This window comes from Flavobacterium sp. ZB4R12, assembly GCF_048276375.1.
Taxonomy (GTDB): domain Bacteria; phylum Bacteroidota; class Bacteroidia; order Flavobacteriales; family Flavobacteriaceae; genus Flavobacterium; species Flavobacterium gawalongense.
This window is the reverse complement of record NZ_JBLNKS010000004.1, coordinates 173,015-227,329: the sequence shown is the minus strand read 5'-3', so window position 1 is coordinate 227,329 and position 54,315 is coordinate 173,015. Positions and strand designations below refer to the sequence as shown.

The following is a 54,315-nucleotide window of genomic DNA, read 5'->3' as shown; positions in this document are numbered from 1 at the left end:
ATTTCCGGCACAGTTGCCTGGTGTAGTTACATCATTGAAAGTCAACGTTACCGATGCATCACAAGTGTCGGTAGCAGTAGCTTGCGCAAAGGCAGGAAGTGCTGGACAATTGATAGTGGATGGAGCTGGTAAAGCTGCGATTACCGGTGCAGTGATATCCTGAACATTGATGGTTTGCGTAGCGGTGGAGAAGTTTCCACAATCATCTGTAGCAGTCCATGTTCTGGTTACACTGTAATTTCCGGCACAGTTGCCTGGTGTAGTTACATCATTGAAAGTCAAAGAAGCAACCGTACAATTATCCGTTGCTGTCGCTTGCGCAAAGGCAGGCACGGCTGGACAATTGATTGTGGACGCGGCAGGTAAAGCTGCGATTACTGGTATGACCTCGTCTTTTACAACAGTAAAAGTACTAGTGCATGTTTTAGGAACTTCGTGACAAGCATCAAATACTTTATATTCGAAAGTCAATTGTCCACCACAGGTCAGATTGCCTAAAGGCGGAAAATCTGCCAGGTTATCAGTAACTGGACTAATTCCGCCCGTATTACTGAAACCAGCTTTCCAAGTATTGTAAGCTGTTGTTATTGCTTCGGTCGTGCTGCATACTGGTAAAGTAACAGGCGCAGCGCAGGTGACTGCCAGATTACTCAAATCCAAATTCAACTGAATTGGAGCTCCCGGAAAATCCTTTAATTCAGATTGAGCTGAATTTCCTGAAGATCTTGTTCTAATAAACAGCGTACTGATTATAAAGCATGGATTATTAATTGCTTTGAGCACTTGGGTAAGATTGATAGCACCTTCAGCCCATTGATTAGGAGCATAAACACCAGGAGAGGTTCCATAGGTATCAAAGGGTACTGAGGTAGTCGAAAAGTTATTGGTTAAATAAACATCGCCAAAAAATTCAGAGTTGGGATGAATTACATATTCATACCCGCCTCCCGCTTTTGCTGTCCATATCCGAATCACAACATTAGCGTCACCTCCTCCTTGGGTAAATTCAATAGTGAGCAATATGTCCCCGATTGTACGTCCCCCTTGGGTTCCTAATGTCGTAAATCCGCCACTACCTCCTGTAATTGGTGCAACACCACTTAGGGGGTCAGCGGGACCAAAGATAGCGCCAGTAATCGTTAAAGGAGCCTGCAAAAACTCAAAATCGATGTAACTGCTCCCATTGGTTACCTGACGGTCACCTGCAAAAAGACACCACAAATCCGTAGCAACTCCAGGTCCACTAGTACCGGTGACAAAGGTTTCATCATCAATACTTACTCCACCTATTACACCCGGATCACCATAACTAAAATGAGCACCACAATTTTGGATTTCATTTTTGTTAGGCGAAGATCCTGCACCCCAAGTATAGGTGTTTGGATTATCATTTATCTTATTAGAGCGGGTAAATATGGTTGGATCATTTTGATAAGGATCCTGAAGAAAATAGCTGACCGGCACAGTGACAGGGCTTGTGGGTTTGTAAAAAACTTCACCTGTAAATGGGTTAACCACACCATGACCGGCTATAGTAGGATGCAATAGGTCAAACAAGTCACCTACTCCTTCATATATAGTACCAATAGGTTCATGAGCAAAGGCATCGCCATCAACTCCGGAACCACTATGGGGGTATTGTACTGGCACTACACCTTTAATAGACCCTTGTGCATTAACTCTATAACCCGTCATTAAAATTGCTGCCAACATAAATGGCAAAGCAAGCGACTGACGCCAATAACAAGACCATAAATTTGACAGGTAATCAATTGAATTTCTCTCCTTAAATTTAAAAAAATTTAATTCAGAAACAGTGTTTTTCGTTGAGAAGCAACAATTTATTTTGCTAGATAAAACATCGAAAAACTTCGAAATTGTATTCTTTTTCATAATAAAAGTATTTTTACATCATAAATTAGAAAAAAGGAAAATTTACAGACTTGGGGAGAAAACTTACAGATAAAACAAAAACACCTTCATAAACACATTTATGAAGTACTCCATCATCCAAAGGATTTTTATTGTGGGGAACAATAACTAAATTCTTTATCAACCAGATAGTCGCTTAAAAAAGCAACCTTAAAACTCTAATCTAAAACAATTAGCATTGAAATTAATACGATAGGTATTGAACAAAGTTTTCAGACTCGGGGGAGAAAACTTGCAGAAAAACGAAACATCTTCAAAAAATAATTTAATGAAGTAGTCCATCATCTAAAGGATATTTTATTTTGGGGAACAAAAAAAATCCTTTTATTAACCTGAAAGTTGCTTGACAAACAACCTAATCAAATAAATTTTTGTTAAACCAAAGTTAGGTATTACACCAAAAAAAGGAAAAAAAATAGGCCTAAACAAGACAACATTCTATTATTCCCGACAAAGAACACTGTTCGCTAAGAAAAGCTTTACACCAATAAAATATTAATACTAAATCACTCGTTAACTGCTTGATTATCAATTAATTAAGTAATTTATTACATAAGTTTTGTTAATTAAAAAATAATGTTAAAAGCGATAAACATCTCTTGTACTTTAATCACGTTATAGCATTTATATTGATTTTTTGATGAAAAATTTGGACAATTATTGATAATCTTAAAATATTAAAATTGTCTCATTTTTTACAAAAATTTCGGAAGCGGCACAAGGATTTTAAAATATTGATTTTTATTCTTCAGAAATGTTGGAACGAACTGAAAATGACAATAAAAAAGACCTTCATGGCTGAAAGGAGGAATCTCAGTATAGTTATTCCACTCAGTTTGTCATTGCTTCGCCAGTTCGGATATAGTCCTCGTGTCCGACGAAGGAGGAATCTCCACACGATTATTCCACGCGGTAACATGCTATACGTTAGTTTTCTCCTCTGTCGAAATGACAAGTTTGTGGTGAGGGTTTGCGTAAAAATTTGCGGTGAAGGTTTAAATTATCGACTTTTTTACATAAAAAACAACTAAAGGTTTAATGGTAGCAGGGTCGAATTCCCCTCTTGAGAGTCCCGAGGCTTCGGGATAGGGGTGTGTTTTTTGTTTTTAAAGGCAACTATCCATTTGATGATAGTAGTGTAAAGTTACCACAGCTGTTAAAAAAACAGACCAAGTACGAGTTCATTGGACTTAGCATTGGTATTTATGTAAGTAACTCGATTAAATTATATGACCGTCCGCTTAGCGGACTATAATTATTTTTGATGACTGTCCGCTAAGCGGACTAAATTTACAAAAGAGAAATATTTTTAAAAAAGTTAGCCACGAATTACACTAATTTTCACCAATTTTTTAAAAATTAAAATAGAAATTCGGGGTAATTCGTGTAATTCGTGGCTGGAATAATTGATTGGTATTAGTTACGGACAGTCATATTATTTTTTATGACTATCCGTAATGCGGACTAAAATCATTTCGAATACAATTTTCGTCGTTTGTACATTTATAAAGCATAAATAGTAGCCCACAGATTGTACAGATTATACCGATTTACACGGATTTTTTTACTTGGTGAATCAAACTGTTTATTTAAATCTGTGCAAAATCCGTTCAATCCGTGTTATCTGTGTGCCATATTCTATCCTTTGGAACATATTGCGGACTGTCATATTATTTTTTTAGCCACGAATTTTCACAAATTTCACGAATTAGTGTTTAATTTTTCTTTTAAGGATAAAAATTCGTGACAAATTCGTGAAATTTGTGGCTAAATTTTTCTTTAGTATTATTTACGGATAGTCATATTAAATTAATGCGTCACATTTGTTCATTCAGTTACCTAAACATCGGGAGTTTTAAAAAAACAATATTGGTTTATTATGAAGCTTTAACAATCAAGATTTTACTTTAAAAAAATCACACCTTTTCTAGCAAGAGCCCTGTTGCCGTAAGACCTGGCCCAAATGCCATCGCTACAACTTTGGTCCCTGATTCGATGGTTGAATCATTTATAATTTCATTAAAAATATGAGGGACCGTGGCAGAAGACATGTTTCCATGAAGGCGTAACACTTCATAAGACCAACGAGCCTGTTCTTTTAACAATCCTATTTCGCCTACCACATAATCAATAATTTTAGGCCCACCCGGGTGAATGGCAAAATGCATCTTAGATTTCTGTTCTTCAAGATCTACACCACCTTTTTTACAAAGGGTTGTCAAAAAAGATTTGATGTTTTTACGAATAAAAACAGGAACTCGTTTAGAAAGTGTCATTAAAAAATTATACTCTCCTAAATCCCAGGACATATCTTCTAATGAATCCGGAATGATAACCTCGTGAAAAGCTAAAATTCGCAATCCTTTTTTCTCTTGAATCGTATCATCATTCAGGAATGATTTTTCTTCATATAAAGAATAGCCTATAAAACCATCCGCAAAAAGCGAACAAATCATGGTATTTGCGGGAGAGAACGCTGTTAAATTCAAATGTGCGGACAATAATTCCGTATGAACCACATCCGCTCTTCCGTTAATTAGACTGGCACATATTAAGCTGCTGGCCGTACGAATAGCAGGAAAAGCACCATAACACCCCATATGATACGAATGGGTAACCTGAACCGTTTCCCAATTCCTTTCTATTACTGCTTCCTGCGCCACACTGGGAGAAGAATAGCCTGAACAGGTGACATGAACAAGATTTTCAGGCCTTATGGTAACATCAGAATAAAATTCATCAAAAACAGAACCCATTTTTCTTTTAAACCATTCCATTCGAACCTCAATTTTAGGCCCAAAAGAATTGCCTAGCTTGACTTCAAAACCACTGGGAAAATGATAATCTGAAGGCGAAGTAATGTCCATTATATTTTCAATAAAATCCTCAACCTCTTCAAAAATTATACTTTGTCTGCTATTAATGCTTTCGGGAGAAACAGAATACTTATCCACCTGATCAGATATAAACTCAAAACTTACTGTTTCGTGATTAATACCATCATTTCCTGTACTATCCGATTTTGGGAGATTTTGGAAATGATAATATAAAAATTTGGTGTACTGATTAAGCTTTTCCTGCTCAAATAATTTACCAACCAGAATGGGATGAAAATTGGAAATGATAATGTTTTTCATAACCTTAAAATTAATTCATTAAGTAAAATTAAGTTAAAACATCTAAAAAAAATAAGCTAATAAAGTGCTCTAACCACTAACGCCTCATCTATTTGATTTTCAACTACTTAAATATGTTGTTTTTTTGTTAAAATACTAACAATTAGCACATTATGAGAATTACGCCACGTAAATTTATTGACTGATTATCACGGAATAACAAGAACTATATATCTTTATTTTAGTCTAATTTTAAAGGAATCGTTTTCTAATTCCAAACGATTATTGGAGTACTTAAATAAATGTTAATGTTTAGTTTTGCTATCGAATTAAGTAACCTTTACAGTTCTGACGGAAGAGGAATCCACACACAAACATTCCACATAGTTTGTCATTGCTTCGCCAGTTCGGGCATAGCCCTCGTGTCCGACGAAGGAGGAATAAAAAACAAAAAAAAAGACCTTCCTCCCGAAACATCGGGTCTGAAAGGTCCTTTTATTAATCTCTAAAAATATTATTTTAATATGACTGTCCGTAACTAATACCAATCAATTATTCCAGCCACGAATTACACGAATTACCCCGAATTTCTATTTTAATTTTTAAAAAATTGGTGAAAATTAGTGTAATTCGTGGCTAACTTTTTTAAAAATATTTCTCTTTTGTAAATTTAGTCCGCTTAGCGGACAGTCATCTATTTTAATTAAGGCTTCATAAATTTAAGAATTGCAAGCAATCCACCCAAAGTTGTGATCGTTGAACCAACCCAAAAAGCAAACATCCATTTAATCATATCGGTTTTTGACTGTTCTATCTTTGAGTTGAGCTGTATCTCAATTTTAAATATATCTTCTTTTAATTGGCTTTTATATTCTACATGTCGATTGCTAACTTCGGCTTTTACTGTTTCTTGAATAACTTCGGCTAAAAACCTAGCTCTATCGTCATCTAGTTTTAAATCCTTTCTAAAAATATCGTATAATTTTATTTCTACTGTACGCATTTCTTTAGTGTTTTAGTCAAAGGTATAAAATTTTTATTCCTATATTAAAAAAAAGCAAAAAACAATAGCACTTGATTCGCTGACAATTATTTTCCAATCAATTGTTAACGAATGTAGTCCCTACATATTTCTTCTGTATTGCCCACCAACTTCAAATAAGGCCGAAGTAATTTGTCCCAAAGAACAAACCTTCGTCGCTTCCATTAAATGTTCGAATAAGTTTTCGTTTTTAATGGCAGCTTCCTGAAGCGTATTCAAATGTTCCTTTACTGTATCTTGATTGGACTGGTGTAAATGGCTCAACATATCAATTTGATATTGTTTTTCTTCTTCGGTGGCACGAATTACTTCGGCTGGAATTACCGTTGGAGAACCTTTGGAACTTAAAAAAGTATTGACACCAATGATTGGGAATTCTCCTGTATGTTTTAAAGTTTCATAATACAAACTTTCCTCCTGAATTTTAGAACGTTGGTACATTGTTTCCATGGCTCCAAGAACGCCACCACGTTCTGTAATTCTATCAAATTCTTGCAAAACCGCAGCTTCAACTAAATCTGTCAGTTCTTCGATGATAAAAGCACCTTGAATTGGGTTTTCGTTTTTGGCCAAACCTAATTCCTTATTGATAATCAATTGAATCGCCATCGCACGACGCACTGACTCTTCCGTAGGCGTTGTGATTGCTTCATCGTACGCATTCGTATGCAATGAATTACAGTTGTCATAAATCGCATACAACGCTTGCAAAGTGGTACGAATATCATTGAAATCAATTTCCTGTGCATGCAAAGAACGACCTGACGTTTGAATATGGTATTTCAACATTTGCGCACGCTCGTTAGCCCCGTATTTGTTTTTCATGGCTTTCGCCCAAATTTTACGCGCCACACGACCTATAACTGCATATTCAGGATCTACTCCATTCGAGAAAAAGAACGATAAGTTCGGTCCAAAATCATTGATATTCATTCCACGACTCAAATAATATTCCACATAAGTAAAACCATTCGATAAAGTGAAAGCCAATTGCGTGATAGGATTTGCTCCCGCTTCAGCAATGTGATACCCAGAAATAGAAACCGAATAAAAGTTTCTTACATTCTTAGTAATGAAATATTCCTGCACGTCACCCATCAATCTAAGAGCAAATTCAGTAGAGAAAATACAGGTATTTTGTGCTTGGTCTTCTTTAAGAATATCAGCTTGAACCGTTCCACGAACTTGAGACAAGGTTCTTGCTTTGATATCATTATACACCTCCAAAGGTAAAACCTGATCTCCGGTAACGCCCAAAAGCATCAAACCTAAACCGTTATTTCCTTCGGGTAAATCGCCTTGGTAATGCGGTCTTTCGACTCCTTTTTCTTTATATATTTTGTTGATTTTCTCGGCAACTTCTTTTTCAATACCGTTATCCTTAATGTAAAACTCACATTGTTGGTCGATCGCGGCATTCATGAAAAACCCTAACAACATTGGCGCCGGCCCATTGATAGTCATACTCACCGAAGTCATGGCATGAACCAAATCAAACCCAGAATATAATTTTTTTGCATCGTCCAAACAACAAATGGAAACTCCGGCATTACCGATTTTTCCATAAATATCCGGACGTACATGTGGATCGTTTCCGTATAAAGTTACACTGTCAAAAGCAGTTGATAATCTTTTTGCCGGTAATCCCGCGCTTACATAATGAAAACGTTTGTTGGTTCTTTCCGGTCCGCCTTCACCTGCAAACATACGAGAAGGATCTTCTCCTTCGCGTTTGAAAGGATACAAACCAGCGGTAAAAGGAAATTCTCCGGGAACATTTTCCTGCAGACACCAACGTAAAATATCACCCCAAGCCTGATACTTTGGCAAAGCAATTTTCGGGATTTGAGAATGCGAAAGTGACTCTGTATGCGTCGCCATCATTATTTCTCTATCACGAACTTTGAATGTGTAAACCGGATTTTTGTACTTGTTTACTTTTTCGTTCCAAGTCAAAATGATTTCCCAATTGTAGGGATCCAAATCCATTTTTACTTTATCAAACTGATTGAGTAAAAGATTTAGAAAAATTTTATTTTCAGCAACTCCTTGTTTTTCGGTTTCCAAAGCACTTGGCAATACCGAATCATCATCGATTCCAGTTTTGTTTATGACTGGGAATTTTCCGGAAACACTTTCCAATGTTTTGAAAATCCCGTATAATTTTTGGGCAACTTGTTCTTGGCTTACCGCAGTAACATCATATTTCCTGTTGCTTTCGGCAATTTCAGATAAATAACGGGTTCTGTGTGGTGGAATAACGAAAATCTTCTCGCTCATTTCACGCGTGATTTTAAACGTTGATTTCAAATCAGAATTAGTTTTTTCATGGACTTTATCCATAATCGCTTTGTACAGCGTATTCATTCCCGGGTCGTTGAACTGCGAAGCAATTGTTCCGAAAACAGGAAGTGTATCTAAATTAGCATCCCATAAGTTATGGTTGCGTTGGTATTGTTTTTTAACGTCTCTTAAAGCATCAAGAGAACCGCGTTTGTCGAATTTGTTTATCGCCACTAAATCAGCGAAATCAAGCATGTCAATTTTTTCTAATTGAGTTGCAGCTCCAAATTCAGGTGTCATTACATATAATGAAACATCAGAATGATCCATAATCTCTGTATCAGATTGCCCGATTCCGGAAGTTTCCAGGATAATGATGTCATAATTTGCCGCTTTGATTACTTGGATTGCTTCGGCTACATATTTAGACAAAGCCAAATTAGATTGACGTGTAGCTAAAGAACGCATATAAACACGAGGATTGTTGATCGCGTTCATACGGATTCTATCTCCTAAAAGTGCACCACCTGTTTTTCTTTTTGATGGATCGACAGAGATTAACCCTATAGTTTTTTCTGGAAAGTCGATAAGGAAACGACGGACTAATTCATCAACCAAAGATGATTTTCCTGCTCCACCCGTCCCTGTAATTCCAAGAACTGGCGTTTTACAATCGGTGTTCTTTTTATGAATTGCATCTAAAGTTGCTGCCGCTACATCAGGGAAATTCTCAGCTGATGAAATGATTCTGGCAATTGCTTTTGGATTTTTTTCTTCAAGATGATCGATTTCGTCACTCAGTTTATCTCCAATAGCGTAGTCCGATTGTTGTACTAAATCATTGATCATTCCTTGCAATCCCATGGCACGTCCATCATCTGGCGCATAAATTCTTGTGATTCCGTAGGCTTGTAATTCAGCTATTTCAGAAGGCAAAATCACTCCTCCTCCACCGCCAAATATTTTGATTTGTCCGGCTCCTTTTTCCTGAAGCAGGTCGTACATGTATTTGAAATATTCGTTGTGTCCTCCTTGATACGATGTTATAGCAATGGCATTGGCATCTTCTTGAATCGCTGTATTTACAACTTCCTCCACACTACGGTCATGACCCAAATGGATCACCTCAACACCTGTAGATTGAATAATTCTACGCATGATGTTGATTGCTGCATCGTGACCATCAAAAAGGGCTGCTGCGGTGACAATTCTTACTTTATTAACAGGGATATACGGTTTTACGGGTTCCATTTTATGAATATGATAATTTAAGTGTGCAATTTACGATTTTATTTTAAAAATTATTTAATGTCTGTCATAGTTGTTGATAAATAAGCAAGGATTTTGTTATTTAGCCCCGATGGAAGCGGCATCCCTCGCTTTTTCAGCGAGGATACAGCGGACAGCGGGACAACTGCTCCCAAATAAACACTAAAATTTGTGCTCCTAAAAATAAATTATGGCTTTGTTTTTGAATAAGTAGTATTTTTACACAAGCCGTATGGCAAACAGACGAATTAAACCTATAAAAACAATTTAAGATGAAAAAAATTTTATTTTTAATGGTGGTGATCTCTCTTTCCAGTTGTGCCGAAATGCAACAGGTTCTTAATCAATTACCCCAAACTCAGGGAATCGGAGGGGTAGATATTGCAGGTGGATTGAAGGAAGCACTAAATAATGGAATTTCTAAACAAGTAACAAAATTGACCGCGGTAGATGGTTTTTACAGAAATGAAGCCGTAAAAATTTTATTACCGGAAGAATTAAGAAAAGTAGATACCGGTTTGAGAAGAATTGGTTTAAGTTCATTGGCTGATGAAGGTTTGAAAGTATTGAATCGTGCTGCCGAAGATGCCGTGAAGGAAGCTACTCCTATATTTGTGGATGCGGTGAGAAACATGACTTTTATGGATGCCAAATCGATTTTGATGGGAAATGAAAGTTCAGCGACTAATTATTTACAAAATAGCACCTCGACTGCTTTGTACGGAAAATTTAATCCTGTTATAAAAAATTCATTCACTAAAGTAGGTGCTGATAAAGTTTGGTCTAACATTATAACAAAATACAACAGCATTCCATTAGTAAATAAAGTAAATCCGGACTTGACTGATTATGTTACCAATCAAGCGATGAATGGTGTTTTCAAGATGATTGCCATTGAAGAAAAAAATATCAGAACAAATTTAAGTTCCAGAACTTCCGTTTTATTGCAAAAAGTTTTTGCGATGCAGGACAAGATTTAATTTAATCGACTTATTTACATAAAAAACAACTAAAGGTTTAAATGTTAGCAGGGTCGAATTCCCTCCCGACGCTTCGGGATTGAGAGTCCCGAGTGTGTTTTTTTGTTATACAGAAAAATATCCATTTGATGATATTAGTGTAAAGTTATCACAGCTGTTAAAAAAACAGACCAAGTACGAGTTCATTAGACGTAGCCACAAATTTCACGAATTGGTGTTTAATTTTTCTTTTAGGATAAAAATTCGTGACAAATTCGTGAAATTTGTAGCTAAATTTTTCTTTAGCATTATTTACGGATAGTCATATTATTAAACCGTTAGCTATTTTTAAAACATAAACACTAAAATCAAATTTTTTTATAAAAAGAAATAAGTTTAGTTTTGAAAAACACTATACGGACTAAAGTCGAAAGAGATATATAAAATGCAAAAAATTACCATACTTATACATTGCGAAGACCAAAAAGCAATTATTGCCTCTGTTACCAATTATATTGCCTCAATTGACGGTAATATTATCTATCTGGACCAACATGTGGATGCCGATGAAAACGTATTTTTCATGCGTTTGGAATGTGAGTTCAGTGCCAAAAATTGGGATATTGAAGCTATCAAAACTGATTTTCAAGCTAATTTAGCAAATCCGTTTAATATGTCTTGGGAAATGTACACACAAGATGAAAAACCAAAAATGGCGCTGTTTGTTTCTAAATACGACCATTGTTTGTATGACATTTTAGGACGATACAGCGCTGGTGAATTACCTCTTGAAATCCCTTTGATTATAAGCAACCATGAGGATTTGAAATCAGTGGCGGAACGTTTTTCTATTCCGTTTCATTATGTTCCTTTCACCAAAGACATTAAGGCCGAAGGGGAACAAAAGCAAATTGATTTGCTGGAGCAGTATGATATTGACTTTATTGTTTTGGCGCGCTACATGCAAATTATTACGCCAAATTTAATTGCGCAATACAAAAATCAAATTATCAATATTCATCATTCCTTTCTTCCGGCATTTCCTGGAGCTAAACCCTATCATTCTGCTTTTAAACGCGGCGTGAAAATTATTGGAGCCACCAGTCATTATGTGACCGAAGGATTAGATGAAGGTCCGATTATTGAACAAGATATTGCCCGAGTTTCACACAGTCATTCTATAGAAGACTTTATTATGAAAGGACGTGATTTGGAACGCATGGTTTTGGCTAGAGCCATAAAATTACATGCCGAGAGAAAAACGATGGTTTATGATAACAAAACGGTGGTGTTTTCGTAAAAAAAATAAAATCCTCACCCTTCCCGAAACCTCGTGACTCTCCAAAGGAGAGGGAGCCGAAACCCTAAATAGTATACAAAAACAAACCTCGTTTATCCCGAAACTTCGGGATAAACGAGGTTTGTTTTTATATCTTTTTTCCTTTCATTTAGATTTTGAAAAGAGCTGGCAACGGTTACCACTGTTTAGCTGTGCTAAATTTTGTTTAACTCTTTATTTATTAAAATTTCATTTTCATCATCAAAACAAACAAATATTACTTTTTCAATTTCATTATGTTTTGATAGAAATTCAGAAACTGTCTTAACTGCAATTTGGGCTGCCACATCTTTTGGGAATCGATATACACCAGTACTAATACTTGGAAATGCAACAGATTTGCAGTTGTTCTCTACAGCAAGTTTTAATGAATTTTTATAGCAGTCAGCAAGTTTTTCTTTTTCATTTTTATTTCCACCATTCCAAACTGGACCAACTGTATGTATTACATAATTGGCTGGAAGTTTTCCTGCAGTAGTAATTACCGCTTCCCCAGTCTTACAACTTCCTTGTCTAGCGATAATTTTTCTACAATCTTCCAGTATTGCATTTCCTCCAGCTCTATGAATTGCTCCATCAACACCACCGCCACCCATAAGAGATGAATTAGCAGCGTTTACTATTGCATCAACTGAGATTTTTGTAATATCATTTTTTATAACTTGAATCATATTTTTTTGTTTCGAGATCATATTACAGCTAACTTACACACTTAGAGCCTGCTTAAAATTCTAATATTTAAATTTTAAACAGGCTCTTAATTATTTGGTTCTTATAATTTTAATTCCAGTAATACAAAAAACGCAATGCGTTTTTTGTGTTGTCGATTTAGTTTTTCTAACTATTCGAATGTAGGATTTATTTATAAAACAAAGAACAATCCTATTATTTATAAAAAAAAACGCTTACCCAAGTGAACATCTTAACTTTAATTTTTCATTCAAAAAACTTCAATTTCTCTCGTTTTTCCATCATTATAAAATACCACTTTGGTCCAGAACGATTTTGCTTTTTTATCCGTGGGATACCAATCCCTGTTTTCTTCCACAAGGATAAAAAGTCCCGTATCTGTCCCCAAAACAATAAATTTATTTAGTTTGGGTTGCTTTGGAAATAGCGAAAGATCATACTTTTTACAAATTTCGTCACTGAGCTGTGAAACATTTTTCGATACAAAACCTATTTCGCTAAGGGATACAATTGACGATCCATCAAACGGTTTCTCCGATGCATTATCCAAACTGAAACGGGCAATGAATTCTAAAATATTTCCATTATTGTCATAAAAATAAAAAGACTTTGCGTTCCAATTATAAAAATCTGCGATTTTATCAGGCGGAATTACCTCTAAAATTTTCGTTTTCTTTTCTATCCATACAAAAGCTTCCGGCAACTTATTATTTGGTATATCAAAAGCAAAATGATACACTGGGATTAAATTCTCAGAAGACCTAAAAGTTAGTTTTGTGGCACCCGCTTCAAATGAAATACTCGAATTATTTTTCGAAATAGTTTTCAACCCGATGACATTGTTATAAAACAACTCCGTTTCATCGATAGTATCTGTTAATAATTCAAGTTCGAGAATATTCATCTTGTTTAAATTGAAACTAATTATCTTTCCAGCAAATCAACGTCAACTCCCAATCCTGCAGCAACTCCGGCTCCTATGCGACCATCAGCTCTATACCAATGACTCAATTGACGGTTAACAATTTCGTCTTTTTTAGGACCTTCAATACCAGACATGTGAGCAATAATATTAGTAATAGTATTTTGTTGTTGCTCCGGAGTCATGATTTTAAATAAATTACCCGGTTGTGTATAATGATCATTTTCACCTTCGCAATTTCTATCATACCAGTCAGCAAAATCACTAAAAATTTCCAATGGCGGTTCTTTATACGCTTGGTCTATTTCCATAGCATCGAAACTATTTGGAAAATAATTTGGATGGCTTCCTCCATTACCATCTACTCGCATTTGTCCATCTCGCTGGTAATTATTGGTTGCAAATGGACAACGGTTTACAGGGATTTGCTCATAATTTGTTCCCAAGCGATAGCGTTGTGCATCAGGATACGACAATAAACGCCCTTGCAACATTTTATCAGGTGAATATCCAATCCCGTCCACAATATGTGCCGGTGCAAATGCCGCTTGCTCAATATCCTGAAAGTAATTATGTGGATTTTGATTTAATTCCAAAACACCAACATCAATCAACGGAAAATCGCCATGAGGCCAAACTTTGGTTAAATCAAATGGATTCAAATAATAGTCTTGCGAATTAGCCTGCTCTTCCGTCATGACTTGAATTTGTAAATTCCATTGTGGAAAATTTCCCTTATCGATATTTTCAAACAAATCACGTTGTGAAAAATCCATATCATGCGATTTCATTTCTGCCGCTTCTTCATTTGTGAAATTTTTAATTCCCTGTGCTGTTTTGAAATGGAATTTAACGTAAACCCTTTCGTTAGCGGCATTAATCATTGAATACGTATGACTGCCATACCCATTCATATGACGATAGCCGAAAGGAGTTCCTCGATCTGACATGAGTATCAATACCTGATGCAAACTCTCCGGATTCAGCGACCAATAGTCCCACATCATCGTCGGTGATTTCATATTGGTATAAGGATCTCGTTTTTGGGTGTGTATAAAATCACCAAATTTTTTGGGGTCTTTAACAAAGAAAACGGGCGTATTATTCCCCACTAAATCCCAATTCCCGTCTTCGGTGTAAAATTTCATAGCAAAGCCTCGTGGATCTCTTTCTGTATCAGCTGAACCTCTTTCACCTCCTACCGTTGAAAATCGAAGTACTAATTTAGTTTCTTTTCCAATTTCAGAAAAAATTTTAGCTTTTGTATATTTAGTAATATCGTGTGTTACGGTAAATGTCCCAAATGCTCCAGAACCTTTTGCATGCACTACCCTTTCCGGAATGCGCTCTCTGTTAAAATGAGCCATTTTTTCGTGAAGAATATAATCCTGCAATAATAATGGTCCTCGTGAACCTACCGATTGAGAATTTTCGTTTTCTACAAATGGTCTTCCGGACGCTGTTGTAAGTTTTTCATGTGATTTCATATTAATAAAATTTAATAGTTTTCATCAAGGAATAACAAAGGGTAAAACACAAACAAAATTGATAGTTCATATAAAAACAATATCAAAAAACGGTTTGTAGTTTTTTTCAACAAAAGAAAAATAAAATTTGAACAGGTAAAAATCGGTTAATTTTAAAGTTGATTCTGGACCAGAACCGCTAACCGACAATAAAAGAATAAAGTTAAAAAACTTAACGTATATACAACAAAGTAATAACAAAATCTTAACAGCAAAACGTCTGGCTATGTATGATCTTTGCAGGGTAATAAACTGGTTATTTATTATTTTTGGTTTTGGTTAGTTAAAGAATTGCCTGCATTTATAATGCAGGCATTTTTTTATTTAGCCGTATTTATAAAAGAAAGGACAGCATCATTAAATGCATTAGGTTGCTCCACATTTACTACATGTCCGCATTTTTCTATCACAAATAGTTTAGAAGATTTGTAATGATTTTCGACAACTTTTCGAACCGATGGTAAGAACATATAATCCTCCTCACCCATAACATAAAGCGTAGGAATATTCAATTCTACCTGACGAAACCATTTGAGAACCGGATTTATTTCGGCAGTGAGTTTAAACCATTTAATAAATTCTTTTTGGTATAATTTTTTAGCCTCGTTTATAAAAAGTACACGAGATTGCTTGTGACTTTTTTTAGGCATGATGACAAAGGCAAAAAACTTATACAGAACCAAATAAGGCAATACATATTTAAACATATTTCCCAATCGCATCAATACTTGAGAACGGAAATTCATCTTTAGGATAGCGCCACCAAGAATCATGCTTTGGACACGTTCCGGATACATTTCTGCCAATTGTCTGATCAAAATTGTACCCAATGAAATACCAACAAAATGTGATTTCTTTATTTTAAGAAAGTCTAAAACTTCCAGAATATCATTGGCTAAAGCCGAAAAGGTATATTTTTGTTTGAAAGCCGTTTTCAGTATGGTTTTTGATTCCCCGTGACCACGCAAATCCAATAACAATACATTATACTGTTTTTTAAAATCCCGTATTTGCTTAAACCAGATAGAAGAACTTCCACCGGCACCATGAACAAAAGTAACCCATTGATCGGTGTTTTTATTTTCGTAAATGGTATAGTTAATCACGTTCCAATTTTTTGTAAAAATAGGACTTTAATTTTAAATCTCAATCTTAACAAAAAATAATGCTAATTTAACAATTGTAAAACGTAAATTTGCAAAAAAATTACACCGATGACTGGATTATTGAAAGAGAAAAGTGAAATAGAAAAGCTTAAAAGAGAATATCAAATACTTGCGGAACAAAATTTCGACATCGAAAAAAATACTATAAAGCCTACCGTTGCTAAGGAAGAATTAGTTCTGGAAGAATGTGAACTATAATTTTTGATGCATTTTTTTAAAATAGTCAAACGCTTTTAGCAGCCTGCTTCCATACCAAGAAAACATTTCGCCATCTACAAACACCGTTTTTGCATGATGCGTAAAACGTCCTATTTCAAAAGCATCCTCTTCTTTGAAAGGAAAAGGCTCTGAAGAAAGAAAAACCAAATCCGGATCACCTTCTAAACGCATTTTTTTGAGTTCGATTTCAGGATAACGTCCCGAAGTCTCGGGATTGCCCGCATAGATGTTTTCAAAATGATTCAATTTCAGTAATTCATTGATAAAATTATCGGAACCAGCGACCATATAAGGATTTTTCCAAATGAAATACGCTGCTTTTTTAACGGGTATATCCTTAACGAAGTTTTTAAAATCGCTCAAGGCAAAAGCCAGTTTATCGTTCCATTTCTGCGCTTCGGTCCTGCAATTGAATAGTTGACCAAAATCAGAAATCATTTTAAAATTGTCTTCAATGGTAATGATATTTGTCACCCAAACCGGACAAATTTTACGCAATTCGTCAACGATTTCCTGAGTATTTTCCTCTTTATTACAAATGATGATATCAGGTTGTAACAATCTGATTTTCTCAAAATGCACTTTCTTGGTTCCGCCAACGATTTTCTTGGTTGATTTAAAATGATACGGATGCACACAGAATTTGGTAATCCCGACAATGCTAGCTTCCAAACCTAAATCATACAGTAATTCCGTTTGTGATGGAACTAGTGAAATAATGCGCTTGGGTGAAGTTTCAAATGAATGAGAAGTTCCGAGTTGGTCAGTAAATTGCTTCATTTTATTTAAAGTTCAAATTGTTGTAGCTGTTTAGCAATTGAAGATTTTAAATTGCCTTCAGCTTTAGCTGGAGGAATAAAATTAGGAATAGTATGAAATGGCTTTAGCCAAAATTACATCCTTTTCGGCTAAAGCCAATTTGATATTCTTTCCTTTTCCTCCAGCTAAAGCTGAAGGCAATTTAAAATAGAATTGGCGAATAACTAAAAATCATTAAAGTTTCAAGCAGAACAACTTTAAACTTTAAACTTCAAACTAATGATTTCTGCCATCTCCTGTTGCATATTCAACGCTTCGGCTCTTGCTTTTTCAACAAAATCAGTTCCGTTTGAAGCATAAATAATTGCTCTGGAAGAATTAATCAGTAATCCTACAGTAGCATTCATACCGTATTTACAAACTTCGGATAAACTTCCGCCTTGCGCTCCAACTCCTGGAACAAGCAAGAAACTGTCTGGGACAATTTTACGAATTTCAGTAAAATATTCCGCTTTGGTAGCACCTACAACATACATTAGATTTTCACTGTTTTTCCACGTTTTAGAGGTTTCTAACACTTGTTTGTACAATTCTTTACCATCCACATTTAAAGTCTGAAAATCAAACGCACCTTCATTGGAAGTCAAAGCTAACATAATCGTATGTTTGTTTTCGAAAGCCAAAAACGGCTCCACAGAATCTTTCCCCATATAAGGCGCAACAGTAACACTGTCAAAGTTTAAATCTTCAAAAAAAGCTTTGGCATACATCGAAGACGTATTTCCTATATCACCGCGTTTTGCATCTGCAATCGTGAAAATATCCGGATAATTTTCATTGATGTAATGGATTGTTTTCTGCAACGACATCCAACCTTTTATTCCGTAGGCTTCATAAAAAGCGGTATTAGGTTTGTAAGCCACAGCTAAATCATGCGTGGCATCAATTATCGCTTTGTTGAATTCGAAAATAGGATCTTCCAATTCTAATAAATGTTGTGGAATTTTATTCAAATCAACATCTAATCCTACAGCTAGGAACGATTTCTTGATTCTGATTTGGTCTATAAGTTGTTGTGTAGTCATTTGATTAAAAAGTTTAAAGTTTAAAGTTTAAGGTGCCTCACTTCTAAACCTAATGTTATGCGCAATGTAATTTATTCAAAATTAAAAAAATGCCAAACTAATTCAGTATGGCATTTTTTCTCTTTATTCTTTTTTCTATTTTCTTTATTCTATTTTCTTTATTCTTTATTCTTGCATCTATTTTCTTTAAAAAACTTCGCTTGCTTCTTTTAGTTTCTCCATGTTGTTGACTAACGCTAGCTCGTCAACAATTTTCTGAATGTCACCATTCATGATATTTCCTAAATCATATAATGTCAATCCTACACGGTGATCCGTTACACGACCTTGTGCGTAATTGTAGGTGCGAATTTTTGCAGAACGGTCACCAGAACTCACTTGAGACGTACGTTTGGTGGCATCTTCCGCTTGTTTTTTGGCTAATTCTTGTTCGTATAAACGGGAACGCAAAACGCCAAATGCTTTATCCTTATTTTTATGTTGTGATTTTTGATCCTGACATTGTGCCACCAATCCTGTTGGAATGTGTGTCAAACGAACGGCAGATTTTGTCGTATTTACCGATTGTCCCCCTGGTCCTGAAGAACAGAAAAAATCCACACGTACATCATTCATATCAATTTGAACATCAAATTCCTCCGCTTCCGGAAGCACCATAACAGTTGCTGCCGAGGTGTGAACACGTCCTTGCGTTTCCGTTTGCGGCACCCGTTGCACACGGTGAACACCCGCTTCAAACTTCAAGGTTCCATAAACATCCTCACCGGTAACTTCAAAAATCACCTCTTTGAATCCACCGGAAGTTCCTTCATTCATATCCACAACCGAAGTTCTCCAACCTCTGTTCTCACAATACTTCGTGTACATACGGAATAAATCCCCTGCAAAAATACTCGCTTCATCCCCACCCGTTCCGGCACGAATCTCCACCATCACATTTTTGGCATCTTCGGGATCTTTAGGAATCAACATGAACTTGATTTCTTCCTCTAATTCCGGCAATCTTTCCTTTGCTTCTTCCAGTTGCATTTTGGCCATTTCGGTCATATCTGCATCACTGTTATCCGCTATTATTTCGTTTGCTTCTTCAATATTCGCCATGATCAGCACGTATTCATCGCGTTTTTCGGCCAAAGCTTTTAAATTTTTGTACTCTTGATTCAATTGCACATAACGCTTCTGATCAGAGATAACATCCGGCTGAATGATCAAATCCGAGATCTCATCGAAACGTTGTTTTACTATTTGAAGTCTATCTAACATTTTCTTATTCCTTTATTTCTTCTAGTTTATATTTTTTGCCCAAGGGCAGAAGTAACCTCTTAATACGATTTTTTCATTTTCGTCAAAAATCGTCTTTCGGTTCGGAGTGCAAAAATACGAAATTTTTGTTTAAAGTTTCAAGTTTGCTGTTTCAAGTTTTTTAGTGATAATTTCAGCAGTTATTTCAGTAGAATTATACTATTTTTCAGGAGCTGTTTCCTGCTATCCACTTGTATCTTTTCCTTGCTAAAGAAGCAAGAAAAAGGATGCCGCTGCTATCAGGGCTAGGGCATTTTTTGTTGAAAACTCAGTTTACAGTTTCCCGTAAAATCCCATTTATATTGATAATTCAAGCATTAGTTAAATTACAAACCCTTGATATTGTCGAGAAGTCCTAATAAATGTTAAAAAGTTTGGAAAATAATACAATTGTATATACATTTGTTCCAATCGTACCAGTAGCGCTTCCCGTAAGAACAGCCTTCTGGTCTTTTTTTTATACCAATATGGCGAACAAAGCACCTAAAACTGTAGAGGAACAAATTGCACTCTTAAAAGAAAGAGGAATGCTATTTCGTAACGAAGCCAATGCACCACATTTCCTAAAAAACATTAGTTATTATCGCCTAAAAGGATATTGGTGGGAAATGCAATCTGACAAAGTAGAACATAAATTTAACGACTACAGTTACTTTGAAGAGGTCATAGATTTATACAATTTCGATCGACATTTAAGACTATTAATGTTTGATGCAATAGAAAGAATTGAAGTGGCTTTAAGAACCAAATTAATTTACCAGCTTTCGCTTTCTTATGGATCGTTATGCTATATAGATTATACTATTTTTTCAGACAAAACCAAACAAAAATCCATTACCGATCATTTAAATATAGAGATTGCCAGAAGTAAAGAACAGTTTATTTTAGAACACAATAAAAATCATAAAAACGAACTTCCGGAAGCGTGGAAGGCTTTAGAAGTGGCATCACTCGGTACACTTTCAAAGCTATACAAAAACCTGGCGCATCAATTACCTGAAAAATCTAAGATTGCAATAGAATTTGGTTTTAATTCACACAAAGATTTTTCTAGTTTTCTTGAAGCAACAACAGTAATTAGAAATGTAATAGCACATCATTCCAGATTATGGAATAATAATATTACAACAAAATATTTATGGCCTAAAAACCTAAAAAACCAACCGATAACCTACATTCCGAACGAAAATCAAAGAGCAAAAATATTCTCTTTACTTTCTCTGACATTATATACAATTGATTGTATAAGTCCGGGGAATTCCATAAAAAACAAATTCTTTAAATTGGTAAATGAATATCCAAACGTTCCGGTACACAAAATGGGCTTCCCTGCAAATTGGGGAACGCAACCAATATGGGCACAATAGACGCTCCTTTTCAAGTGCCAATTTAAATTTATAGCACAATCGTAGCGTTTGCAACGCGGATATTTCAAACTTAAAGAATTAGCTCTCTGCTACTGGGGCTAGGGCATTTTTGGTTAAAAATAGCGTTTACGGTTTTCCGTAAAATTCCTAAAGCATAAGGAGCTACTTTTGAAAAATGACATAATACGAATGATTTTTTATCAGTATTTTCGGTATTAAGTTATATATTTGAAAATAAATAAACACTGATATTTATCAGATAAAGCGACCCTATTTAGGGGTGATAAGTCGGACATCGACTTAACTATTTGCAAGTTGTGAGGAATTTATCTCACATATACAAAAGACAATATGAATATACAGCTTAATTTTGGAAAGTTAGAAAATGAAAAGTTAGAATTCATAAAAACTAGGGTAAACAGAAATTCTTGTAAAATATGTAATAAAAAAGCTGATTTAAAAATTATAGATGGAAATGTAATCGTTGATAATATTTGTTGCGAATCATATGCTAAAATCATTGGAGGTGCTTTAACCACCAGAAACATAAATAATTATGCAATAGAATTCAGAGGCAAATTCCTTAATACATTTTGTTTACTGGAAAGTTACATTGACGATATAATTGATATTCATTGTTTGCATTTCAAAATAGATATAGAAGAAAAAGTTGGCAAACAAAGATCTGAAATTGGTATTAGAGAAAAAAAGCAACTTTTTAAAATTTGTCTAGAGAATTATCAAACTTCAAAAAACATCAATGTTGAAAAAATTTGCGGAAACCTTAATAATATTATTAATACCAGAAACCACTTGGCTCATTGGATGGTTGATCTTAGTGAAGATAGTGTAAAATTAATCGAAAAAACTAAACCACTATGGACTGAAAGTCCATAGATTTGGTTGGCAGACTTAAAGTCTGCACGGTTATAACACTTATTTATTAGCCACAAATTACGCAAATTAACACGAATTAATTTACGAAAATTCGTCCAATTCGTGACTAAAACATTTTTAGAAGCTAAAGCGAAATGCACTAAAGTACATAGTTTTAACTATTTTTGGGACCAATAAAATACGTTTTGTAAATCGTAAAGAAAGGCAAATAATAGAAGAAGATATTTTTGATGCAAAAAAAGTAATGAAATATGTAATGAAAATTGAAAACTTAACGACAGAAATAATAGAAATTTACAAGTTTTACAGAAATTATTCAGAAAATTAAACTGCTAACAAAAGCGGTCAATTTAGCCGAACTTAATCTTTAAAAAATTAAAATATGACATTTGACGAAGCTTTAAAAGCTAAAAATGAAATTAGCGCAACAATAACCGAAGGTACATATATCTTTAAAACCATTATTGTTCCAGAAAATGAGAATGATTATAGTGAATATCGTAAATACTATAGAATATCAAATTTCGATGATAATTCAGCTAAAGCATATTCGAAAGACGAATCATACATAGTTTGTGGTTTGTGGACAAATGGTAAAGATGTAGCTAGAAAATTTTTAAAGCGTTGAATTATCTAAATCAAAAGCTAGTCCTACTTCTACTTTACAATACTTGAAGTTTAAAATTATCTGTGTTTTTGTTTTTGCTTCAAAATCATCAATTATCTTTTGAATTTTATTTGAATTTTAGTGGATTTATCAATTTACTTTAATAAAACATAGTACTTACTATTTTGTTTTAACCCTCATTCCATTAAAGTGGCGGAATGATTTACCACATAAATTTTAACCTTAAACCTATATAAAATGAAATTACATCCTATTTTTCAAAAACCATTTCTTAATTGGTGGATTGCAATGTCTCTTTTAAGTATTATTAAATTTTTAGTTTTCGGACTCCCGCGTATGTACGAAGGAAAAAACTACGGTATTTTGTTTTATACTTTTGGTGCGTTGTTAACTGGTTTAACATTTGGCTCAATCATTTATTTAATTTATTGGTTATTTAGTAGAAAATGGAATAACAAAATCTATATCATTTTAATATCTGTAATGTGGTTATTCTTCTTAGTAGTTGCTAAATAAAGAGCATAAAAAAAGGGAGGTCACAAAGGTTAGAATTTAGTAAATAATATTTATTTGTTTTAGCTCGGGCAACAAGGATTGTTGCAAAAAGAGCTTAAATGTAATCGAAGGTTTTGATTGCCTACGAAAATAAAATTATCTAATTAACGCGAATCCACCTCCCTTAATTTTTAAACTTTGCAATAATAATCTAAATAATAAAAATATGAATAACAGTTTACATAGTGACGAGTACAATAGAAGAAATGAAAACTTTGAAATTGGATTAATAGAACTTGATGAAAAACATATTGAATATTTTAAGCCTAGACCACCTCGGTTTTTCTCACAGAAACACGATCATATTGTAAATCATTTTATGATAATTAATACCGGAATAAACCCAGCTATTAAAATAATATCTAATGAACTACCAAAAGAAATTATGGATGATTTATTAAATCTTTTTCATCAGCATTGGGATTAATAAAACCCCACTGGCGCTCGTTTGCAAAGAGTGCCAATTTTAATTTATAGCACAATCGTAGCGTTTGCAAAGCGGGTACTTCTACTTGTGGTTTCAAATTACCTTTAATTGAAATTGAAAACAAAACAGAAAATATTGATATGAAAAATATAATTAAAAGTAAAAAAAGAATAAATGTTAAAACCATTCTTGGGCTTGTTATTGGATTTACTATTATATTTTTTATATCCCACTCATTTTATAAAAAACCTACTGTCGATAAATTAATGATGCAGGCAGCAAGTGAATTAAACAAATCTTGTCCATTTATGGTAGACAATGAAACCCGACTAGATAATTCAATTTCATTAGTTGGTAATGTTTTTCAATACAATTATACACTCGTAAATCGTGAAAAAGACAAAATTGATATTCCTCTAGTTAAACGACTTTCAGAGCCAGATAAAATTAATATTGTTAAAACAAGTCCAATAATGAAAATTATGAGAGATAATAAAGTGATTGTAAATTACCATTATAGAGACAAAAATGGATATTATTTATTTACTATTAGTGTCAAACCTGAAGATTACAAATAAAAAAATTAAAATCTAAAGGCTCTACGAAGTGTTCCTTAAAAAAATTGTTCTTATAAGTCGGGTTTGCTGTGCGAAGTCTCCCGACTTCGTACCCATTCCAATAGGCAACAAACACAGGGGCAAGTATTTATTTGTAGTAAAACATCATTATATTTGAACAAAAAAGTTGTGCAAGACGGATATAAAATAAGAGATCTCACTGGCGCTCGTTTGCAACGGGTGCCAATTTTAATTTATAGCACAATCGTAGCGTTTGCAACGCAGAAACTTTAACTTTAAGAATTCGTTCACCCACAACGATGAGCAAATAAAACAATAGACAAACTGGATGTGATTGCTTCGTTCCCCCAGACTATGCGAAGTGTTCCTTAAAAAAATAACGTTCTTAAAAGTCGGGATTGCTGTGCGAAGTCTCCCGACCCCGCTCTGCGAAGTCTCCCGACTTCATCACACACGCTGAGCAAGCAATACAAATCCACAATCAAAGTCCTTGCGAGTTCCGATAGCTCCTATGCAACGAGCGCCAATTTTTATTTATGAGACAAATTATACTTTCTATTTTGGATTTTATTTACTTCCTTTTTCTAATAAATCATTAGGATTAATAACGGGCAGAATAAAATCGCTTAAGACAGTTCCTTGGAAACGTGTCATTAAAATTCCTCTTGATGTTGAATACGTTATAGAAGCCAATGCGTTTCCTAAAGCTGGATGAATAGTAATGGTTTCATCTTTTTCCAGAGTGGTAAGTTCCTCGATATTATCTACATAAAAAACATAAACAAAACTGAAATCCCCAACTGCTTCTTCAATAGTGTCTTCATTACTTTTAGTCTCGACATGTACAGAAAAATCAGCTTTTACCAATTTGTCTTCAAGATTAAATCCTAACTCGAAATCAACATTGAAAGTATGACCTGCTACTTTTTCATTTTCAAAATCAAATGGGCTGTTGATTTGTCCTTTAATGATTTTGAAATCTACAATTTCTATTTTTTCGGGCTGCAAAATATTAGCTGACATTTGCCAATGGAGTTTTTGATTTAGTTTTAGATTTTTTCCACACATTTGTATAAGCTACATCTGTGGTAGTAACATGTGCATTCTTGTAAACGGTAATATATTTTTTACCACCTACAGAAGAAGACACAGGCTTTCTATAGGGTACATGAATAATGGTATCACCCAATTCCGCTTCTAATTTTGCAAGTGAACGCAAAGTGAAATTATGTTCTCCCACCAACCATTTATTCACTTCCGAAGGTCTTTTTTCTAATTTATCAGCTAAATCCTTTTGGCTAAATCCTTTTTCTTTTAATAGCTGATTTACGCGTACCACAATGTCAGCGTATAACCTCGCAAAGATTTTTGTTTCCTCGGGTGTTTCTGCTAAAATTCTTTGGGCTACTTTGCTTCTCATAATTTGGGATTTTTAGAGGATGATTTCATCTGAACCATCATAATTTGTAAGTTTTCTATTTTTCTCATCTACGATAATTGAACCGTCACGAATAGCCTCGTCAATTCGTTTTGCGAATTCACAAGCTGCTCTCCATTCTAAATGTAATGAACTTTTTTGATTTGTTGGACCATCCTTGATACCTCCATTGAAAAGGATGACAATATTGTTTGTTATTTTTAAGGCGTATAATCGTAAAGGAAATTCGGGGAAATGGTAGGTGATATTTTCGACTGTTCTTTTCCCTTGAACGGGTAATCCTTTAACTTCGTTTTCATCTCTATTGAATAATTCGTCAACCGCTCCGTGATCGTTTCCTATGGCATATATTATAAATGAAAGTAATTCCTGACTAGCTTGTTTGTATGCTGCGATAGCATCGTACTTATCAAAGAAAACATCGGTTTCTGATTTGTCAAAATCTTCATATTTTACTGTGTAAAAAGTGCACTTTGCACCTTCATCATCCCATATTTCTAGAGCAAATATATTCACTTTATTATTTGTTTGCAAACAAAAATACACTTTTAAGTGTATTTTATGATTGTTTGTTATACTTTTCTGTTTGTTTTTTCAAATATAAGAATATAATTTATTTCCTACCCATTCCTTTTTCAAGATTAAGCAGTATTCGCTTTAGTGGTTCTGCATTTGAGTTGTCTCCTGTTTTTATGACAATAGACAAACTGGATGTAATTGCTTCCTTCCTCCCAATATCCCACTCCACTTACCAACCCCCGTTCATAACTCCATGAAATTTATTTTTAATACCAACTTCTAAATTCCTAATTTGCGGCTTCAAATTAGTACGATAAAATGAAGGTCTGTATTGCCGAGAAACCAAGTGTAGCACGCGAAATCGCATCCGTTTTAGGAGCCAATACCAAACACGATGGGTATTACGAAGGCAACGGTTATGCTGTAACCTACACCTTTGGGCATTTATGTACCTTAAAAGAACCTAACGATTACAAACCCCATTGGAAAAGTTGGGATTTGAACAACCTGCCCATGCTTCCCGACAAATTTGAGACCAAAGTGGTCGAAAATTCGGGAATCCAAAAGCAATTTAAAATTATAAAAAGTTTATTTGATAAAGCGGACTTGGTCATCAACTGCGGGGATGCGGGACAAGAAGGAGAACTCATTCAGCGCTGGGTCATGAATGAAGCCCAGTACAAAGGCGAGGTACAACGCTTATGGATTTCGTCCTTAACCACCGAAGCCATCAAAGAGGGTTTTGAGAACTTAAAACCATCCGCCAACTACGATAATTTATACTACGCAGGCTTTTCCAGAGCCATTGGCGACTGGTTGCTCGGTATGAATGCTACCCGTTTGTACACCGTAAAACATGGCGGATACAAACAAGTATTGTCTATTGGACGGGTGCAAACCCCTACACTGGCCATGGTGGTTGACAGATTTGCAGCAATTGAGAATTTCAAACCGCAACCGTATTGGGAATTACAAACCTTATATAGAGAAACGCTTTTCAGCTATGAGGAAGGACGCTTTTTGAAGAAAGAAGATGGCGAAATTTTGGCTAATAAAGTCAAGGAAAGTGATTTTGAAATTGTTTCTGTTGAAAAAAAGAATGGCAATGAGTTTGCCCCAAAACTATTTGATTTAACAGGCTTACAAGTGTATTGCAATACCAAATTTGGATTTTCGGCAGATGAAACGCTTAAAATTGCCCAAACCTTGTACGAACAGAAAGTAGTTACGTATCCGAGAGTCGACACCACGTTTTTACCAAACGATATCTATCCGAAAGTACCCGGAATTCTGCAAAAGTTAACCAATTACGCCGCATTGACGCAACCGCTTTTGGAAAAAAAGATTAAAAAATCGGCTAAAGTTTTCAATGATAAAAAAGTAACGGATCACCATGCGATTATTCCAACGGGGATTCAATCCAATTTGCAATACAATCAGCAACAGGTGTATGATATAATCGCAAAACGTTTTATTGCCGTGTTTTATGACGATTGCCTGATAGCCAATACCACCGTAATTGGAAAAGCAGCCGATGTAGCCTTCAAAACCACAGGAAAAGAGATCTTAAAAAAAGGATGGCGCGTGGTTTTCGAAGACCCAAATGCAAAAGAAAAAGAAGCCGATATATTACCGAGTTTTGTTCAAGGCGAAAAAGGACCACACGAACCCTCGTTTTTAGAAAAGGAAACCAAACCACCCAATCAATTTACGGAAGCAACCTTATTGCGCGCTATGGAAACCGCGGGTAAACAGGTAGACGATGAAGATTTACGCGAATTGATGAAAGAAAATGGTATCGGTCGTCCGTCAACGCGAGCGAATATTATTGAAACCCTTTTTAAACGCCAATACATCGTTCGAAACAAAAAACAGGTATTACCAACGCCAACGGGGATTCAATTGATTGACACCATTCAAAATGATTTGGTAAAGTCGGCTGAACTTACGGGTTCCTGGGAAAAGCAGTTGAAAGATATTGAAAAAGGAACATTTACCGCCGCTGCGTTTATTAACAATATGAAACGCATGGTAGAAGCCTTGGTGTATGAAGTGCGAAGTGAAACCAGGCGTGCCAATATTTCGCATGCAGGAAGTATTCAAAAACAAGAAGCTACCGTTGAGAAAAAGAAAGCGGCAGGAATTTTGGCTGAACTTTGCCCAAAATGCAAAAAAGCGACGCTTATAAAAGGAAAATCCGCTTATGGATGTGGTGATTATAAAGCAGGTTGCACTTTTCTATTGCCCTACACTTTTGCAGAGAAAAAAATATCAGAGAACCAATACTTGCGATTGCTTCAAAAAGGATCTACGGTAAATTTAAAAGACTTCAAAACCGATGCCGGCACTATGGAAGGTTTGCTTCGCTTTGATGAAAATTTCAAACTCAAATTAGAACCTAAGAAAACGGAGGCGAAAGCCATTCCAGACGAATTAGCCTGTCCTAAATGTCAAAAAGGAACGGTTCTTAAGGGGAAAACCGCTTATGGTTGCAGCAACTATAAATTGGGCTGTGATTTCAAAGTTACTTTTGATGTGGTTAGAGCGAAACTAAAAAATCAAAAACCTACTAAAGAATTGGTTTATACTATTTTGAAAGAAAATATCTAAGGCTATTAACTAAAATAAATAGCATTAAATTTTAACCAGATAAGAAATGTAAGATCATTTAAGAAAGCTATAAAAAACAAGAACTTAAATGTCCTTATATTTCTTACATGGTAAACTTTTTGATAAATATGGTGTTTAATTATCTGTTTAAAAAGTAATATAAGTTAAAACTGCTGTGCTTTACAGAACTAAGCCGTATCTAAGATACATTCATCATTATTTTTACAATTTTCAAACTAAAATCCCAACCTTTTCAAAATATCCAAAAGTTTATTCCTTCGGATATTCCAAAACTAAAAAAGCACACTGTTTTATTTTTTTATAATTTAGCATTTCAAAATAACATCAAATAGTTACACAAATGTTTCAAAAAATGACTCTTTTACTGCTTTTGTTAGCAATTGTTTCCTGTAAAAATTCTGATTCCAATACCAACGAAAAAATCAAAGCGGCAAGTTGGCTACTGGGAAACTGGGAAAACAATTCTGCTGATGGAAATCTTTCCGAAACTTGGAAAAAAGTAAATGACAGCACCTTTCAAGCACAGTCCTACTTTATAAAAGAAAAAGACACCTTGCATTTTGAAACCATAACATTAAAACAAAAAGGAGAAGAATTGACTTATAATGCAGCCGTTAAAGGACAAAACGATGACAAACTGGTTTCTTTTAAATTAACAACTGCAACAGAAAAACAATTAGTCTTTGAAAATCCAAAGCACGATTACCCTCAAAAAATCAGTTACACTCAAATTACTCCTGACAGTTTGGTTGCTAAAATTTCGGGAATCCAACAAGGGAAACCAAGTTCAGAACAGTTTTCGATGAAAAAGACCAAATAAAAATGTAACATTTCATACTCAAATCAAAACCTTGCTTCAAAAAAGCAAGGTTTTTTAGCTGTTAAAGTACTGTATTTCAATTGAGTGAAAAGTGTTTTAAATTATTATTTATATTTAATCTAAATAACCTTTGTTAAATAGAAATCAGATTCTATATTTGCGTCGTTATTTTTAATTATTCCAAATAAACAATCATGAGAAATATTTTAATACCCGCTTTAACCCTATTATTCAGTATGAGTAGCTTTGCACAAGAAACTGCAAGTGTAACAGAAAACACAAATACTATTGAAGCATTCGACACCGTTTCAGATACTATAAAGAATAAAAAAGGAGGAATACTTAAGGAAATAATTGTCACACAAAATCAACCTAAAAAACCAGTATCAGCGGTACGATCTGGATTAAAACCGATGGATGTTCCTCAAAGCATACAAATAATAGGAAGCGAAATTATTGAACAACAGCAAGCGATCAGACTAAGCGATGTTATCAAAAATATAAATGGTGTTTACGTGGGTTCAGCACGTGGTGGAGCACAAGAATCTTTTTTCTCAAGAGGATATGACATGTCTACCAATAATATGTTTAAAAATGGATTTCGTTTTAGCAGTGGTTCTATCCCGGAAGTTTCTTCTTTGGAAAAAGTGGAAGTACTAAAAGGAAGTGTCGCTTTATTATACGGAAATGTTGCTCCGGGAGGAATATTGAATATGGTAACCAAATCACCATCTTTCCAAAAAGGAGGAGAAATAGCCGTGCAAATGGGAAGTTATTCTTTTTACAAACCATCTATTGATATCTATGGTCCATTGAATGATATTATCGCATACCGATTTACAGGTTCTTATGAAAACTCTGAAAGTTTTAGAGACAATGTAACCAAAGAACGTTATTATATCAATCCTTCTGTTCTTTTTAAAGCAAGTGATAAAACCGAAATTCTTTTGCAAGGGGATTATTTAAAGGATGATTGGACACCAGATTTTGGAACAGGAATCATTGGAAAAGAAATTGTGGATCTTCCTCGTGATACTTATTTACCTTTTATAAAAAAAAGAGTCTTATTTTTTTAAACCACTTTAACGTCACTAACACATGAAAAAAATTGACTTCAGAAATTTACACCGCGATTTAGGCTATTTCTACATCGGACTAATTGTTTCCTTTGCCTTTTCAGGGCTTATGATGAACCACAGAGAATCTTGGCATCCTGATAAATATACCACCGAAACAAAAGCCATTGAAGTACAATTACCCGAAGAAAGCGAAATCAACGAAAAATTTGCTGAAGACTTAGGAAAGAAATTAGGCATCGATGACAAAATGAGACGTCACATGGTAAAAAAAGGAACTTTTAAAATTTCTTTTGAAAAACACGACGTTGAAATTGACATGAAAACAGGAAAAGGTGAAATCGTATCTTTTATAAAAACGCCTATTATTAGTCAATCCATGAGCTTGCATAAAAATACTTCCAATTTTTGGATTTATTATTCGGATATTTTTGCTTTAAGTTTAATCACCATTGCATTAACGGGAACGATAATGATCAAAGCCGGAAAATTCAGTTGGAAAAACAGAGGCTGGAAACTGGCAGTAGCCGGAATTGTATTTCCGCTGCTATTTTTGATTTTATTTGGTTAAAACATACCTAATTACTATACTTAAATCCGTGGCAACACGGATTTTTTGTTCATGGCTATTACCAAAAACAAATAGTAAAACATATTAATTGATTAAAATTCCGTTCTCTTCAAGTATTTCAAAAAGACTGATACTTAGATTTGGGTCATATTTCTCAATACCACTTTGATACCATTTTTCTATCATATTAATTTGATGCGAAGTATACCCATCAGCTTCAAAAGGTAAGCCAAGTAAACCTGCGATAAGAAAATCTTCCAAAACTTTGTCCGTAATAATACGCTGGGGAATTCCATCACTAATATATCCGTTCATTCTCTCATAATCCGATCTTCCGGAATTAAATCCGCTAATAAAAGCGTCATTTTTTTTTGCAGTATTAAATTGCTGAAATGGATTCAAACCAATTGAATATCCTTCAACATAATCTTGTCTATAGGCCGGACTAAATATTTTTTTCATTTCTTTATTAATGTGGTATTTGACAATTGTTTCCCAAACATATTAACAATATATCAGTAAATACACAAAAATCGTTTAAAGGAAGAAATACTCTTTAAATCGCAATAGCAGTGACGTTCGTCGATAAAATGTTGTCACGCAACTACCACAAAATCCACAGCTATCTCGGGCGCAATGTCATTAAGTTAAGTTAAGAGATTTTTGAATGAAGATTAACGATTCTTGATTGCAGATTTCTGAAAACCCTCAAATATTACGATTGATATTTAAATAAAAAACTATTTTCAATGAAATAGTGTTATTGAAAATCTTAAATCAAGAATCGTTAATCAAAAATCTTAACTGTTTTTTAGATAAATTCTTACCTTAATATCATTGATTGCGAGTATCTGGCTCATAACAAAATACAAAATAATTAATTTTCTAACAAAAAATCCCAATCCTGAAATTTCAGAATTGGGATTTTTATTTTATAAAAAGCTAGCTTTATTTCAATCCAGCCAAACTATGCTCGATAGTTTCAATTTTAGATAAAGCATCAGTTTCTTTTTGTCTTTCGTTTGCCAAAACTTTCTCAGGCGCACCAGCCACAAATTTCTCGTTCGCCAGTTTGCTTTGAACTGATTTCAAGAAACCTTGTGTATATATTAACTCAGCAGTTAGTTTTGCAATTTCTTCCTCCACATTTATATTTCCGGTAATTGGAATGAAATATTCATTCGATTTTACACGGAAAGACAAAGCGCCATCCACTTTATCCGAAACATATTCTAACGAAGTTATGTTTCCTAATTTAGTCACAACCGAATCAAAATAAGTCGAAACTTTATCATTGTTCACAATTTTCAATTCAATAGAGTCTTTGAACGGAATATTCTTGTCTTTACGAATCGTTCTTATTCCGGAAATCACTTCGATTGTATTTTCGAAATCAGCGATTAAACCCGCATTAAAAGGTTTTATTTCTGGCCAAGTTGAAACGATTAACGCTTCTTCAGTAGTTCTTTCAGCAAGAATTTGCCAAATTTCCTCTGTCAAGAACGGCATAAACGGATGCAATAATTTCAAGTTATTTTCTAACATTTCTATCGCTTTCGCAAAAGTCACGCTGTCAATTGGTTGTTGGTATGCCGGTTTTATCATTTCGAGAAACCAAGAACAGAAATCGTCCCAAACCAATTTGTAAATCCCCATTAAAGCATCAGAAATTCTATATTTTTCAAAATTATCTTCAATTTCTAGAAGTGTTTGTTGCAACTTGGCTTCGTACCATTCGATCGCCACTTTTGAAGATTCCGGTTGCGGAATAGCATCCGAAACTTCCCACCCTTTTATCAGTTTGAAAGCATTCCAAATTTTGTTTGTAAACGCTTTTCCTTGGTTACACAATTCTTCATCGAACATGATATCATTCCCTGCAGATGCGCTCAAAAGCAATCCTACACGAACACCATCGGCACCAAATTTTTCGATTAAATCCAAAGGATCAGGTGAATTTCCTAATGATTTAGACATTTTGCGTCTTTGCTTATCACGAACTAAACCAGTCAAATACACATTTGTAAATGGTTTTTTTCCTGTATATTCATATCCTGCAATAATCATTCTCGCTACCCAGAAGAACAAAATATCTGGACCAGTAACCAAATCATTCGTTGGATAATAATATTTGAAATCTTCACTTTCCGGATCCATAATTCCTCCAAAAACGGACATTGGCCATAGCCAGGAAGAAAACCAAGTATCTAAAGCATCAACATCCTGAGTTAAGTCTGAAGTTGTAAGTTGTAAGTTATTGGTTTTTTCTTTAGCCAAAGCTAAAGCCTCTTCGATAGATTCAGCAACCACCAAATCTTCTTTTCCGTCACCATAGAAATATGCAGGAATTTGTTGTCCCCACCACAATTGACGAGAAATATTCCAATCGCGTATGTTTTCAAGCCAGTGTCTGTACGTATTATCAAAACGTTTTGGATGCAATTTAATTTCGCCATCTACTAAAACCGCTTTTATAGCAGGTTTTACCAAATCTTCCATTTTCAGGAACCATTGGTCTGATAAACGAGGCTCGATAACTGCTTTGGTTCTTTCAGAAGTTCCTACTTTATTAAGGTGAATTTCTGTTTTGGTCAAAGCACCAATTGTTTCTAATTCTTTGGCAATTTCTTCCCGAACTACAAAACGATCTTTTCCTTGATAATGCAATCCAAAACTATTCAAAGTCGCATCTTCGTTGAAAATATCAATGATTTCAAGATTATGCTTCTCCCCTAACGCTTTGTCATTCATATCATGAGCAGGAGTTACTTTCAAACAACCCGTTCCAAATTCGATATCAACATATTCATCTTCGATAATTGGAATAACTCTTCCGCAAATAGGCACAATCGCTTTTTTACCTTTCAAATGAGCAAAACGTTCGTCATTTGGATTAATACAAATCGCTGTATCTCCAAAAATAGTTTCCGGACGTGTTGTGGCAATAATAATCCCCTCCCCAACCCTCCCCGAAGGGGAGGGAGATTGTGCGCTAGCCTCGGTGTCGATTCCGTTACTGGCTCCCCCTCCTTCGGAGGGGGTTGGGGGGAGGATTTCATATCTTATAAAATACAATTTCCCTTGTTGTTCTTCGTAAATTACTTCTTCATCAGACAATGTAGTTTTGGCTTCCGGATCCCAATTGACCATTCTATAGCCTCTATAAATCAATCCTTTGTTATATAAATCCACAAAAGAACGAATTACTGAAGCTGACATATCAGGATCCATCGTAAATTTGGTTCGTTCCCAATCACAAGAAGCACCCAGTTTTTTTAATTGGTCCAGAATTACTCCTCCATATTTATCAGTCCATTCCCAAGCATGCGCCAAAAATTCTTCACGAGTTAAATCATTTTTATTGATTCCTTCTGCTTTTAATTTAGCTACAACTTTAGCTTCAGTGGCTATCGAAGCATGGTCTGTTCCAGGAACCCAACAAGCGTTAAACCCTTTAAGACGCGCTCTTCTAATTAATACATCTTGAATGGTATTGTTCAACATGTGTCCCATGTGCAAAACTCCGGTAACATTAGGCGGCGGAATTACAATGGTATATGGCGTTCTATGGTCTGGTTCCGAATGGAAATAATTATTCTTCATCCAGTAGTCATACCACTTATTCTCAATAGTTTTTGCGTCAAATTGTGCAGGAATTGTCATTTTATTGTGGATTCGTTTAATCATTAAATTCGATTGTTTGTTGGTTCAATTAAACGAATAACCAAATCAACAAATAACCGTTTAGACTTTGGTCTGATATTTGTAATTCTAATTGGGAACAAAAGTAAATAATTAAGTACACTATAAAAAGTAAATAATTAAGTACACTATAAAAAGAGAAATAAATATTTGTGCATTAATTAAAAGAAAGTACATTTACTTAACCAAATCTAAAAAAATGAAAATGAAAAAAATAATTACTTTAATAGCAATTGTATTTGTAAGTAGTATTGGGTTTGCCCAATCTGGAGCCAAAATTGAATTTGCAGCTAAAGACAATACCATTGATTATGGAAAGGTTTCCAAGGGAAGTGATAATGGAATAAGAGTGTTTCAATTTACAAATACCGGTGACGCCCCATTAATTATTACCAATGTATTATCTACTTGTGGATGCACCGTGCCAACTAAACCAACAGAACCAATTTTATCTGGTAAAACTGGAAAAATTGAAGTTAAATATAATATGACTCCTGGACCTATCCGCAAAACAATTACGGTAGAAACCAACGCAGTGAATTATGAAGGCGGAAGAGTGGCTCTAAAAATAAAAGGGGAAGTAATCGTCAACTAAAGTCTATTTAAAATAAGATTAAGCACTTTTTGAATCATTCAAGAAGCGCTTTTTTTATAAAATATTTTGTAGCTGAAACTTAATTTTATGGATTTGACCATTTCTTAGAATTTCTAATGTAATCCAATTTTCTTCTTCCGATTTAAAGAGGGAATTAATTTCCTGCAAAGAATATTTATATCCGAGATTTTTGTTAATTGAAATAATTACGTCCCCTTTTTGCAAACCGCTATTTGCTGCAGGTGAATTTTTTCTAACGTTAGTAATTTCATAAATAGGTTTTAAAATAAATTTATATTTAAAATCGCTAGTGTTACTATTTGATTTAAAAGGGTCATCTACAGTCACCGTAGGAACCGTCTTAAGAGAAACCGTTTCTTGTACCCATTGCATACCATGGTGTTGAATTTCAACTCCGCTTTTATTATAATTAAACGGCGAGTAATATTCTTTGTTTTTCTTTAAATAAAAAAAAACATTAGTATAATCAAAAACAACTGAAAATCTTCTTAAAATTTCACCTCCAACTGAACCCATTCTGCCAGGAACCATTTTTACATTTCGTATTGAACTGGAATCAGGGAAAGCAACAATAAGATTATGAAATTCAAATTTCGACATTTGAAATTTTGAAATTTTTGCTCTTCTTCCCTCTATGTCTCCACTAAATCCCTGCCCTAAATAATCCTCAAAATTTTTAGCAGGAATTTTTACTAATTGGGAACGATTTTCAAAAAGCCAAAGTGCATCACTATTGCCGATATCGATCAATAATTTGACAGGAAACTCAACAGAATCTATAGCTACAGTATTTATTATATACGGTTTTAGTCGTTCAATCGTAATAGCAACCTTTTCGAATTTTTTCTCTATTTTATTTCTATTTTTTTCAATATCCCTGTGAACGATTACTCTCTTTTTTTCGTAATTGATTTCAATCAAATTATTTTTAAAAAACTGATATCCAATAATTCCGTTTACTGGAATTCCTACATGGGAAGACAAGTTAAATTCCTGATCCAAAACAATATATAATAAGTGATTTTTGGATTTCAACGCTCCTATTTCCAAGATATTATTAGTCGATTTCAATCCTTCGATGGCATCTTCACTTCCTAAACCGCGCAAAGTGATTTTTTCGACATTAGAAAATTCAATTTCTTTTTTATCTTCCAAACTAAACAGAATGGTTTCTTCAACACCAGAATCCAATAAAAAGTTTAATTCTATGCCATTGACTTTTATGGGAATAAACACTAAATTATTTATAAACTTAAAAGGAATACTCACTTTATCACTCTTTTTGCTAAATTGAAATCCGTCTTGAGCTAAAATAGTCAAGGAGCTAAAAAGAAGAAAAAACAAAATAATTACCTTTTTCATTAAAAATCGTTTCTATAAATTTACAAAAAATACAACATAATTATGCGTTTTTGACACCAAATAGACTTATTAATTGCAGTAAGTTTGAAAAAAAAAATGCAAATTTGCATTTCAATAATTAAATCATGCCAGAAATATCAAACAGAGGCAAACAAATGCCCGAATCACCAATACGAAAATTGGCTCCTTTTGCTGAAATGGCTAAGAAAAAGGGTCATAAAGTATACCATTTGAATATAGGTCAACCCGATATAAAAAGTCCAGAAGCGGCCATCAAAGCCATTAAAAATATCGATTTAACTATTATTGAATACGGGCCTTCTGCTGGTTATGAAAGTTATAGAAAAAAATTAGCTCAATTTTATACCAATCAAGATGTAAAAGTATCTTTTGAAGACATCATGATAACAACAGGAGGGTCTGAGGCACTTTTATTCGCTTTAGGAAGTATTATGGATCAGGGAGATGAAATCATTATTCCAGAACCATTTTATGCTAATTACAGTGCTTTTTCGGCAGAATCCGGTGCTACGGTAGTTCCTGTAAATTCTGTTTTTGAAAGTGGTTTTACATTGCCTCCAATTGAAGAATTTGAAAAACTAATCACTCCAAAAACGAAAGCAATTTTAATTTGTAATCCAAGTAACCCAACTGGTTATTTGTATTCCGAATCAGAAATTTTACAATTGGGCAGACTAGCTAAACAATACGATTTGTTCCTAATTGCAGATGAAGTATACAGAGAATTTATATATGATGAAGACATTCATTATTCTGTAATGAATCTTGAGGGACTCGAGCAAAATGTTATCATGATAGATTCCGTATCCAAACGTTACAGCATGTGTGGTGCAAGAATTGGGTGTATGGTTACAAAAAACAAAGAGGTAATTTCAGCAGCGATGAAATTTGCCCAAGCCCGTTTGTGTCCTCCAACAATTGAACAAATAGCTTGTGAAGCGGCCATTGATACCCCTCAAAGTTATTTTGATGAAGTAATTACAGAATATAAAGAACGTAGAGACACCTTAATTTCTGAATTAAATAAAATAGAAGGTGTAATCGTTACCAAACCTAAAGCTGCTTTTTATTGTATTGCACAACTTCCTGTTGACAATACGGATGATTTTGCACAATGGCTTTTAGAAAGTTATGATTTGAATGGTGAAACCGTTATGGTTGCTCCAGCTGCCGGTTTTTATTCGACTCCAGGAATGGGATTAAACCAAGTGCGTATTGCTTATGTTCTTAAAAAAGAGGATTTGATTAGCGCTGTTCGTATTCTGAAAGAAGCAATTCCCGTATATAATTCAACTCGATTAAAAAAGTTGGTTGAAACTGAATAATTTACAATTAAAGAACATTTGGCTATCCTAATTGATAACCAAAAGATTTCAAATAGTTTACAAAAGGCAGTAACAAAAAAGTTATTGCCTTTACTTTTTTAAAGCAATTAGAAAATCCTGCTTTGCCGATGATTGCTATAAAGTCATCATTAAATAGTATAAACGATAGAAATTCTTTAGTTTTTATTAATTATCTTTACCGCTTAAATTTACATACCCAATATAATAGTACCTTTTAATGATAAATAACGAAGAATTTCAAGACGAGATAGGAAACAATCATATTAGTACAAGTGCAAAAAATCCATTACGAGAAGATGCATTTGCTATTTCAGATGAAGAAAAAATAGAAAAAATTAAAAAAGACGTTCAAAATATTCTGATTACACTTGGAATGGATTTGACGGATGATAGTTTAAAAGGCACGCCCAATCGTGTTGCAAAAATGTTTGTAAAAGAAATTTTTGGAGGTCTGAACCCTGCAAAAAAACCGAATGCTTCCACTTTCGACAACAACTATAAATACGGCGAAATGTTAGTTGAAAAAAACATTATCGTTTATTCTACCTGTGAACATCATTTATTGCCGATTATAGGAAGAGCTCATGTGGCTTATATTTCTAATGGAAGGGTAATTGGACTTTCTAAAATGAACAGAATTGTTGAATATTATGCCAAAAGACCTCAGGTACAAGAACGCTTAACGATGCAAATTGTTCAGGAATTACAAATGGCTTTAGGTACTGAAGATGTGGCTTGTGTGATTGATGCCAAACATCTTTGTGTAAATTCAAGAGGAATCAGCGATATTGAAAGCAGCACGGTTACCTCTGAATTTGGAGGTAAATTCAAAACAGATCAAACTCGTAGAGAATTTTTGGATTATATTAAATTAGAGACGAAGTTCTAATCCTCTCCCCGACCCTCTCCAAAGGAGAGGGAGCCGAGTCTGGTATGATTGGAACAAGGAAATAACAATTATTAACAACACATTCACCTCTCCGCTCCCTCCCCTTCGGGGAGGGCTGGGGTGGGGAAAACAACAAACCACAAATGCCATTATATAAAAGTCAAACTCTAAAAATATACAATTCTCTTTCGGGAGAAAAAGAAACATTTACACCTATTCATGAAGGCAATGTTGGAATGTATGTTTGTGGACCAACGGTTTACAGTAATGTACATCTTGGTAATGTAAGGACTTTCATGTCTTTTGATGTTATATTTAGGTATTTTTTGCATTTGGATTATAAAGTCCGTTACGTTCGTAACATCACTGATGTAGGTCATATTGTGGATGACGTTGATGAAGGGGAAGATAAAATTGCGAAAAAAGCACGTCTGGAGCAACTGGAACCAATGGAAGTGGTGCAGCGTTATACGGTAGATTTTCATGATATTTTGAACGCTTTTAACTTTTTACCACCAAGTATTGAACCAACGGCAACCGGTCATATTATTGAGCAAATTGAAATTATCAAGACTATTATTGATAAAGGAATTGGCTATGAAGCGAATGGATCTGTTTATTTTGATGTGGTAAAATTCAATGAAACCAACCACTATGGCAGATTAAGCGGTCGAAATATTGAAGATATGCTTGCTAATACGCGTGATCTTGACGGACAAAGCGACAAAAGAAATCCGCAGGATTTTGCGCTTTGGAAAAAAGCCGAACCACAACATATTATGCGTTGGCCTTCGCCATGGAGCGATGGCTTCCCGGGGTGGCACCTTGAATGTACCGCCATGAGCACCAAATATTTAGGCAATCATTTTGATATTCACGGAGGCGGAATGGATCTAAAATTCCCTCATCATGAATGTGAGATTGCCCAAAATGAAGCTTGCACCGGACAAACGCCTGTTAATTATTGGATGCATGCCAATATGCTGACATTAAACGGCAAAAAAATGGCTAAATCTACTGGAAACAATATTTTACCAAGAGAAATATTGACAGGAGAAAATAGTATTTTGAGTAAAGCTTTCTCAGCATCAGTAGCTCGATTTTTTATGCTTCAAGCACATTACAGAAGCATTCTTGATTTCTCTGACGATGCCATTGTTGCAGCTGAAAAAGGATACAAGAGATTAATGGAGGCAATAGATGCTGCAAAAGATTTAGTTGCCAGTCCAAACTCTACAATCGATATTGCCGGCTGGAAACAATCGTGTTATGATGCGATGAATGATGATTTCAACACACCTATCATGATTGCACAATTGTTCGAAGGAGTTCGCTTTATCAATCTATTAAAAGAAGGAAAAGAAACTCTAACTGCCGAAGACTTAAAAACATTCACTGCTGCAATTAATGGTTTTGTATTTGATGTTCTAGGATTGGAAGATGAGAAAGTTTCAGACAGTAATAATGACAAATTAGAAGGCACTGTAAATATGTTAATTGAAATGCGAAAACAAGCGAGAGACAATAAAAATTTCGCAATGTCAGATCAGATTCGAGATCAATTGATTGCTTTAGGCATTCAATTGAAAGATGGAAAAGAAGGCACGACTTTTAGCATCTAGACAACAGATTTCAAAGGACAGATTAAAAAACTAAAAAATTGAATATTGAAGTTTTAAATCCGAAAACCTAAACATGCTATCAAGAATCCTTATTTTTCCATTTGTGCTACTTGTTCGGTTTTATCAAACCGCAATATCCCCTTTTACTCCTGCTGCATGTAGATTTGAACCTACCTGCTCTTCTTATATGATAAAGGCACTCCAAACACATGGATTATTTTATGGTGGATTTTTAGGCATAAAAAGGATTATGAGTTGTCATCCTTGGGGAAAAAGTGGTTACGATCCTGTTCCCGAGAAAAAGTGCAATCATAAACATTAACTTTTTTTAAATACGAAATTTACTTTAAATCTTTATTTTTACAACAAATAATAAATTCAACAATAATGACACACGCTTTAAACATCGTTTGGAATCCATCAGAAGGTATCGATTTAGGTTTTTTCATAATTCGTTATTACAGCTTAATGTTTGTAATCGCTTTTGGATTAGGCTGGTACATTATGAAAAACATCTTTGAGCGTGAAGGTGAATCCATAGAAAAATTAGATTCCCTTTTTATCTGGACTGTGCTTGCCACTTTAATTGGTGCACGCTTGGGCCATGTTTTCTTTTATGATTGGGAATATTATCGCAATCATTTAATGGAAATAATTCTGCCATTTCGATTTTCTCCTAATTTTGAATTTACAGGCTATCAGGGTTTAGCGAGTCATGGTGCTGCTATATCAATAATAATTGCAATGTACTTTTATAGTAAAAATATATTAAAAAGACCTCAATTGTGGATTTTAGACAGAGTCGTTATACCTGTTGCCAGCGGAGCTATTTTTGTAAGACTAGGAAATTTTTTCAATTCGGAGATTGTAGGGAAAGAAACGACATCTGCATTTGGAATTCGATTTATCCGTGATAAATTTAGCCCAAGAGATGCTGTCAATGCAACTCAAATAGCGAATCCAAACGAGGCTTACCATGCTATTGCGACTGATCCAAAGTTTGCAGTATTATTAGAACAAGTTCCTGTAAAACACCCTACACAACTATATGAAGCATTTTGCTATATTTTTGTATTTGCTATTTTATTTTTCTTGTATTGGAAAACAGAAACAAGACTCAAATCTGGATATTTATTTGGTATGTTTCTAGTCCTTTTATTTTCTGTACGTATTGTAGTAGAATCCGTAAAAGAAAGTCAGGGTGGTTTTGAAAATGAGTTAGGTTTGCTTTCTACAGGACAATGGCTAAGTATTCCTTTTATTCTAATAGGATTATATTTCATTTTTACAGCCGAAAAGCCTGTTAAAGTAGAACATTAAACCCTTTTACCATATTGTCTAGTCCTAAAAAAACGATACAGGATTAATAAAAAAGCTTCCAAAATATCTGGAAGCTTTTTTATTTTATCTTTTTAATGAAAAATGGGACTTAAATTTTTTAGGAATGTTTAGTTCCGTATAATCAACAGTGAACCAATAATCATTTGCAGGCATTGGTTGTCCAATATACGTTCCATCCCAACCTGGACCACTCGGTCTAATTTCCTTTAAAAGTTTACCATAACGATCAAATATTAGAATTTTGGAATTGGATTGAGCCTGTAAACTAAAAATATTCCAAGTATCATTATAGCTATCATTGTTAGGCGTAAAAAATCTAGGATAATCAATCACCAAAACATTATACACCGTTACTGAAGAACTGCAACCATTTTTATCCTGTACCGTAATGGAATGTGTTCCCAAAGAAACATTTTCGAATACTGGACTTTCCTGAAACGGCCCATCATCTAATTGATACAAATTTTCTCCATTACCGACTACAACAACAGTTAGCACTTGATTTTCAACAAAAGCCTCTGTAACAGTCCAATTTATACTTGTAATAGTATTAATAGGATTTACTGCAATTGATTGTGTAACTGTTGTAGCGCATTGCCCTGGATTGGGCGTAAAGATATAATCACTAGTTCCTAAAATCGAAGTACCAACAGTTGCCGGACTCCATGCTCCCGTTATTGCAGGAATATTCGAAGAACTTGTTGGCAAAACCAGTACTGGATCATTTTCACAAACAGTCGTTGGAATAGTGGTAAAAGTTGGCGTTCTTAATGGATTCACCGTAATCGTTAAAGTAGTTGTAGTTGCACATTGACCTGAATTCGGCGTAAAAGTATAGGTTGTGGTAGCCGTATTATTTAAGGCCGGAGACCATGTTCCTGTATAACCATTATTAGAAATTGTTGGCAAAGGAGCCAAAGGTGTGCCTATACAAATTGGAGGAACCGCAGTAAATGTTGGAGTAGCATTTGGCGTAACCGAAATAGTCATCGTAGTGGTAGTTGCACATTGTCCCGCAGTTGGGGTAAAAGTATAGGTTGTAGTAGCCGTATTATTTAAGGTCGGAGACCAAGTCCCCGTGAATCCATTGTTTGAAGTTGTTGGCAGAGCCGCAAGTGCAGTACCGGAACAAATAGCCGGAACCGCTGTAAAAGTTGGTGTTATATTTGGATTAACAGTAATAGTTACTGTTGTAGATGGACTTGAAACACATTGACCCGCATTGGGGGTAAAAGTATAAGTAGCAGGTCCCAAAACAGATGTATTAACAGTTGCAGGGCTCCAAGTACCAGTTATTGGTGTGGCGTTTGAAGAACTTGATGGTAAAGTCGGTGCGGATACATTTTGACAAACAGTGGCTGGAATAGTTGTGAAAGTTGGTGTTGCCAATGGTGTAACTGTAACACTCAACGTTTGGGTAGTGGCACAAGGAAATAATATTGGATTTGGAGTAAACACATAACTTCCGCTTGTTGTATTATTTATTATTGCTGGAGACCAAGTTCCTGTAATTCCGTTTGGCGATATAGTTGACAAAATTGGCGCTAAAGTTCCTGAACAAAAAGGTGCTATTACAGGAAAATCAGGGGTTATAGTTGAACTCCCACAAGGTACATTACAAGTTATAGTTTGTGATGGGACACATGGAAATGTTGCTGCCGATAATGTTAATGTTGCAGATTGCCCAGGCAACATTCCAAAAACTTGTTGATGTGATACTGTTGTATTTCCAGTGACAATAGGACCTCCCTGAATTGAGTATGAATAATTATAAGAATTATTATTAATCAAAGGATTATTTGCCCAATCAAACATAACGGAGCTATTTTTATCGGCTGGCAAAACTTGTGAAGGATCACACCTAAAAAGTAAAATAACTGCCCCATTATCGGCTACCACAATAACATCAATTTTAGAACGGGGGCTTTCAATACCTCCGACAGTTTCACTCACATAATACGATGTCGTTCCTACAGTAGCTGTTGAAGGTATTGGTGCAGAAGGAAATTCATTCCCTAATGTTAGTGCATCGTACCATCTAAAAGTTCCTCCAGCCGAAGGAGTTGCTGTTAATGGTACTGCGGGACTATTTTGACAATAATAAATAGGTGTAGTAACGGTTGGTGGGGCAGTAGCGAAATTTATACTTTCATTTATCAGATTGCCATTTTTTAAAGTATCTTTAATATTAAAAAAAGAATCTAAAGAAGCAAACAAGTAATTAGAATCCATTCCAATACTCTTACTTCCATAACTACCAATACTATCTTTAGCATAAACACTTATATTTGATAAAATAGTAATCAAAAAAACAAAGACGAAAGACCTGATAAATTTTTCCATTATTTCTGGGTTTTAATTTGATCTAAAATAAAGTAGTGTGCTTTAACAAATATTTAGTAAATATATAAAATTTGATACTTTGATAATATAAACTTTCAATAAATATCTAATTACAGGAACATTAACTAATTTTAAAATTCCGCAAAGATTTACAATCATTTTTTTTTCAATATTCCAATTGAGGAATTCTCATTGTATAATCCCAAAAAATTAGATACAATAAATAAAAATAATATCTAAATCGGAAAAGAAAAACCAAATTCAATATTCTTAGTGTTAAAACCAAGGTTTGGACTTTGAAATCCTGCATTAGAAACATGACGAATACTTGGCCTTATATCAAATGTGATTTTATCCATTTTTAAAGAAAAACCTAAGGCTAAAACATTTGAAAAAGCAAAACCTTTAGAAAGTCTCTCCGCATCCTTATCCATAATCATTGGTCCTACACTTCCCAACAAGTATATACTAAATGTTTTTGAAATAGGCTTTCTTATAATAAAACCAGCATTCAAAACATATTCTTTTATATTTCTCTTCTTAGCATATGTTTCCCGCTTCTCTATATAATTCTGCTCACTTGGCTGAATAAAATAAATATTCAGAAGCTGATGAGTGGCAAAATTTAGCTCAGGCTGAAGTAATAGTTCGTACTTGAAATCTTTGTCTCCTTTTATAATATAATTGAAATGAATTTTATTATAACTATTTATGACAGTCCGCAATATGTTCCAAAGGATAAAATAGGACACACAGATAACACGGATTGAACGGATTTTGCACAGATTTAAATAACAGTTTGATTCACCAAGTAAAAAAATCCGTGTAAATCGGTATAATCTGTACAATCTGTGGGCTAATATTTATGCTTTATAAATGTACAAACGACGAAAATTGTATTCGAAATGATTTTAGTCCGCATTACGGATAATATATAACTATTTGTATGTGATAAATCACTTTTCTTAATTTCGTTTCCAAACCCATAATAAAAACCAAGCTCCGTTTTATGCTTTATATCTTGAACATAAAAGATGTACAACTAAAAATAATAGTAAAAATAAAAACTGCTCTTTTATACATAAAAGGTGTTTTATTTTTTAATCCGTAAAATTTTCTAAAACTATTCTGTTAAAAATAATCATTTGAAATGAACCCTCCTATTCTGGAGCAAAAAAAAAGATCCAACTTTCGTTGAATCTTTTCTTAAATTATAATTACAATAAAAAATATATCTTAAACTTCCAGATGTTGTTTTTCTATCAAGTTTTTATCTTCTCTTGAAATTGTATCCACTAATACTGGTGTTGCGATAAACAATGAAGAATACGTTCCTACAATGATACCAACTAACATAGCAAAGATGAATCCTCTTATCGATTCTCCACCAAAAACAAACATGATTAACAATACCACAATCATTGTCAATGAAGTATTGATTGTTCTTGACATTGTTGTATTAATAGATTGATTTACAATTTCAGCAAAAGAACCTTTAGTTTTACCTGCCAAGAATTCTCGAACCCTGTCAAATACAATTACGGTATCATTCATAGAATACCCAATAACCGTTAGAATCGCAGCGATAAAGTGTTGGTCGATTTCCATACCAAAAGGCATGAATTTATAGCATAATGAGTAAATCCCCAACACAAAAATAACGTCGTGTGCTATGGCAGCAATGGCTCCCAAACTGTATTGCCATCTTCTGAAACTAATCATCAAATACAAGAATACTAATACCATAGCACCTAACACCGCCCAATACGCATTAGTTTTGATATCCTCAGCTACAGTTGGTCCAACTTTTGAAGCTAGCACTACCCCGAATTTTTTACCATCATAAGCATTTACAAATTTATCATAAGTAAGTCCAGCTGAATAATGTTTTTTCAAATTCTCATACAACAATTTATTTACTTCTTCATCTGCTGCACTTCCTGCCTCATGAACTTTGTACTTAGTTGTAATTTTTAATTGATTGTCTTTACCAAACACTTTAGCTTCAGCACTACCAAATACTTTTGTCAATTCTTCTTTTACAGTTTCAGCCTCAACAGGTTTTTCAAAACGCACTTGAAACGTTCTTCCTCCAACAAAATCCACACCTTCATCAAGTCCGTTTGTTGCTAAAGAGATAACACTTATAACAACTACTATACTTGAGAATAAATAAGTCCATTTTTTTACACCTAAGAAATCAAAATGGAAATTATTAAACATGTTTTTAGAGAACTTAGTAACAAAAGTTAAATCATTCTTTTTGCTTATGTTCCAATCAATAAAGATTCTTGCAATAAAAATAGATGTAAATAATGAAGTTACTATACCTATTAATAATGTAGTAGCAAAACCTTTAATTGGCCCTGAACCAAAAATAAACAACACGGCTCCAGTTAAAATATGTGTTACGTTAGCATCTGTAATTGATGACATCGCACCTCTCCAACTGTATGAAGTTTTAATGGCTTCTTCCAGCGTTTTACCCGCACGTAATTCCTCTTTTGCTCTTTCGTAAATGATGATATTAGCATCAACCGCTGTACCCATTGTCAAAACAATACCAGCAATACCAGGCAAAGTTAGAACCGCTCCAATACTTGCTAAAATTCCGAATAAGAATAGTAAGTTAACCGCTAATGCAAGATTAGCATACCAACCTGCTTTACCATAATAAATCATCATCCAAAGCGACACTAAAAGTAATCCAATAAGAGCTGAATTTGTACCATTATCAATCGCTTCTTGACCTAAGGATGGCCCTACCACTTCTGATTGAACAATATCTGCAGCTGCAGGAAGTTTACCTGCTCTTAATACATTCGCTAAATCTTTTGTTTCTGTGACATCAAAAGCACCTGAAATTTCAGATCTACCACCCGAAATTGGACCGCTAGATACACCGGGAGCCGAATATACAACATCATCAAGAACAATAGCGATATTACTTTTTTGAGTATATGCTCTACCTGTTAATTCTTCCCAAGCTTTTGCACCTTGACCATTCATTTGCATAGAAACCGCAGGTTTACCCAATTGGTCAAAAGTATCTTTTGCATCAGTCACAACACCACCACCCATTGCAGGGACATTGTCTCTATTTCCTTTTAAAGCGTATAATTCTACAGCATCAATATCTTTTGCTTTAGCATCTTTAATAGTCATTGGTTTACCCCAAACAAATTTTGCATAACGTTGGTCACCTGCTAATAAAATTCTAATATCAGCTCTTTTCAAATATCCGTTTACAACAGCAGTATCTTTTGGAGAGAAAAGCCCTAAAACTGGACCTCCACCTTGACCGATAATTTTATCCAGTAAAGGATTGTTTCCTTTTTTAGTAGCTGCCGAATCTTTACCATCAGTTAGCAAAGCGCTCAATGAATCTTTTTCTACTGCTTTAGTTTCAACTTTATTGATTTCAGTTTTTTTCAATGACTCATTAGCAGCCATCAAAAAATTTCCTATTTCTTCAATTTTATACGTTTCCCAGAACTCTAATTGAGCGGTACTTTGCAATAATTTTTTAATCCTGTCTACATCTTTAGCACCCGGGAGTTCTACAAGGATTCTTCCAGATTCCCCTAATTTTTGAATATTAGGTTGTGTTACGCCAAATTTATCGATACGTTTTCTTAAAACTCCAAAAGCACTTTCTACAGATTCATCAACTTTTCTTTTGATTACTTTTTTTACCTCTGCATCAGTCATCTGAAAATCTACTCCACCTTCACCTTGCAAACTTCTGTTTGCGAAAATATCAGGAGAAGCCAATTTCACAGTCCCATTAGAATTTGATTCAAAAGCTTCGAAAAATGCATCAATGTAAGTTTGATTTCCTTTTTGATTTGCAGTAGCATCAGCCAAAGATTTATTAAAAATTGGATTTTTCGAATTATTAGATAATCCTTTCAAAATGTCTTTAACAGATATTTGAAGTATAACATTGATACCACCTTCTAAGTCAAGACCTTTGTTGATTTGTTTGTCTTTTACTTCATTGAAAGTAAAATCAGTAAATCCAAGGTTAAATACTTTTTCTTTACCAATAGAATCTAAATATTTTACTTCTTTTTCAGGATTTCCACCTGCAAAAGATTTTGCATCACTTTCTACTTTACTAGAAATGAAAGTGAAAGAAAGTTGGTAAATACTTACCAATGCAAATAGAATTGCGAAAAATTTAATAAGTCCTTTATTCTGCATTATTACTAAAAATTAATTATTTTTTATTTATTTATTTTTACTTTAAACCTTATAGAATAAGCCCTGCCATCGATTTTTGCAACCAAAAAAGAATATCAGGAATTACATCAATTTTTTTAAACCGAGCAAATATATAATTAACGTTAAGATTAACCAATTTATTTATTGATTAATCTCAAAAAAAAGACTGCAAAAGTGCAGTCTTCTCTATTTTATAATTAAAATATTATACCAAAATTGATTTTAAGGCATCATTCATTTGTCTAACCGCATCAGCACTTTTAGCAAACAAAGCTTTTTCTTGCTCATTTAGTTTAATGTCAAGGATTTCTTCCACTCCATTTTTACCAATAATACAAGGAACACCTATACAGATATCATCTTGACCGTATTCTCCCTCAACAAAAACTGAACAAGCGATCATTTTTTTTTGGTCATTCAAAATACTGTCAACCAAGAAAGCAACTGAAGCTCCCGGAGCATACCAAGCTGACGTTCCTAAAAGACCCGTAAGTGTAGCTCCACCAACCATAGTATCTGCAGCTACTTTTTGCAATTCTTCTTCCGATAGAAATTGAGAAACCGGAATTCCATTATAAGATGCCAAGCGTGTTAAAGGAATCATAGTAGTATCACCATGTCCACCTATCACCATAGCCGAAATATCATTTGCAGGTTTATCTAAAGCCAAAGATAAATACGTTCTGAAACGAGAACTATCCAATGCTCCTCCCATACCTATTATTCTATTTTTTGGTAATCCTGTAGATTTCAAAGCCAAATAAGTCATTGTATCCATAGGATTAGAAACCACCACTATAATAGTATTCGGTGAATGCTTCAGTACATTTTCAGCAACCGTTTTCACAATTCCTGCATTGATACCTATTAATTCTTCACGAGTCATTCCTGGTTTTCTAGGAATTCCGGATGTAATTACCACTACATCGCTTCCTGCTGTTTTAGAATAATCGTTAGTAACACCTGATACTTTCGTATTAAAACCGGTATTGGTAGCGCATTGCATAATATCTAAAGCTTTACCTTCCGCAAAACCTTCTCTGATATCCAATAATACTACTTCGCTGGCAATTCCTCTATAAGAAATTACATCTGCACAGGTTGCACCTACATTTCCTGCTCCTACAATGGTAACTTTCATATTTTAAAGTTTATTCGGTTATTTGTTAATTTGGTCAATCTCTAATTCAGCTAATCATTCATTTATTCGAACAAACCAATGATCAAACTAGGTTTATGCATCAATATTTGCATAAACTGCATTTTTCTCAATGAATTCTCTTCTTGGAGGTACTTCGTCACCCATCAACATAGAGAATACTCTGTCGGCTTCCGCCAAACTGTCAATAGTTACCTGACGTAAAGTTCTAAAACCTGGATCCATTGTAGTTTCCCATAATTGCTCCGCATTCATTTCCCCAAGACCTTTATAACGTTGAATTCCTGCACTACCTCCCATTCTTTCATTCGCCTGATCACGTTGTACATCATTCCAAGCATATTCTTTTTTGTTCCCTTTTTTAACCAAATATAAAGGCGGTGCGGCAATATACACGTGACCTTCTTCGATTAATTCTTTCATAAATCTAAAGAAGAACGTCAAGATTAAAGTAGAAATGTGACTACCATCGACATCGGCATCACACATAATAATTACTTTATGGTAACGTAATTTTTCAATATTCAATGCTTTACTATCTTCGGCAGTTCCAATGGTAACTCCAAGTGCCGTAAAAATATTTCGAATCTCTTCGTTTTCAAAAACTTTATGATGCATTGCTTTCTCAACGTTCAAAATCTTACCACGTAAGGGTAAAATAGCTTGAAACGCACGATCACGACCTTGTTTTGCAGTTCCTCCCGCCGAATCTCCCTCGACAAGATATACTTCACATTTTGCAGGATCTTGTTCGGAACAATCCGATAATTTTCCTGGCAATCCACCGCCACCCATTACGGTTTTGCGTTGAACCATTTCACGCGCTTTTTTGGCTGCGTGACGAGCCTGTGCAGCTAAGATTACTTTTTGAACAATGATTCGAGCATCATTTGGATTCTCCTCCAAATAATTTTCAATCATTTCACTCACCGCCTGACTTACTGGCGAAACAACTTCTCTGTTTCCTAGTTTAGTTTTGGTTTGCCCTTCAAATTGTGGTTCCGCAACCTTTACAGAAATAATAGCCGTCAATCCTTCACGGAAGTCATCTCCTGAAATATCAAATTTCAGTTTATCTAACATTCCCGAAGCATCCGCATATTTCTTTAACGATCTGGTCAAACCAGTTCTAAAACCTTGTAAGTGCGTTCCTCCTTCGTGAGTATTAATATTATTCACATAAGAAAAAATATTTTCCGTGTAGCTTGTATTGTAAATCAATGCCACCTCAACAGGAATTTCTCCTTTTTCATTATCCATAGAAATAACGTGTGCGATAATTGGCTCACGGTTTCCATCTAAATAGCGAATGTATTCTTTCAAACCTTCATCAGAATGAAATACTTCTGACACAAAATTTCCATCTTTATCTTTTTCTCTTTTATCTGTAAAAGTGATTGTAATTCCTTTGTTCAGGTATGACAATTCACGCATACGTGCAGATAAAGTATCGTACGAATATTCAATTGTTTGGGTAAATATGCTAGGATCCGGATAAAAAGTAACAATCGTCCCTCTTTTTGTAGTTACACCGATTTGTTTTACCGGATATAGCGCCTTTCCTTTTTCATATTCTTGCTCGTATATTTTTCCATCACTACTGTGTACTGTAGCTCTCAAATGGTTTGACAATGCATTTACCACCGAAACCCCAACACCGTGAAGTCCTCCGGAGACTTTATAAGAATCTTTATCAAATTTTCCTCCGGCACCAATTTTAGTCATTACAACCTCAAGCGCCGAAACCCCTTCTTTTTTATGAATTCCTACTGGAATACCACGTCCATTATCCTCAACAGAAACAGATCCATCTTCATTTATATCAACTATTATCGTATCACAATGGCCTCCCATTGCCTCATCGATAGAGTTATCCACCACTTCATAAACTAAATGATGCAGTCCTCGAACACCCACATCTCCAATATACATCGATGGACGCATTCTTACGTGCTCCATTCCTTCTAATGCTTGAATACTATCTGCTGAATAATTGTCCTTCTTGATTTCTTCGCTCATATATTTTATTCTAAAAAAAATGTAATTTTTGTCTAACACGCAAATATATAAAAACGCAAATTATATTACCGTTAAAATCACTTTTTAAGCAGTTAAGTTATTAACATATTGTTAGAAATTTCAATTTCAAAAATCAATGGCAATTTCGAAAAGGACAAAACTCAAACCTTTATAAAAAACAAATTTTCAAAACAAACATTTTACATGTCGCTTTGAAAATTTGAAAATTCCAATTATTTTTTAATTGTTATTGCAATTGTTTTTTGAAATTGATATTGTTGTTTTTTTTTACCGTAATTCCAGTTTTTGCAATTTCAGTATCTGCCTGAACGTGAGCTGCATTTGCTCTTCCGCTTGGGTCTTGGTTTTCTTGCCATTTTGGAATCCATTTTCTAACGGTTTGCGCTGCACTAAGCTGTGGATAATATTTGTTAAATATTGATCTGTAAAAATACGCTTCTTTTGTAGTTGGCGCATTGTATGGAAATTCTGCAGCCGCACCAGCTAATTGCTCATCCGTTACTTGCGAAGAACAATATTCAATCAATTCATCAATCCAGTTGTACCCTACTCCATCAGAAAACTGCTCTTTTTGTCTCCATAAAACGGCATCAGGAAGATAAGGGTTGTCCGGAGTATCAAATGCTTTTCTTAGAATATATTTTTCTTTTCCTTCGTACGTTTTAGGCATCTTTTCTTCTGCTTTGATACGAACTGCCATATCAAGAAAAGCTTTGTCTAAAAATGGAACTCTAGCTTCTAATCCATGAGCCATAGTTGATTTATCTGCTCTTAATAAATCGGCAGTAAATAATTTCTGAACTCTTTCAATCGTTTCTTTTTGAAAATCTTCTGTTGATGGCGCATTTCTGAAATACAAATACCCTCCAAAAATCTCATCAGCCCCTTCTCCTGAAAGCACCACTTTTATTCCCATATCAGTAATCGCTTTCGACAAAAAATACATTGGTGTACTCGCTCTTATCGAAGTCACATCATAGGTTTCAAGATGCCAAATCAATTTATCTAATATTTTTATGCCTTCTTCAATTGTAAAGTGAATTTCATGGTGTTCAGTACCTAAATAATCCGCCACTTTTCTCGCTGCTGCAGCATCTGGTGCATCAGCATCTAATCCAATAGAAAAAGAATGTAATTTTTTACCGCTTTCGGCCAACAATCTAGAAGCAATTGCTGAAGTCAAAGAAGAATCTAATCCTCCTGAAAGCAATACTCCAATTGGCACATCACTCATCAAACGCTTGCGAGTCGCTTCAGTCAAAGTTTCTCTGATTAAATCTAAATCTAAATCCTGATCTGCTTTTAAATAATCTTCATATTCCGGTTGGTAGTATTTTACAAAACCAGTTTTTTGAGTGTAATAATGTCCCGGAGGAAAAGTAGAAAATGTTCTACATTGATCAGCAATGGGTTTCATTTCTGATGAAAAATAAATTCTTCCCCTTTCATCTAAACCATAATATAAAGGTTTTACTCCCATTGGGTCTCTACCTGCAATAAAATCATCACCGTCAACCATAACAAAAGCCCAGTCTCCATCAAGCATATTACAAAAATCATATCCAAATTCTTCATACAAATGAACAATAACCTCTGAATCTGATTTAGTTCTAAAAGTGTGGTGCTTCAAAACACCATCTCTCAAAGTTTGATGATTATATATCTCGCCATTATGAACCATATAGGCAGTTTTTGTGCCTTGTATCGGTTGCTTTCCTGAATGCAAATCGACAATAGACAAACGTTCATGACTTAAAATAGAACCCTTTTCCGTAACATGTAAATCACTTTCATCAGGACCACGGTGTCCCATCCTTTTAGAAAGCTCTCTTACTAGTTTTTCATCTTTTCCTTTTCCAATAATGGCTAATATTCCGCACATAACTATATAATTTTATTTTTTTTCTTATTCTGGTAAGGCAAAGATGCATTAACAGTTACAAATACAAAACACAAAGCCGTATTTTAGTTTAAAATAACAACCAAAAAAAACTTTTTACACGCAAAATGCAACTTACAAGTTCAAAAACCGAAGCATTACGTTATAAATTGTAAATAAGCACTTTAGAAAAAACCTTATTCCACTTTTACATCTTTCAAAAAGACGTTAAAAAACTTCATATAAAGAATTTTACCGTCAATATTTTTCAGAAAAATGCGGTTTTATTAAACACAAAAAACGCTCTCAAAACTGAGAGCGCCTTTCTATAACTAATTCTAAAAATTATTATTTATGCTTTAACGTAAGCGTCATCATGCACACTGGCAACAGCTCTACCTGAAGGATCATTCATGTTCTTGAACGCTTCATCCCATTCTAATGCAATTTTTGTACTACAAGCCACACTTGCTTCCTGTGGAACACATAAAGCCGCAGCATCACTTGGGAAATGATCGTGAAAAATAGAACGATAGTAATACTCTTCTTTTGAAGTTGGTGTTTGCAATGGGAATCTATATTTAGCATTTGCTAATTGCTCATCTGAAACGGCCTCAGCAACTACTTCTTTCAAAGTGTCAATCCAGCTGTA

The 54,315-nt window shown here is 34.5% G+C and carries 42 protein-coding genes and 1 pseudogene (1 of these 43 running past the window's edge); 19 read left to right on the top strand and 24 right to left on the bottom strand.

Going from position 1 to position 54,315, the window contains the following annotated elements:
- From ACNO7W_RS04590 to ACNO7W_RS04575, 4 genes and pseudogenes are all read right to left on the bottom strand, one after another.
- A pseudogene (locus ACNO7W_RS04590) lies at window positions 1–1,893 on the bottom strand (hypothetical protein); the annotation flags it as partial.
- Between the two features lie 1,955 nt (window positions 1,894–3,848).
- On the bottom strand, window positions 3,849–5,069 hold the full coding sequence (locus ACNO7W_RS04585) for a 3-oxoacyl-[acyl-carrier-protein] synthase III C-terminal domain-containing protein (RefSeq protein ID WP_417937200.1): 1,221 nt from the start codon (window positions 5,067–5,069) through the stop codon (window positions 3,849–3,851).
- A 682-nt stretch (window positions 5,070–5,751) separates the two neighbouring features.
- Window positions 5,752–6,051: a hypothetical protein gene (locus tag ACNO7W_RS04580; RefSeq protein ID WP_417937199.1), complete on the bottom strand. Its 300-nt coding sequence runs from the start codon at window positions 6,049–6,051 to the stop codon at window positions 5,752–5,754.
- Between the two features lie 120 nt (window positions 6,052–6,171).
- Window positions 6,172–9,624: a methylmalonyl-CoA mutase family protein gene (locus ACNO7W_RS04575; protein WP_417937198.1), complete on the bottom strand. Its 3,453-nt coding sequence runs from the start codon at window positions 9,622–9,624 to the stop codon at window positions 6,172–6,174.
- A 290-nt stretch (window positions 9,625–9,914) separates the two neighbouring features.
- Between ACNO7W_RS04575 and ACNO7W_RS04570 the strand changes: the two genes are divergently transcribed.
- Together ACNO7W_RS04570 and purU are read left to right on the top strand one after the other, a co-directional pair.
- On the top strand, window positions 9,915–10,622 hold the full coding sequence (locus ACNO7W_RS04570) for a DUF4197 domain-containing protein (protein ID WP_417937197.1): 708 nt from the start codon (window positions 9,915–9,917) through the stop codon (window positions 10,620–10,622).
- A 424-nt stretch (window positions 10,623–11,046) separates the two neighbouring features.
- The gene (gene purU / locus ACNO7W_RS04565; RefSeq protein WP_417937196.1) at window positions 11,047–11,901 is read left to right on the top strand and encodes a formyltetrahydrofolate deformylase; all 855 of its coding nucleotides are present in this window, start codon (window positions 11,047–11,049) and stop codon (window positions 11,899–11,901) included.
- A 194-nt stretch (window positions 11,902–12,095) separates the two neighbouring features.
- Here the strand turns inward: purU and ACNO7W_RS04560 are convergent, their stop codons facing one another.
- The 4 genes from ACNO7W_RS04560 to ACNO7W_RS04545 all read right to left on the bottom strand — a co-directional run bounded on the left by ACNO7W_RS04560 (window position 12,096) and on the right by ACNO7W_RS04545 (window position 16,184).
- The gene (locus ACNO7W_RS04560; protein ID WP_143387781.1) at window positions 12,096–12,611 is read right to left on the bottom strand and encodes an O-acetyl-ADP-ribose deacetylase; all 516 of its coding nucleotides are present in this window, start codon (window positions 12,609–12,611) and stop codon (window positions 12,096–12,098) included.
- Between the two features lie 269 nt (window positions 12,612–12,880).
- Entirely contained in the window at window positions 12,881–13,534 is a 654-nt protein-coding gene (locus tag ACNO7W_RS04555; RefSeq protein WP_417937195.1) for a VOC family protein, read from the bottom strand.
- Window positions 13,535–13,554: 20 nt separating this feature from the next.
- The gene (locus ACNO7W_RS04550) at window positions 13,555–15,039 is read right to left on the bottom strand and encodes a catalase (RefSeq protein ID WP_417937194.1); all 1,485 of its coding nucleotides are present in this window, start codon (window positions 15,037–15,039) and stop codon (window positions 13,555–13,557) included.
- A gap of 359 nt (window positions 15,040–15,398) precedes the next feature.
- The gene (locus ACNO7W_RS04545) at window positions 15,399–16,184 is read right to left on the bottom strand and encodes an alpha/beta fold hydrolase (RefSeq protein ID WP_417937193.1); all 786 of its coding nucleotides are present in this window, start codon (window positions 16,182–16,184) and stop codon (window positions 15,399–15,401) included.
- Between the two features lie 108 nt (window positions 16,185–16,292).
- Here ACNO7W_RS04545 and ACNO7W_RS04540 point away from each other — a divergent pair, with 108 nt between their 5' ends.
- Window positions 16,293–16,442: a hypothetical protein gene (locus ACNO7W_RS04540; protein ID WP_417937192.1), complete on the top strand. Its 150-nt coding sequence runs from the start codon at window positions 16,293–16,295 to the stop codon at window positions 16,440–16,442.
- On the opposite strand, the gene ACNO7W_RS04535 is transcribed toward ACNO7W_RS04540, so the two are convergent.
- From ACNO7W_RS04535 to prfA, 3 genes are all read right to left on the bottom strand, one after another.
- The gene (locus ACNO7W_RS04535) at window positions 16,437–17,243 is read right to left on the bottom strand and encodes an ABC transporter substrate-binding protein (protein WP_417937191.1); all 807 of its coding nucleotides are present in this window, start codon (window positions 17,241–17,243) and stop codon (window positions 16,437–16,439) included. The genes ACNO7W_RS04540 and ACNO7W_RS04535 overlap by 6 nt on opposite strands.
- 236 nt (window positions 17,244–17,479) lie before the next feature.
- Window positions 17,480–18,307 (bottom strand): orotidine-5'-phosphate decarboxylase, encoded by an 828-nt coding sequence (pyrF, locus tag ACNO7W_RS04530; protein WP_417937190.1) that lies wholly within the window; start codon window positions 18,305–18,307, stop codon window positions 17,480–17,482.
- Window positions 18,308–18,493: 186 nt separating this feature from the next.
- Complete coding sequence (prfA, locus tag ACNO7W_RS04525; RefSeq protein WP_417937189.1) at window positions 18,494–19,570, bottom strand: peptide chain release factor 1; 1,077 nt, start codon at window positions 19,568–19,570, stop codon at window positions 18,494–18,496.
- 413 nt (window positions 19,571–19,983) lie between these two features.
- On the opposite strand from prfA, the gene ACNO7W_RS04520 reads away from it, so the two are divergent.
- The 6 genes from ACNO7W_RS04520 (at window position 19,984) to ACNO7W_RS04495 (ending at window position 24,061) form a co-directional block, all read left to right on the top strand.
- The gene (locus ACNO7W_RS04520) at window positions 19,984–20,976 is read left to right on the top strand and encodes an Abi family protein (RefSeq protein ID WP_417937188.1); all 993 of its coding nucleotides are present in this window, start codon (window positions 19,984–19,986) and stop codon (window positions 20,974–20,976) included.
- A 351-nt stretch (window positions 20,977–21,327) separates the two neighbouring features.
- Window positions 21,328–21,873: a hypothetical protein gene (locus ACNO7W_RS04515; protein WP_417937187.1), complete on the top strand. Its 546-nt coding sequence runs from the start codon at window positions 21,328–21,330 to the stop codon at window positions 21,871–21,873.
- Between the two features lie 382 nt (window positions 21,874–22,255).
- A complete protein-coding gene (locus tag ACNO7W_RS04510) occupies window positions 22,256–22,501 on the top strand; it encodes a hypothetical protein (protein ID WP_417937186.1) in 246 nt (81 codons plus the stop codon).
- A 237-nt stretch (window positions 22,502–22,738) separates the two neighbouring features.
- On the top strand, window positions 22,739–23,017 hold the full coding sequence (locus ACNO7W_RS04505; protein ID WP_417937185.1) for a hypothetical protein: 279 nt from the start codon (window positions 22,739–22,741) through the stop codon (window positions 23,015–23,017).
- Between the two features lie 205 nt (window positions 23,018–23,222).
- On the top strand, window positions 23,223–23,483 hold the full coding sequence (locus ACNO7W_RS04500) for a hypothetical protein (RefSeq protein WP_417937184.1): 261 nt from the start codon (window positions 23,223–23,225) through the stop codon (window positions 23,481–23,483).
- Window positions 23,484–23,623: 140 nt separating this feature from the next.
- Window positions 23,624–24,061: a hypothetical protein gene (locus ACNO7W_RS04495; protein WP_417937183.1), complete on the top strand. Its 438-nt coding sequence runs from the start codon at window positions 23,624–23,626 to the stop codon at window positions 24,059–24,061.
- 567 nt (window positions 24,062–24,628) lie between these two features.
- Here the strand turns inward: ACNO7W_RS04495 and ACNO7W_RS04490 are convergent.
- From ACNO7W_RS04490 to ACNO7W_RS04480, 3 genes are read right to left on the bottom strand one after another with little or no spacing between them, the layout of a single operon-like run.
- Complete coding sequence (locus ACNO7W_RS04490; protein ID WP_417937182.1) at window positions 24,629–25,084, bottom strand: hypothetical protein; 456 nt, start codon at window positions 25,082–25,084, stop codon at window positions 24,629–24,631.
- Window positions 25,074–25,481, bottom strand: a complete 408-nt coding sequence (locus ACNO7W_RS04485) for a helix-turn-helix domain-containing protein (protein ID WP_417937181.1) — start codon at window positions 25,479–25,481, stop codon at window positions 25,074–25,076. Before ACNO7W_RS04485 ends, ACNO7W_RS04490 begins: the two co-directional genes overlap by 11 nt.
- A 12-nt stretch (window positions 25,482–25,493) precedes the next feature.
- Window positions 25,494–26,033 (bottom strand): hypothetical protein, encoded by a 540-nt coding sequence (locus ACNO7W_RS04480; RefSeq protein ID WP_417937180.1) that lies wholly within the window; start codon window positions 26,031–26,033, stop codon window positions 25,494–25,496.
- A 303-nt stretch (window positions 26,034–26,336) separates the two neighbouring features.
- Between ACNO7W_RS04480 and ACNO7W_RS04475 the strand changes: the two genes are divergently transcribed.
- The 4 genes from ACNO7W_RS04475 (at window position 26,337) to ACNO7W_RS04460 (ending at window position 31,116) form a co-directional block, all read left to right on the top strand.
- Window positions 26,337–28,628 carry a DNA topoisomerase 3 gene (locus ACNO7W_RS04475; protein ID WP_417937179.1) on the top strand — a complete coding sequence of 764 codons (2,292 nt, stop codon included), beginning with the start codon at window positions 26,337–26,339 and terminating at the stop codon, window positions 28,626–28,628.
- A 373-nt stretch (window positions 28,629–29,001) separates the two neighbouring features.
- Entirely contained in the window at window positions 29,002–29,469 is a 468-nt protein-coding gene (locus ACNO7W_RS04470) for a DUF6265 family protein (protein WP_417937178.1), read from the top strand.
- A gap of 194 nt (window positions 29,470–29,663) precedes the next feature.
- The gene (locus tag ACNO7W_RS04465) at window positions 29,664–30,545 is read left to right on the top strand and encodes a TonB-dependent siderophore receptor (RefSeq protein ID WP_417937177.1); all 882 of its coding nucleotides are present in this window, start codon (window positions 29,664–29,666) and stop codon (window positions 30,543–30,545) included.
- Window positions 30,546–30,567: 22 nt separating this feature from the next.
- A complete protein-coding gene (locus ACNO7W_RS04460; RefSeq protein WP_417937176.1) occupies window positions 30,568–31,116 on the top strand; it encodes a PepSY-associated TM helix domain-containing protein in 549 nt (182 codons plus the stop codon).
- Window positions 31,117–31,200: 84 nt separating this feature from the next.
- On the opposite strand, the gene ACNO7W_RS04455 is transcribed toward ACNO7W_RS04460, so the two are convergent.
- On the bottom strand, window positions 31,201–31,578 hold the full coding sequence (locus ACNO7W_RS04455) for a hypothetical protein (protein ID WP_417937175.1): 378 nt from the start codon (window positions 31,576–31,578) through the stop codon (window positions 31,201–31,203).
- A 486-nt stretch (window positions 31,579–32,064) separates the two neighbouring features.
- On the bottom strand, window positions 32,065–34,779 hold the full coding sequence (locus tag ACNO7W_RS04450) for a valine--tRNA ligase (RefSeq protein ID WP_417937204.1): 2,715 nt from the start codon (window positions 34,777–34,779) through the stop codon (window positions 32,065–32,067).
- 244 nt (window positions 34,780–35,023) lie between these two features.
- Here ACNO7W_RS04450 and ACNO7W_RS04445 point away from each other — a divergent pair, with 244 nt between their 5' ends.
- Entirely contained in the window at window positions 35,024–35,413 is a 390-nt protein-coding gene (locus tag ACNO7W_RS04445) for a DUF1573 domain-containing protein (protein WP_417937174.1), read from the top strand.
- 54 nt (window positions 35,414–35,467) lie between these two features.
- On the opposite strand, the gene ACNO7W_RS04440 is transcribed toward ACNO7W_RS04445, so the two are convergent.
- The gene (locus ACNO7W_RS04440; protein ID WP_417937173.1) at window positions 35,468–36,796 is read right to left on the bottom strand and encodes an aspartyl protease family protein; all 1,329 of its coding nucleotides are present in this window, start codon (window positions 36,794–36,796) and stop codon (window positions 35,468–35,470) included.
- A 125-nt stretch (window positions 36,797–36,921) separates the two neighbouring features.
- Between ACNO7W_RS04440 and ACNO7W_RS04435 the strand changes: the two genes are divergently transcribed.
- The 5 genes from ACNO7W_RS04435 (at window position 36,922) to lgt (ending at window position 41,994) form a co-directional block, all read left to right on the top strand.
- Window positions 36,922–38,142 carry a pyridoxal phosphate-dependent aminotransferase gene (locus ACNO7W_RS04435; protein WP_417937172.1) on the top strand — a complete coding sequence of 407 codons (1,221 nt, stop codon included), beginning with the start codon at window positions 36,922–36,924 and terminating at the stop codon, window positions 38,140–38,142.
- Window positions 38,143–38,380: 238 nt separating this feature from the next.
- A complete protein-coding gene (folE, locus tag ACNO7W_RS04430) occupies window positions 38,381–39,052 on the top strand; it encodes a GTP cyclohydrolase I FolE (protein ID WP_143387761.1) in 672 nt (223 codons plus the stop codon).
- A 143-nt stretch (window positions 39,053–39,195) separates the two neighbouring features.
- Entirely contained in the window at window positions 39,196–40,674 is a 1,479-nt protein-coding gene (gene cysS / locus ACNO7W_RS04425; protein ID WP_417937171.1) for a cysteine--tRNA ligase, read from the top strand.
- Between the two features lie 73 nt (window positions 40,675–40,747).
- The gene (gene yidD / locus ACNO7W_RS04420) at window positions 40,748–40,996 is read left to right on the top strand and encodes a membrane protein insertion efficiency factor YidD (protein ID WP_143387759.1); all 249 of its coding nucleotides are present in this window, start codon (window positions 40,748–40,750) and stop codon (window positions 40,994–40,996) included.
- Window positions 40,997–41,061: 65 nt separating this feature from the next.
- Window positions 41,062–41,994 (top strand): prolipoprotein diacylglyceryl transferase, encoded by a 933-nt coding sequence (gene lgt / locus ACNO7W_RS04415; RefSeq protein WP_417937170.1) that lies wholly within the window; start codon window positions 41,062–41,064, stop codon window positions 41,992–41,994.
- Between the two features lie 84 nt (window positions 41,995–42,078).
- Here the strand turns inward: lgt and ACNO7W_RS04410 are convergent, their stop codons facing one another.
- From ACNO7W_RS04410 to asnB (ACNO7W_RS04380), 7 genes are all read right to left on the bottom strand, one after another.
- On the bottom strand, window positions 42,079–44,358 hold the full coding sequence (locus ACNO7W_RS04410) for a T9SS type B sorting domain-containing protein (protein WP_417937169.1): 2,280 nt from the start codon (window positions 44,356–44,358) through the stop codon (window positions 42,079–42,081).
- Between the two features lie 236 nt (window positions 44,359–44,594).
- Window positions 44,595–45,110 carry an acyloxyacyl hydrolase gene (locus ACNO7W_RS04405; RefSeq protein WP_417937168.1) on the bottom strand — a complete coding sequence of 172 codons (516 nt, stop codon included), beginning with the start codon at window positions 45,108–45,110 and terminating at the stop codon, window positions 44,595–44,597.
- Between the two features lie 484 nt (window positions 45,111–45,594).
- On the bottom strand, window positions 45,595–48,564 hold the full coding sequence (secDF, locus tag ACNO7W_RS04400; protein WP_417937167.1) for a protein translocase subunit SecDF: 2,970 nt from the start codon (window positions 48,562–48,564) through the stop codon (window positions 45,595–45,597).
- 226 nt (window positions 48,565–48,790) lie between these two features.
- Entirely contained in the window at window positions 48,791–49,726 is a 936-nt protein-coding gene (gene mdh / locus ACNO7W_RS04395) for a malate dehydrogenase (RefSeq protein WP_417937166.1), read from the bottom strand.
- Between the two features lie 93 nt (window positions 49,727–49,819).
- A complete protein-coding gene (gyrB, locus tag ACNO7W_RS04390; RefSeq protein ID WP_314896467.1) occupies window positions 49,820–51,763 on the bottom strand; it encodes a DNA topoisomerase (ATP-hydrolyzing) subunit B in 1,944 nt (647 codons plus the stop codon).
- Between the two features lie 247 nt (window positions 51,764–52,010).
- Window positions 52,011–53,666 (bottom strand): asparagine synthase B, encoded by a 1,656-nt coding sequence (gene asnB / locus ACNO7W_RS04385; RefSeq protein WP_417937165.1) that lies wholly within the window; start codon window positions 53,664–53,666, stop codon window positions 52,011–52,013.
- 349 nt (window positions 53,667–54,015) lie between these two features.
- Window positions 54,016–54,315, bottom strand: the 3' end of a protein-coding gene (gene asnB, locus ACNO7W_RS04380; protein ID WP_417937164.1) for an asparagine synthase B. 1,377 nt of this gene lie beyond the right edge of the window; the window shows 300 of its 1,677 coding nt (coding positions 1,378–1,677); its start codon lies off the right edge, out of view; its stop codon occupies window positions 54,016–54,018.

Bases quoted from the DNA above. Each gene is read 5' to 3' on its own strand.
- ACNO7W_RS04455 (WP_417937175.1), bottom strand. From the start codon at position 31,578: ATGAAAAAAATATTTAGTCCGGCCTATAGACAAGATTATGTTGAAGGA.
- folE (WP_143387761.1), top strand. From the start codon at position 38,381: ATGATAAATAACGAAGAATTTCAAGACGAGATAGGAAACAATCATATT.
- ACNO7W_RS04555 (WP_417937195.1), bottom strand. From the start codon at position 13,534: ATGAATATTCTCGAACTTGAATTATTAACAGATACTATCGATGAAACG.
- pyrF (WP_417937190.1), bottom strand. From the start codon at position 18,307: ATGACTACACAACAACTTATAGACCAAATCAGAATCAAGAAATCGTTC.
- ACNO7W_RS04585 (WP_417937200.1), bottom strand. From the start codon at position 5,069: ATGAAAAACATTATCATTTCCAATTTTCATCCCATTCTGGTTGGTAAA.
- purU (WP_417937196.1), top strand. From the start codon at position 11,047: ATGCAAAAAATTACCATACTTATACATTGCGAAGACCAAAAAGCAATT.
- ACNO7W_RS04510 (WP_417937186.1), top strand. From the start codon at position 22,256: ATGACATTTGACGAAGCTTTAAAAGCTAAAAATGAAATTAGCGCAACA.
- ACNO7W_RS04580 (WP_417937199.1), bottom strand. From the start codon at position 6,051: ATGCGTACAGTAGAAATAAAATTATACGATATTTTTAGAAAGGATTTA.
- cysS (WP_417937171.1), top strand. From the start codon at position 39,196: ATGCCATTATATAAAAGTCAAACTCTAAAAATATACAATTCTCTTTCG.
- ACNO7W_RS04470 (WP_417937178.1), top strand. From the start codon at position 29,002: ATGACTCTTTTACTGCTTTTGTTAGCAATTGTTTCCTGTAAAAATTCT.
- ACNO7W_RS04500 (WP_417937184.1), top strand. From the start codon at position 23,223: ATGAATAACAGTTTACATAGTGACGAGTACAATAGAAGAAATGAAAAC.
- gyrB (WP_314896467.1), bottom strand. From the start codon at position 51,763: ATGAGCGAAGAAATCAAGAAGGACAATTATTCAGCAGATAGTATTCAA.
- ACNO7W_RS04440 (WP_417937173.1), bottom strand. From the start codon at position 36,796: ATGAAAAAGGTAATTATTTTGTTTTTTCTTCTTTTTAGCTCCTTGACT.
- ACNO7W_RS04460 (WP_417937176.1), top strand. From the start codon at position 30,568: ATGAAAAAAATTGACTTCAGAAATTTACACCGCGATTTAGGCTATTTC.
- ACNO7W_RS04495 (WP_417937183.1), top strand. From the start codon at position 23,624: ATGAAAAATATAATTAAAAGTAAAAAAAGAATAAATGTTAAAACCATT.
- ACNO7W_RS04410 (WP_417937169.1), bottom strand. From the start codon at position 44,358: ATGGAAAAATTTATCAGGTCTTTCGTCTTTGTTTTTTTGATTACTATT.
- ACNO7W_RS04450 (WP_417937204.1), bottom strand. From the start codon at position 34,779: ATGACAATTCCTGCACAATTTGACGCAAAAACTATTGAGAATAAGTGG.
- prfA (WP_417937189.1), bottom strand. From the start codon at position 19,570: ATGTTAGATAGACTTCAAATAGTAAAACAACGTTTCGATGAGATCTCG.
- ACNO7W_RS04505 (WP_417937185.1), top strand. From the start codon at position 22,739: ATGAAATTACATCCTATTTTTCAAAAACCATTTCTTAATTGGTGGATT.
- ACNO7W_RS04570 (WP_417937197.1), top strand. From the start codon at position 9,915: ATGAAAAAAATTTTATTTTTAATGGTGGTGATCTCTCTTTCCAGTTGT.
- ACNO7W_RS04540 (WP_417937192.1), top strand. From the start codon at position 16,293: ATGACTGGATTATTGAAAGAGAAAAGTGAAATAGAAAAGCTTAAAAGA.
- ACNO7W_RS04515 (WP_417937187.1), top strand. From the start codon at position 21,328: ATGAATATACAGCTTAATTTTGGAAAGTTAGAAAATGAAAAGTTAGAA.
- ACNO7W_RS04435 (WP_417937172.1), top strand. From the start codon at position 36,922: ATGCCAGAAATATCAAACAGAGGCAAACAAATGCCCGAATCACCAATA.
- asnB (WP_417937165.1), bottom strand. From the start codon at position 53,666: ATGTGCGGAATATTAGCCATTATTGGAAAAGGAAAAGATGAAAAACTA.
- secDF (WP_417937167.1), bottom strand. From the start codon at position 48,564: ATGCAGAATAAAGGACTTATTAAATTTTTCGCAATTCTATTTGCATTG.
- ACNO7W_RS04550 (WP_417937194.1), bottom strand. From the start codon at position 15,039: ATGAAATCACATGAAAAACTTACAACAGCGTCCGGAAGACCATTTGTA.
- ACNO7W_RS04490 (WP_417937182.1), bottom strand. From the start codon at position 25,084: ATGTCAGCTAATATTTTGCAGCCCGAAAAAATAGAAATTGTAGATTTC.
- lgt (WP_417937170.1), top strand. From the start codon at position 41,062: ATGACACACGCTTTAAACATCGTTTGGAATCCATCAGAAGGTATCGAT.
- ACNO7W_RS04560 (WP_143387781.1), bottom strand. From the start codon at position 12,611: ATGATTCAAGTTATAAAAAATGATATTACAAAAATCTCAGTTGATGCA.
- yidD (WP_143387759.1), top strand. From the start codon at position 40,748: ATGCTATCAAGAATCCTTATTTTTCCATTTGTGCTACTTGTTCGGTTT.
- ACNO7W_RS04535 (WP_417937191.1), bottom strand. From the start codon at position 17,243: ATGAAGCAATTTACTGACCAACTCGGAACTTCTCATTCATTTGAAACT.
- ACNO7W_RS04575 (WP_417937198.1), bottom strand. From the start codon at position 9,624: ATGGAACCCGTAAAACCGTATATCCCTGTTAATAAAGTAAGAATTGTC.
- ACNO7W_RS04465 (WP_417937177.1), top strand. From the start codon at position 29,664: ATGAGAAATATTTTAATACCCGCTTTAACCCTATTATTCAGTATGAGT.
- mdh (WP_417937166.1), bottom strand. From the start codon at position 49,726: ATGAAAGTTACCATTGTAGGAGCAGGAAATGTAGGTGCAACCTGTGCA.
- ACNO7W_RS04475 (WP_417937179.1), top strand. From the start codon at position 26,337: ATGAAGGTCTGTATTGCCGAGAAACCAAGTGTAGCACGCGAAATCGCA.
- ACNO7W_RS04485 (WP_417937181.1), bottom strand. From the start codon at position 25,481: ATGAGAAGCAAAGTAGCCCAAAGAATTTTAGCAGAAACACCCGAGGAA.
- ACNO7W_RS04445 (WP_417937174.1), top strand. From the start codon at position 35,024: ATGAAAAAAATAATTACTTTAATAGCAATTGTATTTGTAAGTAGTATT.